Source organism: Sedimenticola hydrogenitrophicus (assembly GCF_029017505.1).
GTDB lineage: Bacteria > Pseudomonadota > Gammaproteobacteria > Chromatiales > Chromatiaceae > Sedimenticola > Sedimenticola hydrogenitrophicus_A.
On record NZ_JAQGEI010000036.1, the window covers coordinates 1 to 56,321 of the forward strand.

Below are 56,321 nucleotides of genomic sequence, written 5' to 3' on the forward strand. Positions count from 1 at the left end.
GCTGGTCGGTAATACTGCCCTGGCCGGCAAGCAGGACGCCACAAAAAGTGAACAGGCGGGACCCGCGCCATTGGCACCGCTCGGCCCGCCACCGATTCCGCCGGATAACCTGCAGTCCGACGCCAAGGCCGAACTGGGAAAGATCCTGTTCTTTGATCCCCGGATCGGCGGTGACGCCTCAACCGCCTGTTCCAGTTGCCATGAGCCGGAGCAGGGCTGGGCCTGGTCCGAGGACCTCTCCCGCGGTTATCCCGGCACCGTGCACTGGCGCAATAGCCAGACCATCGTCAACAGCGCTTACTACGGCCGTGGCTTCTGGGCCGGCTCCGTGCCGTCGCTGGAGAAGCAGGCACCGGCCGCCGCCAAGGGCGGTGTCGCGGGCAACGGCGAGGACGACATCATGGAGGCGCGTTTGGCGTTGATTCCCGAGTACCGCAAACGCTTCAAAGAGGTATTCGGTACCCAGTGGCCGCTGATCCAGGACGTCTGGCGCGCCATGGCAGCCTACGAACGCACCCTGGTGCAGCGCGACACCCCGCTGGACAAATACCTGCAGGGTGACCAGGCGGCACTGAGTGAAGAGCAGGTGCGCGGCAAGGTGCTGTTCGAGGGCAAGGCGGGTTGTATCCAGTGCCACAACGGCGCCCTGGCCTCGGATCAGGACTACTACAACATCGGCGTGCCGGCCAACAGGCGTTGGGAGGAGGATGGCCTGGCACAGATCACCTTCCGCTATGAGCAGTACGCCAAGGGCCAGACCGAGGAGGGTTACCGCACCGCCAAGTCGGATTGGGGTTTCTACTACCGCAGCAAGAACAAGTGGGACAAGGGCAAGTTCCGTACCCCGTCGCTACGTTATACCGCCCATACCGCGCCCTACATGCACAACGGCATCCTCTACACGCTGGAGGATGTGGTCGAGTTCTATGACCGGGGCGGCTTCGATGAAGAGGGTCGCACCACCCAGTTCCCGGAGAACAAATCCAAGCTGATCAAGCCCCTGGGCCTGACCGATGAGGAGAAGGCGGATCTGGTGGCGTTCCTGGAGGCCTTCTCGGGTGATCCGATAACCGCCGAAAAACCCACGCTGCCCGAATACGCGCCACTGTTTACGCGTGCCGAGCTCGAAGCCGCACAGGAGGCAAAGTAATGTCTGATTTAATCAAAAAAGACGAGTCAGCCGCTGGGCACGCACAGTGCATGCTCAACCGCCGTCAGTTTCTGATGTACACCGGCACCACGGCGGCCGCGGTCAGTACCATTTCACTCAACCTGTTTCCGGGCGAGGCCCAGGCCAAGGCACGGGTGGTGGGGTATCCCCGTCAGCACATCGGCAAGTTGAGCCAGCTGAAGGAGAATATCCCGCTTGATTTCAACTACCCCGACGAGAACCGGAATTCCCAGTGCTTCGTGGTCAAGATGGATGGGGCCAAGGCCGGTGGCGGTGTCGGTCCGCAGCGCGACGTGGTGGCGTTCAGCTATCTCTGTACCCATCAGGGCGGTTTCATGAACGGCAAGTATCAGGCGGTGGGCGAGCACCGTGTACTGGGCCAGTGCCCGCTGCACCTCTCCACCTACGACCTGACCCGTCACGGCATCATTGTTTCCGGGCAGGCCTATCAGAGCATTCCCCAGGTGTTGCTGGAGCTGGATGGCGATGATATCTACGCCGTTGGTGTCATGGGTCTGCTGTTTGGCCGTAATCAAAACCTGATGGAATCCCAGGAGTCATAATCATGTCAAGCAAGTACTATCTTCCCGAGGACAAGGCGCCGCTGCCTCCGGTGAACGCGGAGGTGCTGACCACCTGCTGCGATTACTGCATCGTGGCCTGCGGCTACAAGGTCTACCGCTGGCCGGTGGGTACCGCCGATGGCGGTCCCCAGGCCCATGAGAACGCCCTGAAGGTGAGCTTCCCATCCGGACCGCTGCAGGCGTGGGTGGCCCCCACCCAGCATAACGTGGTGATGCATGACGGTCGTCCGCACAATGTCGTGATCCTTCCGGACAAGGAGGCCCAGGCGGTCAACCTGACCGGCGACTCCTCCATTCGCGGCGGTTGCATCGCCCAGAAGGTCTACAACCCCAACAAACCGACCCGGGATCGGCTGATGTCGCCGATGATCCGCATCAACGGCACCCTGCAACCGGTCTCCTGGGACATGGCCCTGGATGTGGCCACCGAGGTGATGAAGCACGTGGTGGAGAAGCACGGCGCCAATGCCTACGGCATGAAGACCTATCTCTATCAGTACATCGAGAACACCTACGCGATAAGCAAGTTTGCGCTGCGGCATATGAATACTGCCAACTTTGCCTTCCATGACACACCTTCAGATGTCACCTCGACGCCAGGGTTCCGTGATGCCGGGTTTGAAAACTTTGCACCCTCCTACCAGGACTGGGCCGCTGCCGAGACGCTATTGATCGCCGGTACCGATCCCTACGAAACCAAGACCATCCTGTTTAACCAATTTATCAAGCCGGCGATCGATGCCGGTCAGAAGACGGTCTGGCTCAACGTGCGCGAAACGGCGGGTATCGCCTATGCCAAGAGCCGCGGCAACGCCCTGTTCCTGCAGATCGACCCCGGAACCGATACACCGGTGCTGGGCGCCATCCTGCGGGTCATCCTGGAGAACGGCTGGGAAGACAAGGAGTGGATCGAGAAGTGGGTCAACAACCAGTGGGCGTCCGACTCCGGATTTGGCCAAGGCACCCGCAACACCCCGTGGCAGTGGCGCACCACCTGGGGCCAGTTCCAGACCAAGGGCTTCGAGGACTACAAGCAGTGGAACCTGGCGCAGAAGGAGTATGACCCCAAGGAAGCCGCCAAGATCGCCAATATCGACCCCACCGACATCTACAAGGCGGCGGAGATGCTGGCCAAGCCCAAGGCTGACGGCAGCCGGGTAAAGGCCTCCTTCGCCATTGAGAAGGGCTTCTACTGGTCCAACAATACCGGCAACACCAATGCCGTTGCCACGCTGGCTACAGTCTGCGGGGCGGGTGGCCGGCCGGGCCAGATGGTCGGTCGTCTGGGGGGGCATCAACGTGGTTACCAAAGCGGCGGCGCTTATCCCCGTAATAAATCCCCTCAAAAACACGCGGGACGGCGGCGTCAGTCGATGGATTGCGATCGCTACTTCTACGCCGGGCACACCCGCTTTGCCCATGTCATCGGTACCACCTGGATTCAGGCGATGTGCGGCTCCGCCGGCCTCAATGCCAAGTTCGAGGAGCAGGTGACCAATAATCCGCACCAGGTGCGCTCCTTCGACAAGCAGGAGATCATCGACACCCTGAAGGCGCGCGCCGACTCCGGCGGTACCGTGGTGCTCAATCAGGAGATTTACTTGCGCGATCCGATCGGCTCACGCTTTGCGGACATCGTGCTGCCGGCGGCCACCTGGGGCGAGTCGGACTTCATCCGCGCCAACGGCGAGCGGCGCATCCGACTCTACTCCAAGTTCTACGACGCCCCGGGGGACGCCAAGCCGGACTGGTGGATCATGGCGGAACTGGGCAAGCGCATGGGCTTCGATGGCTTCGACTGGAAGGATGCCAACCAGGTATGCGAGGAGTCCTCGCGCTTCAGCCGTACCGGACCCAAGGCCTACCACATGCTTAAGGTGGCGGCGCATGCCGAGGGCAAGACCCTGCACGAAAAATTGCGTGAATTGGGTACCACCGGTATCCAGGGGCCGACCTTCTACAACTACAAGACGGGCGAACTGCTGGGCAGCAAGCGGCTGCACGACACCACCCTTACCCCCGAACAGATGGAGGCAGAGGGTCGCAGCATGGCCACCAACATGGTGAACAAGAAGGGCACTCACTTCAATTCACAGAGCGGCAAGGTGAACATCCAGAAACACCCCTGGAGCCTGTTCTCCGACTACTGGGAGTGGATGAAGCCGAAGGGTGACGAGCTGTGGCACACCAATGGCCGAATCAACGAAGTGTGGCAGTCCGGATTCGACGACGTCGACCGGCGCGCCTACATCGCCCAGCGCTGGCCGGAGAACTGGACCGAGATTCATCCAGACGACGCCGCCGCGCGCGGTATCGAGTCGGGCGATCAGTTGATGCTGTACTCCGAGCGGGTACCCAACCTGAGGCAGAGCATCAAGGCACAGGATGATACGGATTTCAGTTTTGCCTCGCGGCTGAAGAATGGCTGGATCGAGCTGAACAAGGCCGCGGTGACCGCCGTCGCCATCGTCACGCCCCATGTGAAGAAGGGGACCCTGTACTCTTACTATCTCAACACCAATCAGCCCAGTAATGCGTTGCAGGGTCGCGTGCCTGATCAGATCAGCGGCAACTACAGCTTCAAGATGGGCGTGGCCAGGGTGAAGAAGATCGGCGAGTCGAAGTACAAGAGCGAGTTCCGCTCCATGTCCTTCGCCCCGCGCAATATCGTCTGATTCATCTTTTCGTTGTACTGAAGAGACAGGGGCGGCCTTCGGGTCGCCCCTGATCCTAAAAACCTCGTTTCAACCGCTAACGTAACTACCTACCCGTGAGCAGTTACAAAGTACTTTTGTAGGGTGGATAAGCCGGTAGGCGCATCCACCTCGGCAATGGTGGATGCGCTGTCGCTTATCCACCCTACGAAGCTGGATTCGGTTCCAGCCTTTTGTCTTTTCGTGTTTATTCGTGTATTTCGTGGTTCACTGCGTTTTCTAGGTTAATCGCAGCCAGCGCAGCGCTAACTGGGCAGGGAATCCTGAAGGGGGCAGTGAGTGAAACCGCGTCGCTCTTGGTTGATGAGTACTCAGCTCGGGTTTTAATCGACAGGGAAAGCCTGTTCCGCGTTATCATGTCACCCACCTTATTCAAATACATGAAGTTTTTGCGGTAATCCTTCAGGAAAGCATGGCTTTATTACGTTTTGCGGGCCTCTCCAGGCGAATCTATCTCTCTTTTCTGCTGGCTGCCGCGCTGCCGACAGCCATTTCCGGCGCGATCGGCATTGTCTATTCGTTGAATGCCCTGAAACAGGAGACCCTGACCAGCGTCGAGCAGGAGATTCTTATCCGCACTGCGAACATCGCCCGCTTCTTTGCCCAATTATCGTCGGAGCTGCGCTTTCTCTCCCAATCTGACGCCTTGCACCAGTTGCATGAGGTGGCGGCTCGGGGGACTGGCGAATCCAGCGTGGCGGCGTCGCGAGAGCGGCTGGAGCAGGACTTCTCCCGCTTCGCGGCGTACTATCCTCACATCTACCAGATTCGCTACCTGGGTCCGGATGGGCGGGAGCTGGTGCGGGTGGATCGGCGGGGCGAAACGATCGAGACGGTGCCCGCCGAGCGTCTTCAGGACAAGTCCGATCGCTACTATGTTGTGGAGGCGAAAGGCCTGGCGCCTGGGGATGTCTATGTATCCCCGCTCGATCTCAATATCGAGTTTGGGCGGGTGGAGCGGCCGGAGCGCCCGGTTATCCGTTTCGCCACACCGGTGAAACCGTTGAACGCGGCGGATGCCGGCCTGCTCATCGTCAATCTCAATGCCGATATTCTGCTGGACCAGATCCAGCAGTTGGCGGACGCGCGGGGCGGCATCGCCTACCTGTTCGATCGTGCCGGCCACTTCCTCTCCCGCAGTGCCGGCGGCCAGCCCGATACCTTTGTGATGCAGCCCATCGAGCGCTTGCGCTCCGAGTTCGGCGAGACGGTGCTCGACGAGGTGGTGTCGGGTGGCAGCGGCACCACGCTGGTCGCGGGGCAGATCTTCTCCTTCGCTCCGGTGACGCCCTTGGATAGCCAACACGCCCAAACCAAGACCAAGGGTTGGGTGCTTGCGCTGGCCTTTCCGAGAAATCGGCTGTTTCTCTCCATCTTCAATCTGTCCACGCTCTATATCGTGCTGCTGGCGAGCCTGGCGGCCACCGCCCTTGGCGGTTATCTGGTTTCACGGCGGCTCCTGGGACCCCTTGACGACCTGTCGCGGGAGGCGGAAGCGGTCGCCGCCGGCGATTTCACCCGCCGCGTGCGTATCGAAGGCGATGACGAAATAGCCGGGCTTGGCGAGCGCTTCAACATCATGGCGGAACGGCTTCAGGAGCTGGTTGGAAAGCTCAACGCGCATCGTTCCCGGCTGACCGACGAGGTGCGGGCGCGAACCGACGAGCTGGATCGCGAGCGCGCTTACCTGGCGGCGGTGATCCAGCATACCGGGGATGGCATCCTGGCCGTTGATGAACAGGGGCGCTGCACCCTGGCCAATGATGCGGCAAGGCAGCTGATCGATGGACTCGAACGGCGCCGGCCACTGGTGTCGTGGCTGCCGCAGTGGCCCGGGTTGGCTGCCGCGGCGGCCGCCGCCGGGGCGTATCGCGGGGACATCAGCCTGGCGGGACGGACCCTGGCGCTGTCCATAACCCATACCAGCGACGGCGGTGGCGAGGCCTTCATCGTCGTGGTCCGGGATGTCAGCGAGGAACGGCGTCTGCTCGATGAGCGGCGGGAGTTGGATCGGCAGATGTTCCAGATGGAGAAGATGACCACCCTCGGCGAATTGGCCATGGGCCTTGCCCACGAGATCGGCAACCCGCTGGCCGGGCTGAAGGCAGTTACCCAGTCCCTGCGTTACGAGTCCGACACGCCGAGCCACCTGCTGGAGGCGCTGGGCCGGATGGAGGGCGAAATCGACCGGCTGAGCGGTTTTCTGCACACCTTCAACAGCTTCGCGGCACCGCCCGCCGGCGCTCCCGTTGACTGTGATCTGGCCGGGGTGATGGACGATGTCCTGTTCTGGACCCGCAAAGAGGCACACGGCAAGGGGATCGAACTGCTCACTGAGATAGACGGGGTGGTGCCGTTGCGCGCCGATCCGCGCCAGATGAAGCAACTGCTGCTCAATCTGGTCATCAATGCGATGCATGCCATGCCCGGGGGTGGACGGCTGCGTATCGGCGCCCGCTTGCGGGGGGGCGAGGTGGTAATCGAGGTGGAGGATTCGGGTGCGGGCATTCCCGTCGAGGTGTTGCCGCGGATCTTCGAGCCCTTCTATACCACCCGCGGCGAGGGCACCGGACTGGGGCTGGCCATCGTGCGTAAAATCGCCCAGGACCACCACGCCCGGGTCGAGGCGAAAAGCGAGCCTGGCCAGGGAACCCGGTTTACCTTGTATTGGCCAGCCGCCGGAGGTGCGCATGCCTGACCACATTCTCATTGTTGAAGACGACCAGACGCTGCGTCTGACCCTGGGCCAATTCCTCACCCGCAGAGGCTTCGCGGTGGAACTGGCCGCCGATGCGGCCGCCGCGCTGGCGGCCGTGCGGCGGGGGCGATTCCAGCTGGTCCTGCTCGATCTGCGGCTGCCCGATAGCGACGGCCTGGAGCTGATCGGCCGGCTGCATCAGCTGGACGACGGCTGCCTGGTGGTGATCATGACCGCCTACCCCGAGGTGCGCACCGCCATCGCCGCCCTCAAGGCCGGTGCCTACGACTACATCAACAAACCGTTCGATCTGGATGACCTGTTGGAGCTGATCGGTCGTGCCGTCGATGCCCAGCATATGCGCCACGAGCTGGAGTGGCGCCGCGCCCAGTCCTCGGCGCAGGATGACGCGGAGTGGATCGGCGACAGCGCCGCCTTCCGGGAGATGGTTGACGTGGTGAGTCGCATCGCCGCCGCCGGGCGGGTGCCGGTGCTCATTCACGGCGAATCCGGCACCGGCAAGGAGCGGGTGGCCCACACCGTGCACGCCCGTTCCACACGGGCGGAGGGTCCGTGGATTGCGATCAACTGCGCCGCCCTGCCCGAGACGCTGCTTGAGGCGGAGATGTTCGGCTACGAGAAGGGCGCCTTCACCGACGCCCGGCAGGCCAAGCGCGGACTGTTGGAGCTGGCCGACGGCGGGACTCTGTTCCTGGACGAGATCGGCGATCTCGCCCTCGCCCTGCAGCCGAAGCTGTTGCGGGCACTGGAGACCCAGACCTTTCGGCGCCTTGGCGGTAGCCGCGAACTGCAGGTGGATGTACGCATCGTCGCCGCCACGCATCGCGACCTGCCGGCGATGGTTGCCGCCGGCCAGTTCCGCGAGGACCTCTATTACCGGCTCAACGTCGGTGCCATCGACGTGCCGTCGCTACGCGAGCGCCGCGACGACGTGCTGCCCCTAGCCCGCTATTTTCTGCGGCAAATGGCGCCGACACTGGGTGTGGCCCCACTCACCCTGACTCCGGAAGTGGCCTCGTTTCTGACCGCTTACCCCTGGCCGGGCAACATCCGTGAGCTGCGCAACGTGATGGAACGGGCCGCGATCCTGTCACGGGACGGCGCGATCCGCCCCGAACACCTGCCCAGGGAGATGTCGGGTGCCGGCCAGCCGGGCATGGCCCAAGCCGCCGAGTCCCCCCTGCTCCTGGCGGACGCGGAGCGGTTTCACATTCAACGGGTGCTGGCCGCGTGCGAGGGCAACAAGACCCGCGCCGCGGAGCTGCTGGGTATCACCCGCGCCACCCTGCGCAACAAGCTGGGCGATCAGCGTGGCAACGAAGACTATGAGAGATCGTAACTACTCACGGGGTGATTGGCCTGCCTTGCCGGCCTCACATGATGGCTTGTCTCCTCGAATCCGGCCCCATGTTCAGCGCCTGCCCAAACTCGCTTCGCTCAAACAAGGGCAGGCTTGGATCTGAAAATGGGGCCGGATTCGAGGCGCCATCAAGATCGGCCAACAAGGCAGGCCAATCACTTACAGACCGGGTAAGTAGTTAGTGAGAGAGATCGTCATAATCACCGGTCGATTATTGATCGGTCGCCACCACAAGCCGGGCGATATTTATCCGCTGGATAGCCGGAATAATAATATATTTACCATGAATACAATGTGTTAAAGCATTGGCACGGGTTGTGCTCCGAGGCTGTAGATGCCTGCCTTAATAATTAAGGTGGCGCCACGAAACCTAACAGACTCGCCGGGAGCCCAAGCATGAATCTGGCTTATGCAACACAGATACAACCCGTGGATGATTTCGCATGCCGGGACGATGCCGTGTGCCGGGACAGTTGCTGTCTGGCGGGCATTTGCCAGTTCGGACTCTGGCCCGGGGCACAGGCCGTTTCGGTCGATGTGCGGGCAGGCAGGCCGGTCATTCGAGATGAACCCGCCCTGTATGTGGTCAAGGAGGGATGCCTCAAGGTCAAGCCGGAAACCCCGGATGCGACCTGGGTTGATTTCCGCGTGCCCGGCGAATCCCTCGGATTGCAAGGCGTCTACTACGGCTCGCCGGAACGGGAAATCGCCTGGGCAACCGTGGATACCCGGTTGTGCAAGATTCCCTATACCAATGTGCGCCGAATCGCGGATGCCGCTCCGGGTCGTTTCGCCACCTTGTTCAAGATGTTGGCGCATGACGCCAGCCGCGCGCACGCGCTGATTGCGCGAACGGAAAAGTCGGCGGATGCCCGGCTGGCCGAGTTTCTGCTCGACCTGGCCGTGCGGATGCGGGTGCCCGAAGGGCGGCGGTTAAAACTTAACATGAGACGGCGCGATATCGCTCACCACCTGATGATCGCGCCGGAGACGCTGAGTCGTGCGCTGCTGCGCCTCAGTGACAAACAACTGATCACTGTCGATCGAAAGTGGATCAGGATATGCCGTCCGCTCACCCTGCTCAGGCTGTCCGGTATTGACAGGCAATCGGCCGGAGCGTGCCGGTTACCGGCGAAGCGGAGTTATGACCGCCCGTTGGAGCAGGCGCGACTCGCGTAAGCCGCATGCGCGGATTTGCCGCCAACCTGAGTCCGCTTGAACCATAGGGCGGGCCGTGCCCGCCGCAACACCGGCACGAACATCCATGGCGCCCATGGGGCGCCCTATGACGGGTTTTCGGGGGAGGGAAGCCCGTGCTCGCAGCGACGCAGCAGCACGCTATCCCATGCGGCTACAGCGACCGGGGTAGCCAGTCCGGCATAGGCGAGCGGCACCAGGATCTATGCTTTTTCGTAACTACTCACCCCGTGAGTAGTTACTTCCTCGCTTAAATCCCGAATTCTGCAATCTTTGCGCTCTTGGCGTTCTTCGCGAGAGAAAATGCCTTCTCTCCGTACCTACAAGTCTTGCGGACGATCTCTATCTGGTCTCGGGTGCGAAGGTGTTCCCATCAAATCCACTCCCGCAGGTGGCAGGTTCGCCACGCCGGTTTGTAGGCCTGTAGCGCACCAAAAAACGCCCCCGGCGGCGATGCCGTCGGGGGCGTTTTTTCAGGGATAGCCTTATGCCGCGAAGTGCGGGAGCGGCTCTCAACTGCGATCAGCCACCATGAACGATGTCGGTCGAGATGTCCTGACGTTCGTTGGCGACCCGCTCGAACGGCTGGGCCTTGTCACTCTGGCCGCGGCTGTCGGAACCGTAAACCAGATCGGTGGCCAGCTCCGAGTTCACGGGGCCGTTCTGTACGAAGGGGCTGCTCGGGCTGACGCTGACCGGGGCGCCACCGTACAGGATATCGGTGCTGAGATCGTCAGCGAGGGCACCGGTGGAGGCGAAGGCCAGTACTGCGAGAGTGATCAGTTTGTTCATGTTGTTCTCCTTAAAGGGTTGTTTACTGCGTAATGTTTTGCTCTGTAATCTGGATATTGCAGATGCCGTGCCAGTTTTGCGTCTTATTGAATTTATTTAATAAATACAGTAACTTATTTGTTGATGGCGGGGTTGTGCGAGAGCGGTTTACACGATGGGACTTAATGTTTTGATGTAACGAAACGTTAGATGACGTAATGCCCCGTGGTATTTCGCGGTATGGGCGCAGGTTGGTTTGATCAGGCAGATCCTCCTAAACAATTACGTCTGTGGTGTAATCGGAATGGCGCAACTTATGGCTGGACCGGGACAAGAAGGGCGTTTACTCTTCCTGTACTCGCGAGCACGGATCTATGCGCCCGCCAACACTCAGGAGGTATCCATGTCGCTGAAGGGTAAGACCGCCGTCATCACCGGATCGAACCCGGGCATCGGGCTCGGCATCGCCGGGGAACACGGTGGCGCGGAGTTCTTTCTCTGCGCTGTGGCGGACGACCGGATCACCGACGCCACGATGGTGGACGGCGGCTGGACGACACGGTGAGCGAGCCCAAGCGCATCAACCTGGCGCTCCAGGGCGGCGGCGCGCATGGCGCCTTCACCTGGGGAGTGCTCGACCGGTTGCTGGCGGATGACGGCATTGAGATAGCCGCGATTTCCGCGACCTCGGCGGGGGCGCTCAATGGCGCGGCGCTGAAGGCGGGGTTGCAGCGCGGCGGCCGTGCCGGGGCGAGGGAAAGCCTCGACTGGCTCTGGGAGCAGGTAGGCGCCCTGCCCTCCGACGCGGTGACCGCCTGGCTGGCGGCGCTGAGCCCCGAGCCGAGTACGATCTCGGCGATGATCGACGCCTCGCCGGTGTTCAACTGGGCCGATATGATGAGCCGCATCATCAGCCCCTACGGAATGCCCGGCGACAACCCGCTGCGCCGCATCGTCGAGCGTTTCGAATGGGATCTGGTCTGCGACGCCGGTCCGCCCGTGCTCAACATCTGTGCCACTAATGTGCGCACCGGGCGCATCCGCGTTTTCACGGGTACTGAGATCTGCACCGATACCATGCTTGCGTCGGCCTGCCTGCCCACACTCTTCCGCGCGGTGGAATGGGACGATCCGAGCACCGGCCGGCGCGAGGCGTTCTGGGACGGCGGCTATATCGGCAACCCCGCACTCTTCCCGCTGTTCCGGGCCGATCTGCCGCGTGACATCGTGGTGGTGAACATCAACCCGCTGTTCCGTGAGGAGGTGCCACGCACCGCGCGCGACATCCAGAACCGGATCAACGAGATCAGCTTCAATTCCTCGCTCCTGCGCGAGCTGCGGGCGATCTGGACGGTGCGCAATCTGGTGGATGGCCATACCCTCGACCCCGGCGGCATCCAGCGCGCATTGATCCACATGATCGCTGATGATGTGCTGATGACCCAGCTTTCCGTGGCCACCAAGATGGTGGCCAACCCGGTGATCCTGCACCGGCTGAAGGAGGCGGGCCGCACCGCCGCCGACCGCTTTCTCGCCAGTCACCGAGGCGATCTGGGTGAGTGCGACACGGTCGACACCGACGCGATGTTTGGCTGACCTGCCGCTACGCACAGCGTCGGCGATGTTCGAGAACCATATTGTTCCTGATCCGAGCGGCTTGACTCCGACCCCTTCCCTGCCCCCCCCCCTTTTCCGGTCATCAGTTAAAGTATTTATACATATTGATGATTGTGTCGCACTATTGTATAAATCAAATTTCGGAGTTTTCATGGATGTGTTCAGGGCGGACCACCCCCTTTCCAGGACACGCTGTGAATACATCCCTGTACGCTCGCGTCGGCCTCCCTGCCTCCGACGGTCCCGGAAAGGGGATGGCCCGCCCGGAATCTGGAACTGAACTCCGAAACTAGAGGCATAAGAATCCCATGATCCCACGTCTCCTCTCCAGCACATTGCAACGGCTGGCCGCCTCGTTTCCAATCGTGGCAGTCACCGGGCCACGCCAGTCCGGGAAAACGACATTGAGCCGGGCCATCTTCGCCGACAAGCCATACGTTAACCTTGAGGACCCGACGGAAAGGGCCTTTGCCCAGGAAGACCCCAAGGGCTTTCTGGCCCGTTTTTACCAGGGGGCTATTTTCGACGAAGCCCAGCGCTGGCCAAACCTGTTTTCCCATCTTCAGGGAATGGTCGATGAAAATCGTGTTCCGGGCCGCTTTATCCTGACCGGCTCCCAGCAGTTCGGGTTGCTTTCCGGAGTGACTCAATCACTGGCGGGCCGGGTGGGACTGACCCGGTTGCTGCCGCTGGCCTTGGCCGAGACTCCGGAGCTCCGCGATGGTGCGGCCGACCTTGATACCCTGATGGTGCAAGGCGGCTACCCCATCCTGCACGCCGAACCGGTTAGCCATACCGACTGGTTTTCCAGCTACGTGGCCACCTACATCGAACGTGATGTCCGCCAAGTGCTCAACATTCAAGACCTTTCCACTTTCCAGCGTTTTCTGCGCCTGTGCGCTGGCCGCACCGGCCAGTTGCTCAACCTGAGCACCTTGGCCGGCGAAAGCGGAATTGCCGCCAGCACCGCCCGGGCCTGGATGTCGGTTCTGGAAGCCAGCGATCTCGTGTTCCTGCTCCCTCCCTATCACCGCAATTTCGGCAAGCGCCTGGTTAAATCCCCCAAGCTGTACTTCGTCGATGTCGGTCTGGCTTGTTGGCTGCTGGGTATCCGCGACGCCGATGTTCTGCGCCTGCATCCCCTGCGTGGAGCCCTCTTTGAAACCCTGGTGGTAAGCGAATTCCTCAAGGATCGCCACAACCAAGGACTGCCGCCCGATCTCTATTTCTGGCGCGACAATAACGGGGTTGAGGCAGATCTGCTCTTTGAGCGGCAAGGAAAATTACAAACCGTGGAAATCAAGTCGGGCCAGACGATTACCGGCGACTACATCCAGGCCGGCCGTAAATCAGCCCGCTTTGCCGGCGACGAAGCCCTCACCCCTTGGCTGATTTACGGCGGCGAAGAGGAATATCTACGCAGCGGCGTACAGGTCATAAGCTGGAAAAAGATTACCCCTGGGAGTCTTTTGGATTTAGGACTCGCGTAGGAACTCCCTCGCAGCGACGCAACAGCACGATATCCCACGCGGATGCCGCGACCAGGGCAGCCAGTCCGGCATAGGCGAGCGGCACCAGGAACCACAGCGCCGCGAAGGCGACCAGGCTTGCCACCACGCCCAGCACAAAAGGCCCGTTCCGGCCATGGCGCCGGCGCGAGCTTTGCAACCCCCAAAGCGTGATGCCGAGAAACAGCACGAACAGGGGGATCAGCACCAGGTCATTGATAAGAAATCCCGCGCCGATGGACGAAAGACCGGCAAGAAAGGGCGCGAACCCGAGGCAGCAGGCGCCGCTGATGGCGGAGCCCGTCGGGCCGATGATCTGTTTCAGCATGTCCGCTTTACCCCGCGCAACAGGAGAGTTGTTTGACATCCCGGGTGAAGGTCTGGGCGCACAGCTTCAGTCCCTCGACCATGGTGAGATAGGGGAACAGCTGATCCGCCAGCTCCTGTATCGTCATGCGGTTGCGGATGGCTAGGGCGGCGGTCTGGATGATCTCCCCGCCCTCGGCCGCCAGCACCTGGCAGCCGAGAATCGGTCCGCCATCCCGCGCCGCCACCAGCTTGATGAAACCCCGGGTATCGAAGTTGGCCAGGGCGCGCGGCACGTGCTCCAGCGGCAAGGTGCGTGACTCCGCTTCGATGCCTTGCGCCCGGACCTGGTCTTCGCTCAGGCCCACCGTGGCGACCTGCGGATCGGTGAACACCACCGCCGGCATGGTGGTGAGATCCAGTACCGCATCGCCGCCGGTCATGTTGACGGCGGCGCGGGTGGCGGCGGCCGCGGCGACATAGACGAACTGCGGCTGATCGGTACAGTCGCCGGCGGCGAAGATATGTTCCACCGAGGTGCGCATCCGGTTGTCAATGGCGATTGTGCCATTGCCGCCGATATCGACACCGGCCTTGTCGAGTGCCAGTCGCTCGGTATTGGGTTGACGCCCGGTAGCCACCAGCAAGCGGTCGGCGCGGATCTCGCCGTGCCGGGTCGTCAGGATGAACGCCTTGCCGTCATGGGCTATGGCATCCGGCACACTGTGTCGTAGTACCCGCGCGCCTTCCTCCTCGAATATCCCGGCAAGGGCCTTGCCGATCTCGGGGTCTTCCTTTGAGAGCAAGGTGCTGCGTGCCAGGATGGTCACCTCGCTGCCCAGGCGCAGAAACGCCTGGGCCAGTTCCAGCGCCACCACCGAGCCGCCGATGACCGCCAGCCGCTTGGGGATCTCCTCGGCGACCAGCGCTTCGGTGGAGGTCCAGTAGGGGGTGTCGCGCAGGCCGGGGATGTCGGGGATGGCCGGGCGGGCGCCGCTGGCGATCAGGATGCGATCGGCGGCGAAGCTGTTCTCCGAACCGTCCGGGCGCGTGACCGTCAGGGTGTGCGGATCGGCAAAGCGTGCCCAGCCACGGATCAGGTGGATTCCGGGATAGTTCTCCAGGACGTCCTGGTATTTGGCCTGGCGAAGCTCCTCGACCCGGGCCTGCTGCTGCCTGACCAGGGCGCCGCGATCGATGGACGGCTGGTTCGGTGCAATCCCGTCGAACGCATGGTGCGTCTGCAGGTGGGCGATATGCGCGGCACGGATCATGATCTTGGAGGGTACGCAGCCGACGTTGACGCAAGTGCCGCCGATCACATCCCCGCCTTCGAAGAGGGTCACCTGGGCACCCGCGTCGGCGGCCCGGATCGCCGCGGCGAAGGCGGCGGATCCGCTACCGATGATGGCCACCCGCAACCCGCCGGCAGTGTCACCGACGTTAGTCCGGTCTTGCTCATTTGACAGATTGGCCTGGTAACCTGCAGCCACCACCGTTGCCAGCAACCGATTCGTTGGGGTCGCGCCGGTGGTCTCTACCCGAGCCGTCGCCGCCACGATTGATGAACGGTTGTTGGTTACGATGTATTCCGCCACGAAGCACTCCTCACTCATAGGTTCCAATCCCTGAAATAAGGATAAACGCTGTACCCAGGTACGGAGTCAAGTTGCTGACCGGAATCCAGTTGGGGATCGCAGGCTCACCGCAGCGAGTCGGGGTGGAAAAAGGTCCGTAGGAGCACCTCTGGCGCGAAGGTTTTCGCGGCAAATCCACTTCTGCAGGTGGCAGATTTGCCACTCCGGGGTGTGGAACCGTAGCTCGCAAACAAAAGCCCCCGGCGGCGGTGCCGTCGGGGGTGGCTTTATCATTCATCATTCAGCTGGGATCAGCCGCCGTAGATGATATCGGTCGAGATCTCCTGACGTTCGTTGGCGAACTGCTCGACCGGCTGGGCCTTATGACTGTGGCCGCGGCTGTCGGAGCCGTAAACCAGGTCGGTGGAGAGGTCCGTGTTCACGGGGCCGTTCTGCACGAAGGGGTTGCCCGGGCTGACGCTGACAGAAGCGCCGCCGTACAGGATATCGCTGCTGAGATCGGACGTGACGTTGGCGGCCAGGGCACCGGTCGAGGCGAAGGCGAGTACTGCAAGAGTGATCAGTTTGTTCATGTCGTTCTCCTTAAAGGGTTGTTTACTGCGTAATGTTTTGCTCTGTAACCCAGATACTGCAGATGCCGTGCCAGTTTTGTGAATACTTATTTTTATGTAATAAATACAGTGAGTTATTAGGTTGGTATGGGGTTGGGAGATGGGGGTTGAGGCGGTGGAGCTTAATGTTCTGATGTAACGAAACGTTTGATTGTGTAATGCCCCGTGGTGTTTCGCGGCGTTAGTGCGGGGTTGGTTTGCGCCGCGTATTCCGGATGATTTTCGCCGCGGCGGTGAGTAAAAATGCGGGCTTGACCTGGAGTCGGCTCCAGGGTCTATGCTTTTTTAAGAATTGGGTATTTTTCGCGGCAATCTGAACGTGGGAGTCTGTATGAGTAGGCATTACAAGGGGGCAGGCTGGGCGGTCGCCCTGACGGCGCTATTGATCAACAGTCCTGCCTGGGCGCATGACCCGGTGTTCGGTATCGGTCCCCACGTGCTGTACAAGGGAGGGGTGGAGGTGGCCACGGAGGTCCATCTGGGAGAGGCGGGCGAGGAACGGGAGTTGGAACTGGGGCTGGAGCTGGTGTACGGCATCACCGGGGATTGGGCCGCCGGTATCGAGCTGCCCTACGCCTGGAAGGAGGAGGGCGCGGAGGAATCCGGCGGCCCAGGCGACCTGAGCCTGTTCACCAAGTACCGGTTCTGGCGCCACGACACCCTCGGTGCCCAGGAGGGCGCGGCCGTGCTGCTGAAGATCAAGACCGATACCGGTGACGAGGGCGCCATGCCCGCCCTGGGGACCGATACCACCGATGCCATCCTGGGGCTGACCTATGGTTACGAGAGCCTCAAGTGGTACCGCTGGGCCAGCCTGCGTTACCGGCATAATGGAGAGAACGATGCCGGCCTGCTGCGTGGTGACAAGGTGCTGCTGGATCTGGCCGCTGGCTGGCGGCCCAGGCTCCCCAGCTACTACCTGCCGGATACGGTGTGGCTGCTGGAGCTGAACGGTGAATATGGCAGACGCGCCGAGCTGAATGGCACGGAACTGCCCGACAGCGGCGGCACGGAGTGGTTCCTGTCGCCGGGCATTTTCTGGACCAAACGCAACTTCGCGGTCAAGGCCGGGGTGCAGATTCCGATTGCCAGCGATCTGAACGGCAATCAGGAGCAGACCGACTACCGTGCCAAACTGGTACTCGAATGGCATCTGTAAGGCGAAGGCTTGTCGGCTTACGCCGTGCCCCCGGCTACCAGGTGAACGGCCGGTTTCCGGCCCTTGCGCGGCTGACCCAACTACGCACGGATTTTTCAATAAAAAAACAGATGATGGCCGTAGGTTGGGGTGAGGAACGAACCCCAACATCATGGCATTGAATGGGTGTTTGTTGGGGTTCGCAGGCTCACCCCAACCTACATGGATATATCCTTTAATATCGGAAGAGGTGATGTGATGAAACGCTATTTTCTGCTGCCGATGTTGTTGCTCTGGAGTCTGACGACCTTGGCTGCCGGCACTCAATACGCCATGCGGGTGGACGGGCTGGCCTGTCCCTACTGCGCCTATGGCATCGAAAAGAAGCTGAATCAGATCGAGGGTGTCGAGCGGATCGATATCGACCTGGAAAAGGGCCTGGTCACGGTGGATGTGCGCGAGGGGGTGGAGATCACCGAAGCGCGGATGCTGCAGCTGTTCAAGGACGCGGGCTTTACCTACCGTAGCATGACGCAGCAGCGGCTGTGAAGCAAAATTCAGTGCTGAAGATCATCGCCACAACAACGGCGGGCCTGCTGGTTCTTCTGGCTGTCGCCTGGCTGGCCTGGGTGCCGTCGCCGAAAGAGCTGGCCTACGAGTTGGCCGGTAGCTGGGGCGGACCCGGTTCGGGAGCCGGACAGCTCAACGAACCCACCGGGATTGCGGTGCACAAGGGCGAGGTGTTCGTCAGCGACGCACGCAATGCGCGCATTCAGGTGTTCGACGTTGACGGGCGCTTCAGACGCCAGTTTGGCACCAAGGGCGATAGCCCCGGCCAACTCGGACGGCCGATGAATCTGGCCATTCACCAGGATGAACTCTACGTGGCCGACTACTGGAACGACCGCATCGAGGTGTTCGCCCTGGACGGCACGCCGCGTCGCCGCATCGGTCGCGCCGGCAGTGCTCCCGGTGAGTTCAGCGCCCCGGGCGGGGTGGCGGTGGCGGCCAACGGCGATCTCCACGTGGTGGACTTTTATAACCAACGGGTTCAGCAGCTGAAGCCGGACGGGAAATTCATCTCGCAACGGGGGGAGAGCGGCAGGATCGGCATCTGGGCGGGCGAGTTCAACTACCCGACGGATGTCGCCCTGGCCGGTGACGGTACCCTCTACGTGGCCGACGGCTACAACGACCGCATCCAGGTCTTCGCCGCCGATGGGCGCTTCCTGCGCAAGTGGGGCGGTCCGTTCGCACTCAATGTTCACGGTCCCTTTAATGGTTGGTTCGCCACCGTCACCTCCATCGCCTTGGGACCGGAAGGCAATATCTTCGTGGCCGACTTCTATCACGATCGGGTGCAGAAGTTCCGCCCCGATGGCACCTTCCTCACCGCCTTCGGCACCCCGGCCACCGGTCCGGCCCATACCGCCATCGCCGTGGACGTCGATGCTGACGGAACGGTCTACGTGGCCAATTATGATGCCCATCGTATCGAGAAATGGCGGCCTGGAAAACGCTGAGGGTGATGCTGAAAATTCTGGATTATCGCGCCAACTGATTACCCATCGAACTCAGCCGCACCCGGAAAAAATATTAGCCGAGAGGAGTGGTGCAAGGATGCACCGTTTACGGACCTAAGGATGGAATAAACGCAAATGAACGCGAATATGGTTAACGTCACAATAACGCAGTGAGATTTGACTGGACAGAGGACTGACGGACCTTTCTACCGTCCTTCGTCTTCCATCCCCGTTATTTGCTCTATTCACGTTCATTTGCGGTTTTATAGACAGTATCCGGCAATAGCTGAGCCTTATGGGCAATCAGGTCGATGGATCAGGTTGACCTGAAGCCTGCTCCAGACTAAAGATTATCTTTGAATGAGTTTTCCAGCCTACGGCCGGACAGATCAGGAGGCAACGGATGAGTATCAAGGTCGAGCTGTTCTCCTCTCCCGGCTGCCGCAGTTGCGGCCAGGCCCGGGAGACGTTGCGCAACCTGGTCGGGGAGTTCGGTGAAAGCCGGATCGAATGGCGGACGGTCGATGTGCTTGAAGAGTTGGATCATGCCGTGGCGCTTGGCGTGCTCGCCACCCCCGCCATCGCTATCGATGGACAGCTCCGGTTTACCGGCCTGCCGTCGGTCCGCGGACTGCGTGCCGAGTTCACCCGGCGGCTCGCCGCGAAAGGGGGAACGGAAGCGGTAACGGAGAATGACGCCATTGACGGGAACACACTAAAGGTGGACATAACATGAGTGATCATCATCAGTCCCGATTCCGTATCGGTGAGGTGGCACGCCTCACCGGCCTCAGTGTCGATACGCTACGTTATTACGAGAAGATAAAGCTGTTGCGGCCGGTCGGCCGTTCGCTCTCCGGGGTGCGGCTCTATGACCGCCATGACCTGTCGCGGCTGCGCTTCGTTCAGCGGGCCAAGGCGATGAATTTCTCACTGGAAGAGATCGCCCGGCTGCTGGAGATGCGCGAGGACCCGCAGCACGCCCGCGATGAAGTGCGCGAGTTGACCCACCAGAAGCTGGCGGAAGTTGAAAATCAGATGAAGTCGCTCGAAACCCTGCGCAGGGAACTGACGCTGCTGGTTAATCTCTGCCACGCCACCCGGGACGGATGTCCGATCATCGAAGACCTGGATGTGCATTCCAAATCCGGATGATGGACCGGCTCCATCCAGGCTACAAACTTTGCTCACGACCTGGCGCAGATGCCGGTGGGGCACGAACCGCATCAAACCTTACCACGAGGAGTGGTGCAGGGATGCACCGTTTACGGACCTGAGGATGGAATGATGCGGTTCGCAAGCTCACCGGCGTCCTGCCTTGCCGATGGTTGGTGAGCGGACAACATTGTTGCCAGGGGTGTATACCGTGGCATCCGTCCAGCGCCTGGATTCGAACAGGGAGTCCAGGGGAGTATGACACAGGTGGTTGGCATAGTTGCTCAAGGTTTTGACCGCGATCGCCAACACCACCTCAAGGATGTGCCGTTGTTTGAATTCGGCCTCCAGGAATGCCATCACCTCGGCGTGGGAGGGCAGTCCGCGACTTCTGACCATGATTCGGGTGAATTCCGCCAGCGCCGCCAGCCTGGGGTCGGGTATGGCTGTATCGTCGCGAATCGCGTCGGTTACCGCGGGATCCAGGAGCGACTTGACGTCGGCAAGCATGGAGTGGGCGGAAACGCAGTACTCGCAGCCATGCTCACGGCTGATGGCGAGAAATATGACTTCCTGCTCCGGTGGGGTGAATCCCGATTCACTGCGGAAGGCGGCGTAACCGTGAAGATAGCTGTCGAGCAGCCCGGGCGAGTTCACCATGTAGGCGTACATGTTGGGTATGAAACCGACCTGTTCCAGGGCCTTTTCCAATACGGCCCTGCTCTTGGGATTGGCCGTCTCGATGTCCTGCGGTTCCAGGGTGATGCGGTATTCGCAAAGCATGAGCTTCTCCAATTAGGTTTGATTTGAAAGATTGCCTCTCCATAAACGGGGAATGACGCCACGTGTTAGTGACGAAGTCGCTAGTAAGACCGGAAACCGCCCGGGATTATTTCCGAATAGTCAATAGACTCATATCATCGGTATTTCGATGACATATATTCCGCATACATCCGGTCGTATAGTAAACAAAGTACCCGAGGATATTTTATGGATTTCGTACTACCCGCTATTGTGGCAACCGTTGCGCTATCTTCGCTGCTGCTCACTTCCAGGGCCAATGACAACAGTACCTTTTTCAATGGGCTGTCCATCAACGGCAGTCCGCCGGGTCTGTTGCTGCTCACCCTGTCCCAGGTTACCACCTGGATCTTCGCCCGCTCCTTGATGAATGCCGCTATCCTGGGTTACTACTATGGCATCTGGGGCACCCTGGCCTATGCCGCCTACTATCTGTCATTCCTCACTGGCGGAATGATTATTGACAGTCTGCGCTTCAAGCAGGGTTACGACAGCATCCAGGCGTTTCTCCAGGCGCGCTTTGGGGCCTGGGGGGCCGGCTGCTATAACGTGGTAGTGGGTCTGCGTCTGCTCAGCGAGGTATTTGCCAATCTGCTGGTTATTGGCATCCTGTTTGGTGTGACCGGTTCGCAATCCTATGCCTTGTCGGTTATCGGTCTGGCTCTGGTTACCCTGCTCTACTCCATGATAGGCGGCTTGCACGCCTCCCTGCGCACCGATCTGTTGCAGATGCTGCTGTTCATCGGCATATTGCTCCTGCTGATACTGTCCGCACTTGTCAGTGGCCACCTCACGCTGGATGCCTTGACCTTCAAACCCTTCGAGATCGATCAACCCGGCCCCATCCTCATGGCCGTGGCATTGCTTCAGATATGGAGCTATCCGATGCATGACCCGGTGATGATGGACCGTGGTTTTTTGTCCGACCGTGAAACCACCCGCCGCAGTTTTCTTCATGCCGCCTGGATCAGCATTCTCTGCATCATATTGTTTGGCAGCCTGGGCGTACTGGCGGGTGCCAACGCCATGGCGGGTGACACCATGAACCAGGTACTGTCCCGCCTTCTGGGGGAGATTCCCATGCTGTTGTTCAGCGCGGCACTGGTGATATCGGCTATGTCGACCCTGGACAGTACCCTGTCAAGTGCCTCCAGGCTGGCGGTGGTGAATATGCGTGTCATTGAGCCCACACTGAGAAATGGCCGAATCACCATGGCCCTGTTTATGCTGCTGGGGTTATTGCTGGTGTTCGCCGGCAACAAGGATCTGTTCAGCGCCGTGGCGGTCAGCGGCACCGCCTCCATGTACCTGGCACCGGTGGTCTTTTTCTCACTGTGGGGAGGGCGTGAAAACATCCCGCTCTGGAGTTACCTGGCGACCTTTGTCCTGGCTATTACGGGTGCGGCACTCTATTTTACCGAATCCGCCAACCACACCCAGTGGTTGGGGGATATGCATAAATACACAAAACTACTCTACATCTCGATCAGTGTGCTGGGGATCGGCTGCCTGCTGTTCTGGGTTGGCGACCTGCTGGCAAACCGGCGCCGCAGTCCGGTCGCCTCCGCGGTCCGACCATGATGGCAACCGATAATGCATTACATCATCTGGGTCCAATGGATGGGCCGCTGCTGCTGTTTGGAGGTCCCTACGGCAACCTGGAGGCGTTAACCGCTATCCGAAACGAGGCGGAACGTCGGCAAATACCGGCGCAGCGCATCATTTGCACAGGCGACCTGACGGCCTATTGCGCGTCACCCTTTGAATCGGTTGAAATGACTCGTGACTGGGGTATCCATGTCGTCATGGGTAACTGCGAGGAGGCGCTGGCAGACAAAGCCATTGATTGCGGTTGCGGATTCGATCAGGGGTCTGTCTGCGCCCAACTTTCCGAGTCGTGGTTTGGGTATACCAATAGCCGGATTACGCCGGCGCAGCGCAACTGGATGCGGACACTTCCCCGGTCGCTACGTTTTACCTTCGGAGCTCACTCGTTTCACGTGGTGCACGGCGCCCCCAGCTTGATTAACAAATTCATATTCCCCTCCACCCCCGATGGGGAGAAGAAACGGGAGCTTGCGCTGGCGGCTGCCGACTCGGTTATTGGCGGGCATAGCGGTATTCCATTCGGCCAGCGGATCGGCCAGCAATTCTGGCTCAATACGGGTGTCATAGGGCTGCCGGCCAACGACGGCACGCCCGATGGATGGTATCTTCTGCTTGAGTGGAAGGGCAAACGCATATGTGCCAGCTGGCATCGCCTCGCCTATGATTACCAAAAAGCCGGCCGCGTCATGCAGGACGCCGGCGTCGATACAGGCTATGCCAGGGCGCTGTCAACCGGACTCTGGCCAAGCCTGGACGTTCTCCCGCCGCATGAAAAGGCCCAGCAGGGCAATCCCATTAACCCCCCAGCCCTATGGCTGACATAACCAGGGGCAGTGTGATCAACCTGGAGCGGCTGCGGAGAATGAACGCGTGTAGGTAGTGTCGAACTCAACGAAGCGCCCCCGTCGTGCATCGACGCGGTTCGTTACCCTCACCGCATCCAACCGTTTTTCCCTCCATGGCACACACCCGTCAGGGTAAAAGGCGTTAACACAGCCTACGGGAACGCCCCGCCGGTGATGCCGACGGGGCGTTCATTGCTGTCCAGCGATGGACTGCCGCGAAGCACAGAGATGTGCGGGAGCGGCTTTCAGCTGTGTTCAACCGCCGTAAATGATGTCGGTCGAGATGTCCGGACGTTCGGCAGCGATCCGCTCGACCGGCTGGGCTTTACTACTCTGGCCGCGGTTGTCGGAACCGTAGACCAGGTCAGTGGAGAGGTCCGGGTTCACGGGGCCGTTCTGTACGAAGGCGCTGCCCGGGCTGACGCTGACAGAGGCGCCGCCGTACAGGATATCGCTGCTGAGGTCGGGCGTTACGTTGGCAGCCAGAGCGCCGGTCGAGGCGAAGGCGAGTACTGCAAGTGTGATCAGTTTGTTCATGTCGTTCTCCTTAGAGGTTGTTTGCCGCAATCAGCTGCCGTAGATGATATCGGTTGAGATGTCCGAACGTTCGTGGGCGATCCGCTCGACTGGCTGGGCCTTATGACTGTGGCCGCGGCTGTCGGAGCCGTAAACCAGGTCGGTGGAGAGGTCCGGGTTCACGGGGCCGTTCTGCACGAAGGCGCTGCCCGGGCTGACGCTGACAGAAGCGCCGCCGTACAGGATATCGCTGCTGAGGTCGGGCGTTACGTTGGCGGCCAAGGCGCCGGTCGAGGCGAAGGCGAGTACTGCAAGAGTGATCAGTTTGTTCATGTCGTGCTCCTTAAAGGGTTGTTTACTGCGTAATGTTTTGCTTTGTAACCTGGATATTGCAGATGCCGTGCCAGTTTTGTGTTTAGTTATTTTTATGTAATAAATACAGCATGTTATGGCATGGTGGCGGGTGTGGGTGCGAGGTGGTGAGGCGATGGATATTAATGTATCGATGTAACGAAACGTTATGTGGCGTAATGCCCCGTGGTATTTCGCGGTATTAGTGCGGGGTGGGTTTTAGCGGGTAGAAGGATGGATGGAGGAGGAACGACCTAACCCATCAGCGAAGTAGCCCGGATGAAGCCGTCACCTCCCAACAGAATCGTCATGGGCACCCGTGGCGGCGGCATCCGGGGAACAGGCTCGATGCACTGGTACCCCCGGATTCCGCCCGCATGCAGTGGTGTGTCTGTCGAGTTTCCTTGGTGGGCTCCTGCCCGGCAAAAAGCGGATCTTCGTCCACCTGTGGTGTTACGGCAAAGCTTGCGTAGCGTGACTATGCGCGTAGGGGACAAACAAAAATCCGGTGCAATCCGTAACCGCAATTTCTTTTCGGGTGCTTACTTCGCGTCATCGCCCCCGATGCGCCGGCACGCCTTGCGGATGAATCCCATCTGCCGGTCGTAATTCGTACACCCCGAACACATTATGAGGTGGAGGCGTAGTGCGACACGCTCCCTGAACGACAGGGGCCGGTCCTGTTTCTCCGATAGCAGTTTCGTGGTCTGTTTGCAGTTCAGCATGTCATTTACCCGCGCTTGATCCAGTTCTCTTCCAGGCACAGGCGCAGGCGTGATCTGGCCCGATGCAGGATTACCCAGCAGTTGTTTTCACTGATGCCGAGTTCCGTGCAGATCTCCGCCGTCTCCAGGCCGAGAAACTCGCGCATGGTGAAGATGCGCGCCGTATTTTCCGCCATGGCGTTGAGACAGATCTCGAATATCACCCAGAACTGCTCGCTGCCCAGGGCCGCCTCCGGATCGCCCCAATCGGCGGGGCGCGCCGCCTTGTGCCAGTAGCCGCCGTCATCGAACAGTGCGCCGACCTCGGCATTGCGGCCATCATCCTGGGTAAGACTGCGGGTTGGATGGCGTGTCTGACTGCGTATCTGGTCGATGATTTTGTTGCGCAGGATGGAAAATATCCAGGTCTTTACCTGCGCCCGGCCGGCAAAACGCCCCCGGGTCGCGTAGGCTGCCGATAGTGCCTCCTGGACCGCGTCCTCCGCTGTGGCAACATCGCGTAACTGCAGTTTCGCGAAACGCAGCATATCCCGGCGCAGAGTGGCAATCTCCGCCTCTTGCAGCCAAAGCTCCGCCGCTTTGCTGGTGTTACCGTCCCTTTCACTGTTCATGATCTGCCCGCGGTCAATGAAACAGGGACTATTGTAAACACCAGCATGCGCAAAAGGTATCTATATGCGTCTGCAGGTATAGACGCGACATGGCGACTATCCTTACAGGCAGGATGGCATGCGCCTACCGGTTTACCCACTCTCAAAACTACAGCCCGTAGGATGCGGTGAGTAAAACGAACCGCATCAGTCCAGCGGCCAGCCAATGATGCGGTTCGCAAGCTCACCAGCATCCTACCCCGAAATCCGGTCATGGAGCGCCCCGTGGGCGCCGTCGGCGGACACGGCCCTCAGGTGTGCGATCGAATCAGTGAAATATTTCACCGCCGGGAGCCGGTCTCATGCACTGAGCGATGGAAGATAATGAGGAGATTGAAATGCGCCAATTCCTGATGGCCGGTCTGGTTGTGTTGGCCCCTGCTATAAGCGCCCCTGTGTTGGCGGAGACGCAAGTCATCGAGTTGACCCAGGTGCCGTGTCAGTTCCTGGAGAGCGAGAGAGGTATCGATCGGGGCTTTTCATCCCAGAGCATCGGCGATTGCCAGGCGATCAACCAGCGGACGGGCGACCAGCGCCTGGCCGAGGCCAAGGTGCTGACGCTCAAGCCCGGGCGTTATGTATTCCGGGTCAGCAACAAAAATGTACCCTATGAACTGGGTTTCTGGCTGCGCGGTGACGGTCTGGTCAATCGCGCCCGGTTGCCCAGCGTCTCGGGTGGCGGACTGACCACCGGCAAGACCCAGGACTACCCGGTCGAGCTGAAGCCGGGTGAGTATGTCTACTCCTGCCCCCTCAATCCGACCCCCGACTACAAGCTGATCGTCAGTGGCGGCTGATGCGTAACCCTAAGCGAAAAGGGGCGGCAGGATTCCTCCCGCCGCCCCCTTTTACCGCTTTTACCTTAACTAACTACTTGGACCGACTACCGGGTATAGGTACGCTAAGGACAAACCCTCCCTGTTCACCCGTCAGCAATCCGGGGCCCGGTGGAATCTCTGTTTGATCGACGTACTGGTAGCTGCGTGCGGCGCCACAGCCGGTCAACCAGAGCAGGCTGAACAGAACCAGTACCCATTGGCGCCCTGTTGATAAACGACTATTCATATCAGAATTTCACCCGGACGCCTGCCAGCAAGGCTGAGACATCCTCGAAATTACTGCCCGGCCGATCCAATTCATAATTCCTCAGGCCGACATAGGCCTCGGTTGCCCACGGCTTGATCTCCTGCACCAGCTGAAGACCGACACTGCTGGCATCGTCGCCCGCCACGCCGGCATCATCCGTCTGGTGATAGTCCACGGAAAGGGACGTCTTGCCGACACTGAACCAGGATGCGCGATAGCCCAGCTTGGCGTAATAGAAGCTCGGGTCCGCGGAGGTCCCGTCCTTGTCCTGATCACCTGCCCCCAGGGTGAAATTCAACCCGTTGTCGAGCAGGATCGAGGCGGATCCGTTGACCTGGTCGGCACTGGATGTCTGGGCATAAGCCAGCGCGCCGACCAGCTTGAAGCCGGGAAAGGCGGATGAGTAGAGGGCTGCCACATCCCAGGCGTCGCCATCCACCAGGCTGGTTGCCAGTTTCAATCCACCGAAGCTGGGCGTGTCGTAGCGGATACGATCATCACGCCCGAGACCATCCAGATTGGTGAGGACGCTCTTTACCCTGATGGCACTCAGCACACCGTCGCTGCCACGAAAGAAGGTGCCGCCCGCCAGGATATCGGTATCCGAATAGCCGGCCAGGGCGGTCCCCGACAGATCATACTCCGAAGTCCCCTCGCTGGCCGTCCAGCCCTGCCCCAGCCACAATTTGCCAAAGCGTTTATGGTCGAAATAGACCTCCAGCCGGCGTTGGGTAAAATTGTCGGTGCCAGTGCCGGGATCACCTGTTTCCCTGGTCAGTTGACTCACGTCGGCGGTGGAATTCGATTCGAACTGCACCTCGATCGCCGCACCTACCGTCAGTTCATCGGTAGGGTCTGCTTCACCAATGAAGCGGATACGCGTGGACGAGGCATCATTGTCGACATTGTGGTAGTCCGTCTCTTCCCCGTCATCGGTAATCAGCAGGCCCCGGTTGACTTGCCCCGAGATGGACAGTCGCACCTGCTTCTCGCCGGAGGTAACGGTCGGTTTGCTGTCGGCGACGGCGGTGGTTTTCTGTTTTTCCAACTGCTCGACCCGGGTCATCAATTTCTGAATTTGAGCCTTCAGGTCATCAACCTCGCCTGCAAAAAGGGGTGCTGAATTCGCAATAAACAGTCCCACCGCGGTGCAGATGAGTGTTTTTTTCATGTGCATATTGGTATCTCCGTATAATGAGGGGTTGTCGGAATGGCGACACTTTTCATTACTTCTTGACTCCATTCCTTAGGATAGTAGATTTAGCAGGAATGGTGACATTTTCATCGCTGTTCGACCCCATCCCCAGACAGGGGACCGGTAAAATTATTCAAATATTTCATGCGGCGGGAGATTCTGAATAATTGCGCGCCCTGCACAGAGGGGGCGTTTGCATTTTACCGTGCGCGCGCCGTAACCCACCGTTTGACGGTCGGGGAGTCGGTGGGTTATGCGGCGCCCGGGCGTTGTCGTGGAATGCCCGGGTGTTTTCGTGGAATGAAAGTGTCGTGCCTGTGCGCCGCTAACCCAACCTACAAACTTGGGGTTAAGGGCTCGCGCAAAAATAAGTTTCGGTATTCGGTCGCCCCTGGACCCCGCTGGCGGCGTTACGCTTTTTGCCAAGGGAACGGCCATTGCCTGCAAAGCGTGCCTTGCCAGCGGGGCCCAGTGACGCCCTCGGCACTGCGAAATTATTCTTGCGCGAGCCCTAAGTTCTTCATGAGGCGCCCGGTGTCGCCGCCTCCACGACAATCATCTTCCGCACCTGCATGTCGTGCAGGGTATAGGGGATGCCGCCCACGCCGAGCCCCGATTGGCGGAGCCCGGCAAAGGGCATCCAGTCCACGCGGAAGGCGGTGTGGTCGTTGATCATCACCGCCGAGGCGTCGAGTCGTTCGGCCGCGCGGCTGGCCGTTACCATGCTGTCGGTAAACACCGCCGCCTGAAACGCCCAGGGCAGGCTGTTGGCGCGGGCGATGGCCTCGTCGAGGTCGGTATAGGGATAAACGCAGACCACGGGGCCGAAGATCTCTTCGTTGCTGACCCGGGAACTGTCCGGCGGATCATACAGCACGGTGCAGGCATAGGTGGTGTCCGAGAGTGGCCTGCCGCCACTGAGCAGTTCCGCGCCGTCGTCCACCGCCTCCCTGACCCAGTGTCCGATGCGCTCGACCTCGGCGGGGCGGATCAACGGGCCCACTTCGGTCTGTTCCAGGGTGGGATCGCCGATACGCAACCTGGCCGCGCCCTCGGCGAGCCGGCTGGCCAGTTGCCTCGCCAGACTGGCATGGGCGAATACCCGCTGGACCGAGACGCAGACCTGGCCAGCATGGTAGAAGCCGCCCTTGAGCAGCTTCGGTACCACCACCCCGATGTCGGCATCCCGGGCCACGATAACCGGGGCGGCACCGCCGTGCTCCAGCGCACAGCGGGCCCCGGGCGCAAGCTGAGAGCGCAGCATCCAGCCCACCCGTGCACTGCCGATAAAGCTCAGGAAAGCGACCCGCCGGTCCGCCACCAGCCGGCCGGTCACCTCATTGCTTTCGCTAACCAGTGCCTGGCACCAGGCGTCCGGCAGTCCCGCCTCGCGCAGCAGGGCGACCAGACGGTAGCAGGAGAGCGGCGTGTCCTGGGCCGGTTTGACGATTACCGGGCAGCCGGCGGCAACGGCGGGGCCTATCTGGTGGGCGATGAGGTTGAGTGGGTGGTTGAAGGCGCTGAGTGCCACCACCACGCCAATCGGCTCGCTGACGGTATGGGCCTGTTTCCCGGCCGAGGCGGGGTTGATGCCCATGGCAATCACCTCACCCGTTGCGCCGCGCAGCGACTCGGCGCAGAGGCGGATACTGTCAATGGCACGCACCACCTCGACGCGTGAATCGATCAGCGGCTTGCCCCCTTCACGCGCCGCCTCGATGGCCAGGAACTCGGCGCGCGCGCGGATCAGTTCGGCGCACTGTTCAAGAATGGCAATGCGCCGATGCACAGGCAGCCAGGCATCACGGTCGCGAAATAGCGTGTAGGCGGTTTGCAGTGCCTGTTCGATGCCATCGGCACCGCAGGTATCGACCTTGGCGATAGGTGATTGGTCGAAGGGCGCCACGACCTCCAGCGAACTGGCGGGCTCGATGGCCCCGGCGATCATCAGCGGAAAGTGTTCAGGCATGGTGTTCTCCCTGGGGTTAAATGGTACGGCTCTTTTCCTTGATCTCGTGGTTGAGGATACGGTCGTTGTCACGGTAATCGACCTGGGCATCCACCAGATGCACCCCGGGACTGTCCAGGCACTGCTTCAGCAACGGCAGCAGATGATCCGCCGATTCCACGCGATGGCCCTGCGCCCCATAGCTCCTGGCATACTGCACAAAGTCCGGATTGGCGTAATCGAGACCGAAGTCATCAAAACCCATGTTGGCCTGCTTCCATTTGATCATGCCATAGGCATCATCGCGCAGGATCAGTATCACCAGATCCAGGCCCAGACGCACGGCGGTCTCCAGCTCCTGGGAATTCATCATGAACCCGCCGTCACCGCAGATGGCCATGACCTTGCTTTGCGGGCGGACCATCTTCGCCGCCATGGCCGAGGGCAGTCCCGCCCCCATGGTGGCCAGGGCGTTGTCCAGCAGCACGGTGTTGGACAGATAGGCCCGGTAGTTGCGGGCAAACCAGATCTTGTAGACCCCGTTATCCAGTGCGATGATGCCGTCATCCGGCATCACCCGGCGCACATCCGCCACCAGCCGCTGCGGGTAGAGCGGGAAGCGTCCATCGTCGCTGCCTTCAAGCAGTTGCGCGTCGAGCGCCTGCTTCACCGCCATGAAGCGGTTGAAATCCCAATGGTCCGGCGGCTCGATCGTCCGGGTGAGCCGTTCCATGGTGTCGGTGATATCGCCGATGACCCCCTGCTGCGGATAGTAGACCGCGTCAATGGAGGCGGTGATGTAGTTGATATGAATCACCTTGGCCCCGCTGGCGTCTCCCGCACCTTCCAGGTGGCCGCCGGCCATCTCCTGTCGAGCTACATTGCCCATGATAAAGGGCGGTTTTTCCACCACATCGTGGCCCACGTTGATAATCAGATCCGCCGCCTCGATGGCCCGATGCAGGTAATCCTCGCCGGACAGGGCCGCGTTGCCGATAAACAGGGGATGGCGCTCGTCGATTACCCCCTTGCCCATCTGCGTACTGAAGAACGGAATGCCGGTCTTGTCGACGAAGGCGCGCAACACACCACAGGTGTGGCGGCGATTGGCCCCGGCGCCGACCAGCAACAGTGGATGCCGGGCCTGCTCGATCATCTGCCTCGCCGAGGCAAGGGACGGCTCGCTGGCGCGTGGCTGCTCGAAGCGGCTACGCTGAATCACCCGGGCATCGGTCTGCTCGTGGGCGATGTCCTCCGGGAGTTCCAGATGCACCGCGCCGGGCCGTTCATCCTCGGCGCGCCGGAATGCCTCGCGTATGCGCGCCGGGATGTTGTGGGCGCTGCCGATTTGCCGCGTGTACTTGGTCAGCGGCCGCATCATGTCGACCACATCGACAATCTGGAACTCGCCCTGTTTGCTTGCCATGATCGGTTTCTGGCCGGTAATCATCAGCATCGGCATGGCGCCGAGCTGGGCATAGGCGGCGGCGGTGACCAGGTTGGTGGCACCCGGTCCCAGGGTGGCCATGCAGACACCGGTCTTGCCGGTCAGGCGGCCATAGGTGGCGGCCATGAATCCCGCCGCCTGCTCATGGCGGGTGAGAATCAACCGAATCGACGACTCCCTGAGTGAGTTGAGCAGGTCAAGATTCTCTTCGCCGGGAATGCCGAAGATGTACTCCACCCCTTCCGCCTCCAACGCTTGGATAAACAGGTCCGATGCTTTCATGCGGCACCTCCCTGTGCCGCACCCTGACGGGCGGCCTCCGGCCGTGAAAATTGGCTCTCCTGCCAATTTTTCATGCGGCAGGCACCTCCCTGTGCCGCACCCTCACGGGCGGCCTCCGGCCGTGAAAATTGTCTCTCCTGCCAATTTTTCATGAAACGTCCTCCATGGTTTGATGTTTATCTTCACCGACCTGTTTGGTGCCGGGAAGCGCTGCTTGCCCGGAGCCATCGACTTCGCAACACTCCCGGTCGATATGGGTCAGGCACATTTTCGGCATGAAGCTGCCGGGGTCGGCCTCGTCCAGATAGAGCCGCCAGGCCTCGGGCGGATTGTCCGAGAGCAGGCAGCCGTGCTTGAGGTAGGGGAAAACCTGGTCATAACGCCGTACCGTCTCCTGGTTAATGCGCCGGTAGATATGGGTACGGGTCAATTCGTCGGTGTGGCACAGGCCCGCCGAGGCGATGATTTCGGCGGTGGCATGCACGGTCTTGGCATGGAACTGGGTCACCCGGCGCGCCTTGTCGGTCACCACCAGGCCGCGGTAGAGGCGGGGATCCTGGGTCGCCACCCCCGAGGGGCAGTGGTTGCTGTTGCAGGTGAGCGACTGGACACAGCCGAGCGCCAGCATCATGCCGCGCGCGCTGTTGCAGATATCCGCCCCCAGCGCCAGGTTCTTGACCAGATGGAAGGCGGTGAACACCTTGCCCGAGGCGATGATACGGATGTGTTGGCGCAGACCAAAACCGGTCAGGCAGTCGTCGACGAAGGCCAGTGCCTCGCGCAGCGGCATGCCGACGGAGTTGGTGTACTCCAGCGGAGCCGCGCCGGTGCCCCCCTCGCCGCCGTCCACAGTGATGAAATCGGGCGTGATACCGCTGGCCACCATCGTCTTGCAGATGGCGATGAATTCGCTCTTGCGCCCGATCGATAACTTGAACCCCACCGGCTTGCCGTCGGAGAGGTCGCGCAGCAGCTTGACGAAGTCGAGTAGCTGCAACGGCGTGGAGAAGGCGGAGTGGGCGGGCGGCGAGTTGACCTGGGTGGCGACCGGTACATCCCGTATCGCGGCAATCTCGGGGGTGTTCTTGTCGGCCGGGAGGATGCCGCCATGCCCCGGCTTCGCCCCCTGGGAGAGTTTGATCTCGATCATCCTGATATTCGGCAGTGTCGCCTTTTCGCGAAAGGTCTCGGGGGAGAACCGGCCGGCGTGGTCGCGGCAGCCGAAATAACCGGTGCCGATCTGCCACACCAGGTCCCCTCCCGGTTCCAGGTGGTAGGGGCTTATGCCGCCCTCGCCGGTGTTGTGGTAGAAACCGCCCGCCTTGGCCCCGCCGTTGAGCGCGAGTATGGCATTGCGGCTCAGGGCGCCGAAGCTCATGGCGGAGATATTGAAAATGCTCGCCCGGTAGGGTTGCCGGCAATCGGGGCCACCGACGCTGACCCGCAGGTCATGCTCCACCTCGGTTACATCGATGGCGGAGATGGAGTGGCCGATCCATTCGTAGCCGTCACGATAGGTGTCTATCTGGGTGCCGAAGGGTACGCTCTCCAGTGCGCCCTTGGCGCGCTGGTAGACAATGTTGCGGAACATCCGGTTGATCGGCGCGCCGTCGGTGTCCGACTCGATCAGGTACTGGCGGATGAAGGGGCGCAGCCACTCCATGAACCAGCGCCCACGCCCGAACAGCGGATAATTCCGGCGTAGCGAATGATGTGGCTGGGACATGTCATACAGGCCCAGCAGTATCAGCGGGATCAGTACCAGGAGCACCCATACGCCCGGTGGCCATAGCCAATAAAGCAGCGCGACGATTGCCAGCGACCCGACGGTAAACAGAAAAAAATTGCGGTGCATCACTTCCCTCTCTCATTATTTTTAATTTCAGGACGTAGGATGGGTGGAGCGCCCCGATGAACTCTCCGCCGGCTCCCTCTCCGGTGCGCAACCCATCGCGCACTTGCATCCGCATCCGAAGTTGGGTTACGGCGCATGACCGCGGCGAACAGCCGTCAACAAGGGTGCCGCGCCTCCACCCATCCTACACGCGTGTTCATCGGCATTTGCGGGTAAAGGGCAGGGCTAGGCGTGACCTGTCAGCTGACCGCGCAATCGAGACAGCAGGTTCGGTTTGTCCTCGTCAAGCAGGATGTTGGCACCTGCCAGGAGATCATCGATCAGATCATCATCCAGGCGTGGCATCAGTTGTGCGGGCGTGCCCCGTCCACCGGTCGGTCGGGTTCGCCACTGCCCGGCCTCCTGAAACAGCTCCGACTCCCCGCCGCAGGATCGGCAGTAAAGGTGATCACCGGGTTTGTCACGGCGCGTAATCACCAGTGTCGGACCACAATTCGGGCAGGCCTGCAACGGGATCCCCGGTTCGCTGTGGCCGACGATGTGCGACATATGACTCGCCTCACCCAGATTGATAAAGCGTACCCCAAGCGCCGGGTCGAACTGGGTGCCGAGGTTGTCACGGATAATGTTCAGCGCGGTTTCAATCGGCATGCCCTTGCGGTAAGGCCGGGTGCTGGTCATGGCGTCGAAGGCGTCGCAGATCCCGACGATGCGCGCATCGAGCGGAATGGATTCAAGCGTGAGACGGCGCGGGTAACCGTGACCATCGGGGCGCTCGTGGTGGGCGTGCACGGCATCGATGACCAATGCGGCGAGGGGATGGTTCTGCAGCAGGCGCCGGCCCACATCGGGATGGGTCTGAATCACCCCACGCTCGTCATCGGTAAGCGTGTCCGGTTTGTTGAGAATGGCGTCCGGTACGCCGATCTTGCCGAGATCATGGAGGAAACCACCGAGCGCGATACGGGCCTGCTCGACGGGCGGGAGTCCGGCATCCCTGGCCAGCAGATGGGCAAATTGCGAGACTCGCCAGAGGTGGCCACCGGTATAGGTGTCTCGCGCCTCGACCGCCGAGGCCATGACGAACAGGGTGCGCAGCAGTGGTTGTGTGTATTCCATCCTGATGGCCCTTAGTTGTTACCCCTCGCGGGATTATCGTCGGGTGGCGTCTCCGACAATGGCATTGAATATCTCGTCGAGTTCCGTTGCCATCGCATCCAGATCCCGGTTGCCATAGGGCGCGAAGGTCGCGCTCGGCAGGCGATAGGTTAGGTTCGAGGTACCGTCGCCGTTTTCCGTCAGGTAGAGGCGCAATGGTGCCTCGATGCCGGCCGCAACGTTGGCGTCGAGCATGCGCACGGCATAATCGTTACGGAACACCATGAGTACCAGATTGCCGGGGATACTGACCCCACGTGCCGCGGCGCCGCGGCTGGCGCTGGCCTGTGCCACCAATCCCATCTTGTGATTAGCGATCGCCTGTTCGACCCGGGTGGCGAGCACATCGAACGAATAGGGCGTTTGCAGGGTGACGGTTCCGGGAACTGGCGTGTCGATGTCGGCCTGGGTGGTGGCAATGAACAGCATGCCGAGTGCCAACAGGAGCCCGCGTAGTCGTATAGTCATGGATGAAGTGATCATCTTGATTCCTTTTGGTGAAGTTTTAATCCAATTGAGCGTTGTCATAACTATTTTAGATGAAGCACAAGTAAAGAGACCGTGAATTGTCGGGGATTATTTCCTCCATTCAGCAACTCCGGTCGTCATCCGGTCGGCGTGCCGCCGGTGCCGGGTTCAGGGCGGCTCTTTTCAGCAGCAGGCCGCCGGCCACCCCGGCGACCAGCATGAGATAGATCCACAGGCTGTGCGGGGTGAGTGTGGGGATCAATCGCAGCAGCAGGGTGTCGTTGCCGCCGGGGATCAGGGCGCCGCCGAGCCCCATCAATAGGCCGCCGCCGAGATTCAGGGGCCAGCCGGTGGCCGGCCTCGCCTTGTGCCAGGCACCGCGCCGCCAGGCCGAGATCATCATCCCGAGCAGCAGCACGGGTACCAGCAGCAGTTGGGTGGCGGGCGGAGCTACCGGGTCGCCCGCCAGCGCACTGACCGAACCGCGCAGGGTATAGGTGTAGGTCCAGGGTCCGAATCCCAGGTAGAGTGCGCCGGCCCCCAGGCCGAGCAGGACGGCGGTGGCCCGGGGGCTGTAAGCGTCGGCCCCCAGTCGTTCACGCAGTCCACGCCGGTGTGGCCAAAGCGCCCGGATCTCGACGCCTGCCCAGATGACCAGCAGTGCCAGCGCCGCCATGAGCCAGGCCGGGGACGGATGGCCCGGTTGGGAGTTTAGGGTGAACAGTGGCGGCGCGAGCTGCCAGGCGGCAACACCGATGATGAAGCCCGCCAGCGTGGCCAGCATCCGCCAATCGGCATCGGCGAGCCGCTGCAGGGTCGAGAACGAGCAGCCGCCGTTCAGGGCCGCCCCGAGGCCGAACAGGAAACCCCCGCCCAGTCCCAGCCACAACGGGGCCGTTGGAGTGGGTGCGGCATACAAGCTCGGCATCAGGAGGAGCGCCGGCAGGGTCAGCAGCATTGCCCAGAGCATGGCCCGCAGGAATCCGCCGAAGCGTTCAAAGCGACGCGATTCCAGGACATCCCCCACCGCCCGGACGGTACAGAGGCTGGCGCGGTGCGAGGCATAGCCGAGGAAGGCCACCAGGGGGGTCGCCCATAGGAGCGATAACGGGTATTGCATGCTGGACATCGGAGAGTCCCTCCTCGAAGGGTGCGGTTTGTTCTTTTCACACTTCACACTTCTCAAGGCATCCCCGCGTCCGCCAGAGGCAAGTGCAACTCCACCGTCTCCGGCGCCAGGCAGACCTGGTCGTTGCAGGCCTGCAATCCCAATCTTAACGGCACGATCCGCGATGCCGGTGCAACGGGTTCGATCGTGGCCTCGATCTGCACCTTGCCCTGGTAGAGCGAGAGGGGTTCGCGCTGAAATTCGAGCTGTTGGCGCTCGCCCACCGGGTAGTCGATTTGTCCCAGGTGCCATCCCCCGGTGCCGGGCACGAGGGCGAGGGTGGTGGGGATCAGATTCTCCTGCAAGGGCTGGTGGGCATTGACATGCCAGCCCGGCGGGATCTCCAGTTCCACGGTGACGCGCCGGGCCCCGACTTGCGCGGCGCTGATGCGTATGCCGCCGAGGGCAGCGTAGCGACGCCTGCCCCACTCGCCATGCAGCAGGTCGTCGGCGCCGGCCAGCAGGTAACCGAAACCCGGGGGATGGCGCGCGACGGGTTCGGCGAAGGCCGCCAGCGTGGCTCTGGCCCGCTCGCCGTAATCGAACCAGTCGGTGCGCACCGAAAGCATCTGCAGCACCCGCAGGGCCACCGAGTTGCCGGAGGGCATGGAGGTGTCGCCGCCCATCTCCCTGGCACGGCCCAGGGCGGTGAGCTGGTTTTCCTGGTGACTCATGTAAAATCCGCCCCGCGTCTCGTCCCAGAAGCGTTCCAGCATGGCGTCGGCCAGTTCCCGCGCCCGGACCAGCCAGAGCCTGTCGCCGGTGCCGTCGTACAGCTGCAGCAGCCCCTCGGCGAAATAGGCGTAGTCCTCCTGGAGGGCCGGAATGGATGAGCTGCCATCGAGATGCACGCGCCACAGCTCGCCGGTCTCGCGGTGGTTTTGCTCCCACAGGAAGCGCGCGGCCCGTGCCGCCGCCTCGGTATAGCGGGGCTCGCCGAGCAGATCGCCCGCCTGAGCCAGGGTGGTGATCATCATGCCGTTCCAGGCGGTGAGGATCTTGTCGTCGCGCAGGGGATGGGGGCGCGCCTCCCGCGCCTGGTAGAGGCGTTCGCGGATGCGGTCGATGTGATCCAGAAGCTGGGTCTGCGACATGCCGTTCTCCCCGGCAAACTCGGCCAGGGGTCGCGGCAGATGCAGGATGTTGCCGCCCTCGAAGTTGCCGTTGTCGGTGACGCCGAACAGGTTAATGGCCAGTGCCGCGTCCTCCGCGGGCAGCACGCCGCGTAGCTGGTCCGGCGTCCAGAGGAAGAAGGTGCCCTCACGGCCCTCGCTGTCGGCATCGATGGCGGAGTAGAAGGCGCCTTCCGCCGAGCGCATGTCGCGCAGTACGTAATCCAGGGTCTGGCTGGCGACGCGGCGATAGAGTGGATTGCCGGTCAACCGCCAGGCCAGAAGATAGACCCGGGCGAGCTGGGCCTGGTTGTAGAGCATCTTCTCGAAGTGGGGCACCAGCCAGTCGTTGTCGGTGGCGTAGCGGTGGAAACCGCCGCCTACCTGATCGTGGATGCCGCCCCGGGCAATCGCATCGAGGGTGGTTCCGATCGCCTCCAGCAGTGCCGGTTCGGGGCTGCGTTCAGCCGCGTTCAGCAGCAGCATGAGCAGCGGTTCGCGGGGGAACTTGGGCGCCGGGCCGAAGCCGCCCTGCAGTTCGTCGTGTGTCTCCAACGCCTCCGTCACCGCCGCCTGAATCGCCTCGCGGCCCACTTCGCCCGCCATGGCCTGGCGCGCCTGCACCGCGGCGAGTACCTGGGCGACGCGTTCGGCCTGGTCCAATACCTCCTGCCGCTTGCCGTCCCAAAGTGCGGCAACCCGTGTCACCAGGTCGCGGAACGGGTCGGGTGGGTAGTAGGTGCCGCCATGAAAGGGCTTGCCGTCCGGGGTGAGGAAGCCGTTGAGCGGCCAGCCGCCGCGACCGGCAATCAGCTGCACCGCGGTCATGTAGGTCTGATCCACCTCGGGACGGCGCTCCCGATCCACCTTGATGGCGACGAAGTGGCGGTTGAGCAGCTCGGCGATGGCCGGGTTTTCGAAACTCTCGCGTTCCATGACGTGGCACCAGTGGCAGGTGGCGTAGCCGATGGAGAGGAAGATCGGCTTGTTCTCCCGCTTAGCCTTCTCGAACGCCTCGGCTCCCCAGGCATACCAGTCCACCGGATTGTGGGCGTGCTGGATCAGGTAGGGGGAGTCCTCCAGGATCAACCGGTTGGTGTAGCGCGGGCTGCCGTCGGGCCGCAGGTGTTCGGTGCGGGGTCGGTAGTCCGCGCCCTTGGCCTTCAGGGCCGCGTCGATGCGTGTGCGGAGATCCATGGGGCGTGGGGCGAGCGTGACCGGCGTGCTGCCTCCTGGCACGCCGGCATACCGTCCATCCATGGAGATAACCGGTGTTTCCGTTGCGAGCGCCGGGGACAGGGAGGTGGCCAACAGGAGGGCAAGAAAAAAGCGGGGCAATTTCATCAGTTAGCGATACCTTCTAAATCGACAGCTGATGATTCCCGGGCCGCAATCCGCGTCATCGCGTGGGCGAGCTCCTGCTTGCCGTACTCCTGCAGTGGCAGGCTCACCAGGGTCTCCACCCGGGAGCGGAGCGTTTCGAAGCAGGATGCGAAGGCTGCCCGGGCGTGCCCGGGATCGTCGGTGACCGCCGCCGGATCGGGCAGACCCCAATGGATGTGAACACTATCTCCGGGAAAGGCCGGGCAGACCTCGGCCGCCGCACTGTCGCAGACGGTCAGCAGGATATCCAGGGGTCGCGAGTCTTCGGTCGTGAACTCCAGCCAGCTCTTGCTGCGGTAGTCCTCGGCGGACAGTCCCTGTTCCCTGATGCGCTCCAGGGCCAGTGGATTGACCTTTCCCGTGGGTCGGCTGCCGGCGCTGAAGGCCTGGAAATGGCCTCCCCCGAAGTGATTGAATATGGCCTCGGCCATCACGCTGCGCGCCGAGTTTCCGGTGCACAGCACCAGGATGCGACAGGGTGACTGAATGATGCTTTGCATGGGGTGTTGTTTGCCCTGGCTTGGTTGCATGTCCGTTATCCGTGTTCTCAATGATCCTTCAGGGCACCACCGCAACTGCTGCCCTGGCCGGCGGTACAGCCGTAGCAATGGTCGGCCACCCGGATCGGACGGCCGGCAAAGTCGTGATCAAGCAGTATGGAGAGGTGGACGGGTTCGGTGCAGCCGCCCGGTGGCAGCCCCAGCATCTGGTTGAAGTCGCAGTCATACACCCGGCCCTGCCAGTCCACCGATATCAGGTTCCGGCACATCACCGAGGCCAGGTTGCCTTCCTGGTGCGCACCCTTGAGCAGGTCCATGTAGTCAAAGAATTTGTTGTGGGAGATGAGTTGGCTGCCGAAGCGGCGGATCGGCATGTTGGCCAGGGCGTACAGCTGGTTGAAGACAATGCCGAAGCGGGACTGCAACTGCGTCCGGTAGTCGGCCTCCAGTTGCCGCTGATCGGGCGGCAGGCTCGGACCGTCAGGGTTGTAGACCAGATTCAGTCGTTTGCCGCTGTCCGGTTCTCCGTAACCCAACGCATTGAGTTTGCGCAGGCCGGCGAGACTGCTGCCAAACACCCCCGAGCCCCGTTGCCGGTCCACATTCTCCTCCAGGTAGCAGGGTAGCGAGGCGATGATTTCCACGTCGTTATCGGCGAGGAACCGCGCCAGATCCTCCTGGCCGGGTTCGTTGAGTATAGTGAGATTACAGCGGTCGATGACATGCAGCCCTTGTTCACGCGCGGCGATCACCAGGTGGCGGAAGTCCGGGTTGAGTTCCGGGGCGCCGCCGGTGAGATCCAGGGTGGTGATACCCTGCCGGTCCGCGAAGTGTAATAACAGGGCCATGGTCGTCCGGGTCATCGCTTCCACGCGTTTCGGACCTGCCGCCACATGGCAATGCTGGCAGGACTGGTTACAGCGGTAGCCGAGGTTGGCCTGGAGGATTTCCAGCCGGCTGCGCCGCAGGAGCGGAAAGTCGGTATTCAACAATAGTGGAAGCATTTCATGCATGTGGTGTCCCCGGCCCTCAGCGCAGGCTGTTGAAGTAGCTGGCGAGATCCTTCATATCTTGATCCGAAAGTCCCTTGGCCTGGCTCAGCATGATCGGGTTGGTGCGTTCCTTGTGCTTGAACGCCTTCAATTGCTTCAGCAGGTAGAGTCCCTTCTGTCCGGCCAGGTTGGGGTACATGGGATTGGCGCTGATCCCTTCCCGTCCGTGACAGGAGACACAGCCCAGGCTCTGGGCCTTCTCTTTGCCCGCGCTCGCGTCGCCGGTGGCCAGGCTCTGGCCGGAAGCGGCCAGCGCCAGCGCGCCAATAAGGATCAGGGTTGCAGGTCTCTTTCGCGGAAGGTACTTCATGGTTGCTCCTGTAAGGTCGTGATCTATCTCTGTGCCGATGGCACCGTTCGAGAAAGTTGGTCGGCGAGCAAGTCGATTCCTTACAGGCAACAACGCGTTTCCTGGCTTGCGACTCAGCTTGTAGCCTGGATGGAGCCCACTCAATGGGAGCTTAACGTACAGTGGGTGGGGAAGCCCGGTAACGATCTCGCGCTGAACAAACTCCAAGCGATGGCTAATGGGTTAGTAAGCGGCTGGTGGTGGGGTTTGAATAATGTCGGGGATATCGGGCGCTATTCTTTCGCATTTGCAGAACTTGCCTGATATATTGCCTTACCAATAAGTAAGGAATATAATAACCCGCAAGTTGTTTATGAGGAGCATCTTATGTCTGCTGCCACTATTACCAGCAAGGGCCAAATCACGATTCCAAAAGATGTCAGGGCACGGCTTGGCCTTCATAGCGGTGACAAAATCAGTTTCATTTTTGAGGGTGATGACCGGGTGAGTTTCATTCCTGTAACCAAAAGTGTGACTTCTTTGAAAGGGATAGTGGCTAAACCTGACAAGCCCGTGTCTATCGAAGATATGGCGGCAACTGTCAAGGCGAGGGGTAGCCGATCTTGAGGGGGCTGGATACCAATGTACTGGTTCGTTACCTGGTACAAGATGATCCCAAACAGGCCGCTCAAGCCTCTAAATTTATAGAGACGTATTGCACGGATGAAAGCCCATGCTTTATCGGTCAGATCGTATTGTGTGAGCTGGCGTGGGTACTGGAGAGTAATTATCAGCAGGATCGCCAGCAAATTGCCTCCATCATCGAGCAGTTATTACAAGTGGGTCAATTGGAAGTGATGGGACCGGAAATCGTCTGGCGTGCGCTGAATGACTACAAAAACTCCAATGCGGATTTTCCAGACCATCTACTGGCCAGGGTCAATGAATCACAAGGTTGTGACACAACGGTGACATTTGATAAGAACGCCGCGAAGCAGCCAGGCTTTAAAATACTGAAATAGGATTACACATAGCGCTCGTAGACACCCTATATCATGGCAATGGAATATCCCGCTCAAACAGGGTAAAGACCGACGCATCGGCAGCATCGAGCGCACGCCGCAGCAATCCGCTGCCTTTACCGGCCCAGCCGTTATCAAGCATTGCCTGGTAGAAGTCCCGGTAAAAGCGGTCCGGTTCGACCCGGATGCGCAAGCGCAGGGAACCGGCTTGTGGATCGCGCGGCTGCCGGTAGTCGAGACTGATGCTCTCGCCCGGCGCCAGGCGGGTGTCGGATAACTCCTCGCTCAGGTCCATGCTCACCTGACGGGCGATGATCCGCTCCTCCCGGGTCTGGGGCAGCAGCGTACCGTCCGCGTCCAACTGTACCGCCTCCATCACCACGCGGGGCGTCACGTAGGTGGGAAAATGGTGGCCGACGCCGCTGTTGGTCAGGTTGAGCCGGGCGGAGAGCGTCGGGCCGGTGGCCGTGACACCGTCAAGCCCGATCTCCACCCCCGACAGCACGGTATCCTTGTCGTGAATGCCGCGCCACAGGTGGCGGCGGTCCGGCATGTGACAGGACTGGCAGCTCTGTCCGGCCGCCGCCTGGGGGCTGGCGCGCCACTCCGCGAAGGTGTTTTCCAGCAGTTTCCCGTTGAGGGCGAAGCCGTCCGCCTCGAACTGGTGGCAGGCGGCACAGAAGCGTGAAGACTCGAAGGCCGCGTCCGCGGTAAAGCCACCGTGTGGTCCAGCGGTTTTCTCGCCCCCGTCCCGGGCGGGCGGGCCGTGAATCTCCCAGGTGCGCAGGTGGCAGGCGGCGCAGATCAGCCCCTGATTGAACAGTGGGCCGGTGGGCACGCCGACCGGCGTGACTGGGACCGCGCCGCTGTTACCCTCGGCGATCCAGGTCGCCAGTTCCTCGGCCTGCTCCGCCAGAGGGGCGTGGCAGCGCAGACAGGCCTGGTGTTCCTCGCGGTTGGTGGGGTCCATCTCAATGAGCTGTCCAAGCAGGCCGGGACCCATGGCGTGGGCGTGCAGGCTGCGCTGCCAATCCTGGAACTGGTGGGGATGGCAGGCGCCGCAGGCGCGGGGATCCAGGGAGCTCTCCAGTGGAGAAAAACCGGCCGGTGCCTCCCCCTGGGGTGGCAGCGGGCGCTGCCAGTGGCGGCTGAGGAAGCTGTCGATGGCAGCGACGCTATCGTCGTCCGCCATTGATACCGTTGCGCCGCTCATCAGCAGCGTCCAGCAGGCCAACGCGACCCGAAAACGGAGCCGGTTCATGACGACACCCGCCGCAGCTCCGTCATCCAGTCGTCCACCGAAATGGCCAGATAACCGGTCAATTCCAGCTCACGCTCCTCGAACACATCCTGCTCCGGGTGGGCCTGTTGCCAGGCATTGATCACGACATCTCGGTGCAGGATCAGGGCCTCGATGTGCGGCCGGAACAGCCGCAACATGGCGCTGATCCAGCGGTTCAGCGGCCAGGAGGGCCAGGCATGGCCGATGGAGAAACGCGGCAGCATCTCAATGACGCTCCCGGCCGGATACCAGGTCTCACCGGTGACCCAGCGGTTGGCGGCGAACAGCCCGATGGGCCTGCCCCAGGCATCCATGGAGATGCCAGCCAGATGGGCGATGGCCTGGTCCCCCAGGGGCCAGGGCACACTGGCCAGGTGGTAATCCAGGGGGCGGGTATCCCCGGGCATGCCGCCGGCGCGCAGAAAGGTATGGAAGTGGCCGTGTTCGGCGTGGTCGGCGCGGTGGGCGTGGTAGTAGTACTGGCCATGGGTCTCGTCATCGAACACATCATCCTTTGGATAGTGCTCCAGCTCGATGAACTCCCCCTGGCCCTTGAGCGCCTCGCCCACCAGGTTGAGCCCGACCCGTTCCAGTGCCCGCATACAGGTATTGACGTCGTCGCCCGCCATGAGCATCTGCTTAATTGCCCCGGCGGGTAGCCGGGCCGGATCGGGGGGTGACAGGATGGCTGGTGGACGGGATATCACTGCACTGTTCATCGGTTCGAAAGTCCGAACAGGGGCCGCCAGCGCACGCCCAGCACGCTGCCGGCTAGGGCGCAGACGATCCACAGCCAGCCGTGCAGGCTGAGCGAGGCGACCCCGGAGAAGAAGGCGCCGATATTGCAGCCGTAGGCGATGCGGGCGCCGTAGCCCATCAGCAGGCCGCCGATAATGGCAGCCGCCAGGGAACGCACCGGGATGCGGAAGGATGGCAGGAAGCGACCACCCAGGCCGGTCGCGGCCAGCGCCCCGAACAGGATGCCGATATCCATCACCGAGGTCACATCCTGTAACACACTGCCCTGGAGCGCCGCCTGCTGAAAGCCCCCGGTCCAGAAGGGCGCGGTGGCGGGATCCCAGCCGAATAACAGCGCGGCCTTGGCGCCCCACAGGGTGAAGGCCCAGGTGATGGTCCAGGGGTGGCCGGCGGTGAGCAGCGTGGCCAGACTGAGCAGGGCAAGCGCCAGGGCGGCGGCGGTCAGACTCCAGGGGCCGGTCGACAGGCGCCGCCAGAATCCCAGCGGCCTGCCGGGCGAGGCATCGCGCTGGATACCCCAGCGACGCAACAGCAGGGCGAGCAGGCCGATGAACCCAAGCTGTAGGGCGACCGCCAACGGATAGCCCAGGGGCTCGGCAAGCGACTGGGTCTGTAACGACGGCAGTGTCTGCCACTGGCCCATATGCAGGCTGGCCCAGAAGGAGCCGGCGCAAAACGCGATCAGGGTGATGGCCATGCGCGGCGCACCGCCGCCGGCCTTGTAGAGGGTGCCGGAGCCGCAGCCGTCACCCAGTTGCATACCGATGCCGAACAGGAAGGCGCCGGCGGCCACCTGCAGGCCGGCCGGCGCCCAGGCGCCGACCAGGCCGCGACCGAGAAACTGGCCCTCACTGAGAAAGGGCGCGAACAGCAGCGTGGCGACGGCGAGCATGAGCAGTTGGGCCTGCAGCGCCGGGGTTTCGCGCTTTAGCAGGAAGCGTCGGTAGGCGCTGGTAAAACCAAAGGCGCCATGTTGCAGGGAGATGCCCAGGGCAACGCCCAACAGCAGCAGTAGCGCCATGCGCGGTGTGCCGACAACCGCCACCAGCACCAGGACAACGAGTGACGCTATTGAAAATACGCCCCACTGAATGGTTCTACGGGAGCCGTCGAGGGATACCGACGCGGTGGGCGACACCTTCTCCGCGTCCGATATTCTGTTCAGGGATTCATTCATCAAATGTGATTAATCAGTACCTAATGGAAGCCAATTCCGGGCGATTGCCGCCTGGATGGGCGGCGGGCCCAAGCCCGCCCCCACTGGGAGTATTACACAATTGTTCTGAATTCGCGGTGGAGGGGCTGGCACCTTCTGTCGAGGGACGCCGTTAACCCATTCCTGGCGGCAGACGCCCTCGGCAGAAGGCACCAGCCCCTCCGGACAAACGTGTAATGCTCCCCCGCCAATCGGCTATTTCGCGGAGCAGGGGTTCATCGGCTTGGCTGCGCACGGATTCATCGGTTTCGCGGCGCAAGGGTTCATCGGCTTCGCCGCGCAAGGGTTCTTGGCTGCACAAGGGTTCATTGCCCCCATTTTGTGCTGCTTGGCAAAGCCCTTCTGCTGTTCGGTGACGTAGGCGGTGAGGGCCGCCAGTTCCCGGGAGTCCCAGGGCAACGGTTTGGCGGCCATGGGTGCGACCATGCACAGCTGAACCATCTCATCGGCGTGGACCGCCTTCAGCTTGAACTGATCATTGGCCATCTGCACATAGTGGGGATACGGTTGCGCGAATGAGGCCTGGAACATGGCGTTGTTGTTGTGGCAAGAGTTGCAGGACATACCGTTGGTGCTCAGGCTGGTATCACTGAACAGCTTGGCTCCCTCGGCAACCAGGGCCGCGTGGTCGCCCTTGTAGGGCTTGTAGTCCGCGGGGCGTGTCACGTCCGCGGACATGTTTTTGGCCGCGCAGGGGTTCATCGGTTTCGCGGCACAGGGGTTCATCGGCTTGGCCGCGCAGGGGTTCATTGGCTTCGCGGCGCAGGGATTCATCGGCTTCGCGGCGCAGGGATTCATCGGCTTGGCCGCGCAGGGATTCATCGGCTTGGCCGCGCAGGGATTCATCGGCTTCGCCGCACAGGGATTGGCGGCCTGCAGTGGGCCGCTGCCGAGGGCGACTACAGCGAGGCATCCGCCGATAATGGCGGTCAGTTTCTTCCTGGAAAAAGTCGTGGTCATAATTATTCTCCTTTGATGGGTGAAATCCTGATATCTCCTCAGGCGGGAATCTCCAGCGGTTAGTCGCTGGAATTTAATATTCCTTACAATGACTGTTCAGCTCCTGGTCCCTGTATTCAGGGGTATCCACGCGCCTATGGCGCCGTTCCGGTGACCTAAGGGTAGACGGAATCCACACCCGTAGTAATCCGCTGTTCATTCAGATCCTGATCCTCCCAAGGCAACTGACGAAAATCGAACCCCATTTCGACAGTGGGCTTGATCACCCGAAAATAGGGTGAAACATCGAAGTCCCGCGGCACAAACAGACTGTGATGCCGAACCCGGAGGCTCTCTTTGGTGCACTCGCGACAGCCGGGCGTGGAAGCGGATGCCACGCTGGCGATCGGCAGGATCGGGTAGCGAATAGACTGAAAACACTGGGCGATCAAGGTCGAGCAGATCGCCCGTGTCGGATCGCCACTGCCGAAAGCGAGCATGCGGCGGCGCCACTGTACCGGCACGGGGGGTGTCGGGAGCAGGTAGCGCGCCAGATCGATCACATTCCTGAGATCGTAGTGTTGCCCGACCCGGGATAGCGCGTAGGCGATCAGCTGTTCAAGTTCGGCTGCCCGCAGACCGATCGGACGGCAGATTCTGCTATGCAGGCCATTAAACTCGGAAATGCCGACCAGGCGGATACCCTCAGTGATATCGGCCTCGACAAAGCAGGGTGGCTCACTATCACCGGCCACCCCGGGAAGCCTGTCTTCCTGCGCCCCGACGTAGAGCGCCGCATGCGACCAGGTGGACTGGGTCAGGTACTTGATCGCCACACTCACTCGACTGTTCCCTTCGACCAGCAGCACATCCCCCGGTTGAATCGTGGAGACGAGCAGAGGCCCGGGTGTCGGCCGCGACGTATCATGAATATGCGCCGGTTTGCTCAGCCAGCGGCCGAGCCGTCCGCCCACCCATTCCAATACCCTGAGCATATCACTCTCCCGTATGACGGCAATTTAGCTGCATTGGTGAGGAGCGGTACAAGCATGTACCGTTTCCGGACCTTAGGATGGCACGCGCCCACCGGCTTATTCACCCTATATTTACGATTTTAGTTCATTTGCAGCTAACAAGCCAACCCTTGGCGGAAGATAATGAGCATGAACCGCGCAATGGCGGCGGGCACCGGCCCGCCGCCAACCGGTTATTTCGCGGAGCAGGGGTTCATCGGCTTGGCCGCGCAAGGGTTCTTGGCCGCACAGGGATTGGCCGCGCAGGGATTGGCCGCGCAGGGATTCATGGCTTTCGCCGCGCAGGGGTTGGCCGCACACGGATTCATCGGTTTTGCCGCACAGGGATTCGCCGGTTTGGCCGCGCAGGGATTAGCGGCGTAGAGGGGGCTGCCGCCGAGGGCGACCACGGCGAGACATCCGCTGATGAGGGCCGTCAGTTTCTTCCTGGAACAGGGGTTTTTCATGTTGCTTCTCCTTTGGTGAAAAATGTTGGGATTTCTTTTAAGTGGAACTTGCTAAAGTCGCTGGAGCTTAGTGTTCCTTACAGGGTGGCCCATGACCGCCGCGAAGAAACAACCCCAAAAGGTTTTTACCAAGCGGGGCATATACCTACAGGACCGGGAAATGCGCCCTTTCTTTTCAGGGTTTGGCCAATAATTTACCGATTCGGTCCGCCAGGCTCCCGGCGAATCGTTGATTTTCCAGGTGCTCTGACTGAACGCTCAGCAGTAGCCAAACTCCCCCCGCCACTGGCCGTTCCTATAGTCGATACGCAACCAGTGGGGGACAAACGCCGCCGCATTGACGACCGGGAAATCGGTTAGCGGCGGCGCTTTACCCGCGATTTCATCGACATGGCAGGACTGGGTCATTACCGGACGGAAGCGAACCCGGAGTCTGTCGTTGACCGCTACCGACTCACCCGGGAGATTGTCCGCCCCTTCATGGAACCGCACCTGTTTGCGTACCAGACAACTGAAGTAAAGCTCCATCTCCGTTATCAGCGGCGTCTGGCGTTGCGACAGTGCCTGTTCGGCGCGGCGACTCAGTTGAATACCCAGGCGTTTTCCCTCAATGGTGATCTGTGTGTTCACGGTTTTCCTTTCAGTTAAATCGCCGGCGCTCTCTTCAATCCAGGCGCCCAGCGGGAGATGCTTTCCGCACACGGATGCATCGTGAATTGCTTATACGGTTTGTATGCGTCCGCTGATGAAGACGCCACCGCTACCGGGCTCGCGCCGCGCCAGGTATTCGATGTGTTGACCCTGGATCTCATGCCAAAGACGCAACGTGGTTTCCGCGTTGCCAAACAGCCGTTGCCGGTAGTCGTGAGGCAGGATCTCCTCAGGATGTTCCAATGAAAGCCCCGCCTCATACAGCCGCTGTATCACCGCCCGATTGATGTATCGCGGTGCTCCGTCAGAATCGAGTTTGATTACCAGATCAGGATTGGCTTCGGGAAATGCCGCCATCAGGCAGTCGCGGGACTTGCAGTTGAGCCGGTTGGCCATGCTGGTGATTACCCAGGGTACAAAGTAGGGAATCAGCAACTGGATGACGGCGCAGACCGGGTTGTCGATCAGCAGTTGCCAGTGGATGGGGAGATACTCCGCGGACCCGAACCACCACAGATCCAGGGTGATCAGCCCGTGGATGGCACTGCCAACCACCAGGGCCACCAGCCAGGGGCGATTGAACAGTTGACGCAGGTAGCGTTCGCCGCGGCTCTGGTCGGGTAACAGTGGGTCGATTTTCATGTCGTATGAGTCCTCAGTCTGTCTATGGCCGTGACAAAATAGTTCGATGCCTGTTTCAGAGACAAGACCGGGACGGGGGATGGAATATTTCGCGGCCCGGCACAGCATCGCGTGGTCGCTTGCGCAACTGTCGTCGGGATTCCCCCAGAACTCGCCGGCGGCATATTTGTTGACCCAATAGTTGCATTAATCATGGCCCAATGATTTGTGTCACCCCGTTATCTGCCGGATGAAATAGACCTGTTGCATGGTTTTCTGGATTGCACCACTGGTGAAGTCCAGAATTGCACCCGTAGGAGCGGCTTTGCCGCGAACACCTTCGCGCCAGAGGCGCTCCTACAAGTCGATTTTTGCAGCGATCGGGTTGACAAGGTTGCGCCAGGGGAGCCCGTCAAGGCCCCCCGGGACCCGATCAGGACGGGTCGCTCCAGCGCCGCTCCTCGAATACCGGGTCGAGTGGTGTATGGAACAGGTGGTTGGCGTAGTTACTGAGGGTTTTCACCGCTAGGGCGAGGACGATCTCGAGGATCTGCCGTTCGCTATAGCCGGCCGCCAGGAATGCCTCGGTGTCAGCCTTTGACGGCAGGCCGCGCTTGTTCGCCACAACCCGGGTGAATTCAGACAACGCCGCCAGCCGGGTATCGGTGATGGCGGTGCCGTTGCGGATGGCGTCGGTTACTTCCGGGGCCAGCTTGGACTTCATGTCGGCCAGGAAGGAGTGCGCGGAGACGCAGTATTCGCAACCGTTTTCGCGGCTGATGGTAAGGAAGACCACCTCCTGCTCCGGTGCCGAGAAGCCGGAATCCGTGCGGAATGCCGCGTAGCCGGTCAGGTAGGTCTCAAGCAGGCCCGGCGAATTGACCATATTGCTATACATGTTGGGGATGAAGCCAAGATTGGCCTGAGCGGTTTCGAGCAGCGTTTTTCCTTTCGGCTCGGCCGTTTCGATGGTTTGAGCGGGAAGGGTGATCTGGTATTCGGCAAGCATCGGTATCTCCTTTGATGAATATGTACCGATCGGTACAGAAATGGTAAAAAAATGCGCTGTTCAGCCCAGAGCGGTCAGCGCCAGCTCGGCCACGTCTTCGATGGCCGTGGTCTGCATGCCCGCCTTGGCCATCGTCTTGAGTCCGCTCATGGTGGTGACGACGTAGCGGGCCAGCACCTCGGCGTCCTTGCCGGCGTCGATCTCGCCGGCCGACTGGGCACGTTCGATGGCACAGCGAAACACCTCGGTAAACTGGCTGGCTCCCTTGCCGACCAGGTCGGCGACGATCGCATCCCGTCCGGAGAACTCGGTCGCCGTATTCATGATCAGGCAGCCTTTGGGAGGCTCGTCCGCAACCACTTCGCTGGCCGCCGACCTGAGCATGCGTCGGAGGAACTCCCTGCCGGAGGGTGCCTGCTCCAGCGCTGCCATCATCAGCCTGACCTGGCGCTCGCGAAACAGCTGCAGACAGCGCTGGAAGAGCTCATGCTTGCTACCAAAGGTCTGGTAGAAACTGCTCTTGGAGATAGCCATTGCCGTCAGCAGGTTCTGCAGCGAGGCGGCTTCGTATCCGCGACACCAAAATACCTCCATGGCTCTCTGCAGCGCGAGGTTGGGATCAAATTCGAGGGGGCGGCCCTGATTCATGGGTTGATTATGTACCGATCGGTCCTTAAGTCAAGTAACGTGACTCGGTCTGGGGTGGTGCAATAAGGCTCCGCTACTCTCCAGGGGTCACTCCTTGCCCCTTCCCGCACCACGGAGACACAGCGAGCACGGAGAAACCAGAAGAGTCTCCCGTGGATGCCATCCTCAGGTCCGTAAGCGGTGCATTCCAGGATAGAGAGGGGCTGAGTGCAATGGCTGCCCAATGATCCCCACGCTACGTTGTTCAGTTTCACCTCTGTGTCCTCTGTGTCTCGGTGGTGCATTGGAGGGGCTTTAATGGAACCTCGGGTGAGTAGTTACCTCCAGGGTTGGCCATAGAGAACCTACGGCCTAAAGGATTGGTCCGGATTGTCGATAAGTAATCTCACCAACCCAGGTAAACATGACGCGGCAGGTGGAAATCTATTCCGTGTTCATATGGATGAGTCGAATGGGCCAACAGCCACCTGCGTCAGCCATCATTTCCCTCCCCCTTGATGCGGTTATTCCCCGCTGCGTCAGACAGCACTGATTGAGAAGCGATGGATAACGCCAGCTACACCGGTCTGCTCAATAACGTCGCGCTGCTGCTCGTGCTCGGTGTCAGTTATGAGGCGCTGGGGATCAGCCGGATTCAGGCCAGGTTGTGGCGGCAACTGGTATCCGGGTTGCTCATCGGTGGGGTCGGCATCGCCGTGATGCTGAGTCCGTGGCAGTTGGCGCCGGGCATCTTCTTCGATACCCGCTGGGTCGTGATCAGCCTCAGCGGCCTCTTTTTCGGTCTCATCCCCACCCTGATCGGGGGCGCGATGGCGATCCTGTTCCGCCTCTTTCAGGGTGGCGAGGGGGCCATCGTCGGGGCGCTGACCATCCTGGCGGCGGGACTGATCGGCCTGGGCTGGCGTCATCTGCAGCGCCGCCTGCAGTGGCCGCTGGGCTGGCCGCAGCTCTATCTGTTCGGCATGGTGGTGGAGCTGGCGGTCCTGGGCTGCATACTGCTGATGCCGGCCGGGTTGCGCTGGGTCATTATCTACACCGTGGGTCCGCCGATGCTGCTGCTGTTTCCCCTCGGCTCCATGTTCCTGGGCCTGTTGCTGTTGCGCCAGGATCAGCATCGCCGGGCCAAGCGGGCACTGGCGCGGAGCCAGTCCCGCTACCAGACCATTATCGAGTCCCTCGATGAGATAGGCGAGGGGCTGTTCATTGTCGACGCGGACTCGCGGATCGAATACATGAACCGGACCATGATCGACTGGTTCGGCGACCACTCCGGAGAGATCTGTGGCGATTCCGTGGTGGGGCTGGATCGCGATCGTCACTATCAACGGCAGCAGCAGTCCGGCGGTCAGGGGCGGAGTGTCTACTATCAGCCCATGGCGGCCGATGGCCGGCATTATGAAGGTATCGGCGCCCCGATCAACAATCGTGACGGCACGGTATCACGCCTGGAGGTGATCCGCGACGTGACCGGGCGCAAGTACAACGAGGAGCAGATCCGCACCCTCTCCCAGGTGGTGGAGCAGAGTCCGGTCTCGGTGGTGATTACCGATACCGACGGCTATATCGAATATGTCAACGGCGCGTTTGAGAAGATCACCGGATACCGTGCCGATGAGGTGATCGGCGAGCATACCCGCCTGTTGAAATCCGGGACGACCCCGGAGGGCCATTATCGCGACCTCTGGCTGACCATCACCTCGGGCCGTGCCTGGAAAGGGGAGTTTTACAACCGGAAAAAGAGCGGTGAGCTGTTCTGGGAACGGGTGCATATCGCGCCGGTGCAGGATCAGGGGGGCAACACCAGGCACTTCCTGGCGGTGAAGGAGGATATCACCCTGCAGAAGTCCCAGGAGCAGCGCATTATGCAGCAGGCCCATTTCGACGTGTTGACCGGACTGCCCAACCGTTTTCTATCGCTTGACCGGCTGGATCGGCTGACCAAGGATGCCGGACGTTCCGATCAGCATGTGGCAGTCCTGTTCCTGGATCTGGATGATTTCAAGAAAGTAAACGACTGTCTGGGTCATGAAGTGGGTGATCAGCTGCTGGTGCAGGCGGCGGACCGGCTCAACGCCCAGGTGCGCAATTACGACACCGTCGGCCGGCTGGGGGGCGATGAATTTATCATCATGCTGGGCGGGCTCGATCAGATCGACCGATCGGGGCGGGTGGCCGAGCAGATGCTGGCGCAGTTTCACCGGCCGTTCAATCTGGATGGGCGTGAGCTGGTCCTGACCGCCAGTCTCGGGGTGGCGGTCTTTCCGCAAGACGGTACCACCCCGGCCGAGCTGTTGCGCAATGCCGATACCGCCATGTACTGCTCCAAGGAGGCCGGGCGCAACACCTACCGCTACTACACCGAATCGATGAATCAGGGGGTGGCCCGGCGGTTGCTCCTGGAGGAGCAGTTGCGCGGCGCCCTGGCACGGGAGGAGTTGCGCATTCACTACCAGCCGCAGATCGAACTGGCGAGCGGCCGCCTGGTCGGCACCGAGGCCCTGTTGCGCTGGCACAATCCGGCGCTCGGGGAGGTGTCGCCGGCGGAGTTCATCCCCATCGCCGAACAGACCGGGCTGATCATGAATATTGGCGAATATGTAATCAGCGAGGCGCTCGCCCAGCTCGCCCATTGGCAGCAGATAGCCGGGCAGTCGCTGCGCATGGCGGTCAATGTCTCCCCGCGACAGTTCCGCGACCCCAACCTGGTCTCCTTTATCGAGCAGCTGCTGCAGCGGCTGGAACTCCCGGCGGCGTGTCTGGAACTGGAGATTACCGAAGGGGTGCTGATGAGCGGCCACTCCCATATCGACCTTGCCCTGTCGGCACTGAATCGACTCGGTGTGACCATCGCCATGGATGATTTCGGTACCGGTTACTCTTCTCTCAGTTACCTCAGAAACTACCCTTTTGATATCCTTAAGATCGATCGCAGCTTCATCGATGATGTCCCCCGGGACGAGGCGGACCGGGAGCTGGTGAATGCCACGATCGCCATGGCCCACGGGCTGGGACTCAAGGTGATCGCCGAAGGGGTGGAGACGGACGCCCAGTTACAGTACCTGAAAGCCCAGGGCTGTGATTACGCCCAGGGTTATCTGTTCAGCCGGCCGGTATCCGGCGAGCGGATCCTGGCGCTGCTGAACAGCGAGATGGCGGTTTGAGGTAACTCAAGTTTCGGAGTTCGCAGTACTCGTAGGGTGGATAAGCTTGCGCATCCACCGCCATCCGATTCATGGTGAGGAGTGGTACATGGATGTACCGTTTACGGACCTGAGGATGGCATGCGCTGATGCTTATCCACCCTACGAATTCAGCGATTCAGGTTTTGTGAAATGAACTCCGAAACTTGAGGAGGTAAGATCATCCAGACACGGCCTGCAGGAAGGAGACATATGAAACCGACAGATGACGAATTGACCAACGCCCTGCAAACGGCGGCGGGCATGCGTGAGCGGGGAGAAGATCCGGATAATCTGGCCAAGGTGCTGCTCTACCTGCATCGCCGGGATGAGATGCTTGAGCGGGTGCTGGAGCACCTGGAGCTGTTCCTGCGTTTTGGTCTGCCGGTGGAGGAGCATATGAAACTGGTTCGCCTGGTGGAGGAGGCCAAGATCCAGGAGGCCCGGGAGGAGGGCACGGACCCGGGCAAGCTGGGGTTATGAGCCTGGGAGGCTGCAGGACTTGACACGCCCTGTTGTCAAACAGTCAACGCCCAGCGTAGACTGTGCGATCGCGGGCGTCCGACGGACGCACAGGGAAGCCGCAAATAATAATTATATTTGATACGTTATACTCAAAAAGCCGGGTATGACCTTTCCGAAGAAAGGTACTCCGGTGAGTGGGGCCTTCGTTAATTAGTACAGGGAATCTGCCCCCACCGTCTGCCGATTTCAAGGTAGTGTCGAACCTTCGGGACTGTCCGGATGTCGCCCTTCCCGTCCGCCACCGGCCCGAACCCTCCACTCCTTGAGACGGCACACATGGTTCCAGGGAATCGGACACCCAGCGCCAGGTATTTCCTGGCGATCGAGAATTCTAGAGACACGTTGGAACCGGTCAAATGAGCCACGATATTTCCAATCTGCGGAAGTTTGTCGCCCCGGAGATGATTTTTGGTGCGGGGGCACGCAAAAGCGTCGCCAATTATGCAAAAACCTTCGGTGCCCGCAAGGTGCTGCTGGTTTCGGATCCGGGGGTCGAGGCGGCGGGCTGGGTCGATGACGTATCCAGCACCCTGCGAGAGGAGGGGATCGATCACGTCACCTTTACCCAGGTGTCACCAAATCCGCGATCCCATGAAGTGATGGCCGGGGTCGATTTTTACCGGGAGCACGGTTGCAATATCATTGTCGCCGTGGGCGGCGGCAGCCCGATGGATTGCGCCAAGGGGATCGGCATCGTCAGCGCCAATGGCCGGCATATCCTCGACTACGAGGGGGTTGATCAGATTCGCGCCCCCATACCCCCATTGATTTTCATTCCCACCACGGCCGGAACTTCCGCCGATGTCTCGCAATTCGCCATTATCAATGACGAGGCGGAACGGGTGAAAATCTCCATCGTCAGCAAGGCGGTGGTGCCGGATGTGGCGCTGGTGGATCCCGATACCACCCAGACCATGGACCCCTTCCTGCGCGCCTGCACCGGCCTGGATGCCCTGGTGCATGCAATCGAGGCCTTCGTCTCCACCGCCTCCGGCCCAATGACCGACATGTTCGCCCTGGATGCCATCCGCCTGATCAACGGTAACCTGGAGCAGTTGGCAGCCAATCCCGCGGACCCGAAGTTGCGGGAGCAGATCATGCTGGGCTCGATGAAGGCGGGGCTGGCCTTCTCCAACGCCATTCTCGGCGCCGTGCATGCCATGTCCCACAGCCTCGGCGGGTTCCTCGATCTGCCCCACGGGTTGTGCAATTCGATCCTGCTGGAGCATGTGATCAGCTACAACTACAGCGCCGCCACGGATCGCTTCAAGATCATTGCCGAGACCATGGGGCTGGATACCCGTGGTCTCAACGCCACCGAGGTGAAGGCGCGCCTGCTGGCCCGGGTGGTGGAGCTGAAGCAGAACATCGGGCTGTATCAGAAGCTGGCCGAAATGGGTGTCCGCACGGCCGATATCCCGACCCTCTCCGCCAAGGCCATCAAAGACCCCTGCCTGTTGACCAATCCGCGTAAATCCAACCGGCGTGATGTCGAGGTGGTCTATGAAGAGGCGCTCTGAGCCGCCTGACCCGGAAACGGAAGAGCAGGGTTTATCATTTCAGGATCTGATCGGCCTGGGTTCGCATTCGGCCCGTAAGAGCCACTACTCCATCCTGGAAGAGAAACTGGCAGAGCTGGAGGCGGAGCGCAACCGCTACAAGTGGCTGTTTGAAAATGCCCTGCACGGCATATTCCAGGCCGATTTCAACGGTGCGGTACGTGCCGCCAACCCGGCCTTTGCCGCGATGTGCGGTTTTCACGACAGCCGCCAGATCATTGCCCAGCCGCAGCTGCTGGAGGCGCTGTTCGATGACCCCGGCGACTATGCGCGGCTGAAGCAGGAACTGCTGTGCCTGGGCAAGGCGTACCGTTTCCTGACCACCCTGAAGCGCCGTGACGGGGTGCGCATCCATGTCTCCATGAATGTGCTGTTGAGGAGTGGCGAGGGCGGTGATCTGTTCGAGGCCTTCGTGCAGGACATCAGCGCCTACCGGCGCGCCCAGGAAGAGCTGACCCGCCTGAATGAGGAGCTTGAGGCGCGGGTCGAGCGGCGCACCCGGGAGCTCACTCAGCTGAACAGGAAGTTGCTTCGCGAGATCGGCGAACGGGAACAGATGCAGGAGGAGTTGCGCCTGGCCAAGGAGGCCGCGGAACAGGCGAATCTAAGCAAGGACAAGTACCTTGCAGCCGCCAGCCATGACCTGCTGCAGCCGATGAATGCGGCCCGGCTGCTGGTCTCGACCCTGCGCGAACGGGCGCTGGCCGAACAGGACGGCTACCTGGTGGAGCGGGTGCATCTGGCGCTGGAGGGCGCCGAGGAGTTGCTCAACGATCTGCTGTATATCTCCAAGCTCGATCAGGATGCGGTGCAGCCGAAGTTCGAGGTGTTCTCGATCCAGCAGCTGCTGGCCTCGCTGGAGGGTGAGTTCCAGCCACTGGCCTCCTGTTCCGGTCTGCAGCTGCGGGTGCTCCCCTCGTGCCTGAGCGTACGCTCCGATACCCGACTGCTGGGGCGGATTCTGCGCAATTTCATCAGCAACGCCTTGCGCTACACCCACCAGGGGCGGGTGCTGGTGGG

At 61.2% G+C, this 56,321-nt stretch carries 53 protein-coding genes (1 of these 53 running past the window's edge); 24 read left to right on the forward strand and 29 right to left on the reverse strand.

The window, feature by feature from the left end; genetic code table 11:
• The 6 genes from O9K64_RS18885 to O9K64_RS23685 all read left to right on the forward strand — a co-directional run.
• On the forward strand, positions 1 to 1,150 hold a 1,150-nt coding region (locus tag O9K64_RS18885; RefSeq protein WP_335342320.1), incomplete at its 5' end, for a cytochrome-c peroxidase.
• Positions 1,150 to 1,734, forward strand: a complete 585-nt coding sequence (locus O9K64_RS18890; protein WP_275099658.1) for an arsenate reductase (azurin) small subunit — start codon at positions 1,150 to 1,152, stop codon at positions 1,732 to 1,734. The genes O9K64_RS18885 and O9K64_RS18890, both read left to right, overlap by 1 nt.
• 2 nt (positions 1,735 to 1,736) lie before the next feature.
• Positions 1,737 to 4,430, forward strand: coding sequence for an arsenate reductase (azurin) large subunit (locus tag O9K64_RS18895; RefSeq protein ID WP_275099659.1), 2,694 nt, complete (start codon positions 1,737 to 1,739; stop codon positions 4,428 to 4,430).
• Positions 4,431 to 4,881: 451 nt separating this feature from the next.
• Positions 4,882 to 7,167: an ATP-binding protein gene (locus tag O9K64_RS18900; protein ID WP_275099660.1), complete on the forward strand. Its 2,286-nt coding sequence runs from the start codon at positions 4,882 to 4,884 to the stop codon at positions 7,165 to 7,167.
• Entirely contained in the window at positions 7,160 to 8,527 is a 1,368-nt protein-coding gene (locus tag O9K64_RS18905; protein ID WP_275099661.1) for a sigma-54-dependent transcriptional regulator, read from the forward strand. Before O9K64_RS18900 ends, O9K64_RS18905 begins: the two co-directional genes overlap by 8 nt.
• A gap of 450 nt (positions 8,528 to 8,977) precedes the next feature.
• On the forward strand, positions 8,978 to 9,727 hold the full coding sequence (locus O9K64_RS23685; RefSeq protein WP_275099662.1) for a Crp/Fnr family transcriptional regulator: 750 nt from the start codon (positions 8,978 to 8,980) through the stop codon (positions 9,725 to 9,727).
• Between the two features lie 540 nt (positions 9,728 to 10,267).
• On the opposite strand, the gene O9K64_RS18915 is transcribed toward O9K64_RS23685, so the two are convergent.
• Complete coding sequence (locus tag O9K64_RS18915) at positions 10,268 to 10,537, reverse strand: hypothetical protein (RefSeq protein ID WP_275099663.1); 270 nt, start codon at positions 10,535 to 10,537, stop codon at positions 10,268 to 10,270.
• A 382-nt stretch (positions 10,538 to 10,919) separates the two neighbouring features.
• Here O9K64_RS18915 and O9K64_RS18920 point away from each other — a divergent pair, with 382 nt between their 5' ends.
• The 3 genes from O9K64_RS18920 (at position 10,920) to O9K64_RS18930 (ending at position 13,623) form a co-directional block, all read left to right on the forward strand.
• A complete protein-coding gene (locus tag O9K64_RS18920; protein WP_275099720.1) occupies positions 10,920 to 11,081 on the forward strand; it encodes a hypothetical protein in 162 nt (53 codons plus the stop codon).
• The gene (locus O9K64_RS18925) at positions 11,078 to 12,112 is read left to right on the forward strand and encodes a patatin-like phospholipase family protein (protein ID WP_275099664.1); all 1,035 of its coding nucleotides are present in this window, start codon (positions 11,078 to 11,080) and stop codon (positions 12,110 to 12,112) included. The genes O9K64_RS18920 and O9K64_RS18925 overlap by 4 nt, the downstream gene beginning before the upstream one ends.
• 329 nt (positions 12,113 to 12,441) lie before the next feature.
• Positions 12,442 to 13,623, forward strand: a complete 1,182-nt coding sequence (locus O9K64_RS18930; RefSeq protein ID WP_275099665.1) for an ATP-binding protein — start codon at positions 12,442 to 12,444, stop codon at positions 13,621 to 13,623.
• Here O9K64_RS18930 and O9K64_RS18935 read toward each other — a convergent pair.
• The 3 genes from O9K64_RS18935 to O9K64_RS18945 form a co-directional block, all read right to left on the reverse strand.
• Complete coding sequence (locus O9K64_RS18935) at positions 13,586 to 13,969, reverse strand: MerC domain-containing protein (protein WP_275099666.1); 384 nt, start codon at positions 13,967 to 13,969, stop codon at positions 13,586 to 13,588. The two genes, O9K64_RS18930 and O9K64_RS18935, sit on opposite strands and share 38 nt — an antisense overlap.
• 7 nt (positions 13,970 to 13,976) lie before the next feature.
• Positions 13,977 to 15,563: a mercury(II) reductase gene (gene merA, locus O9K64_RS18940; RefSeq protein WP_420493183.1), complete on the reverse strand. Its 1,587-nt coding sequence runs from the start codon at positions 15,561 to 15,563 to the stop codon at positions 13,977 to 13,979.
• Positions 15,564 to 15,835: 272 nt separating this feature from the next.
• Positions 15,836 to 16,117, reverse strand: a complete 282-nt coding sequence (locus tag O9K64_RS18945; RefSeq protein WP_275099667.1) for a hypothetical protein — start codon at positions 16,115 to 16,117, stop codon at positions 15,836 to 15,838.
• A gap of 370 nt (positions 16,118 to 16,487) precedes the next feature.
• Here O9K64_RS18945 and O9K64_RS18950 point away from each other — a divergent pair, with 370 nt between their 5' ends.
• The 5 genes from O9K64_RS18950 to O9K64_RS18970 all read left to right on the forward strand — a co-directional run bounded on the left by O9K64_RS18950 (position 16,488) and on the right by O9K64_RS18970 (position 19,972).
• Positions 16,488 to 17,315, forward strand: coding sequence for a transporter (locus tag O9K64_RS18950; RefSeq protein ID WP_275099668.1), 828 nt, complete (start codon positions 16,488 to 16,490; stop codon positions 17,313 to 17,315).
• 237 nt (positions 17,316 to 17,552) lie between these two features.
• Positions 17,553 to 17,843, forward strand: a complete 291-nt coding sequence (locus tag O9K64_RS18955; RefSeq protein ID WP_275099669.1) for a heavy-metal-associated domain-containing protein — start codon at positions 17,553 to 17,555, stop codon at positions 17,841 to 17,843.
• A complete protein-coding gene (locus O9K64_RS18960; RefSeq protein ID WP_275099670.1) occupies positions 17,840 to 18,817 on the forward strand; it encodes an NHL repeat-containing protein in 978 nt (325 codons plus the stop codon). Before O9K64_RS18955 ends, O9K64_RS18960 begins: the two co-directional genes overlap by 4 nt.
• 403 nt (positions 18,818 to 19,220) lie before the next feature.
• Positions 19,221 to 19,553, forward strand: coding sequence for a thioredoxin family protein (locus O9K64_RS18965; protein WP_275099671.1), 333 nt, complete (start codon positions 19,221 to 19,223; stop codon positions 19,551 to 19,553).
• A complete protein-coding gene (locus tag O9K64_RS18970; protein ID WP_275099672.1) occupies positions 19,550 to 19,972 on the forward strand; it encodes a heavy metal-responsive transcriptional regulator in 423 nt (140 codons plus the stop codon). The genes O9K64_RS18965 and O9K64_RS18970 overlap by 4 nt, the downstream gene beginning before the upstream one ends.
• 147 nt (positions 19,973 to 20,119) lie before the next feature.
• Here O9K64_RS18970 and O9K64_RS18975 read toward each other — a convergent pair whose 3' ends face one another.
• Complete coding sequence (locus O9K64_RS18975) at positions 20,120 to 20,755, reverse strand: carboxymuconolactone decarboxylase family protein (RefSeq protein WP_275099673.1); 636 nt, start codon at positions 20,753 to 20,755, stop codon at positions 20,120 to 20,122.
• Between the two features lie 207 nt (positions 20,756 to 20,962).
• Between O9K64_RS18975 and O9K64_RS18980 the strand changes: the two genes are divergently transcribed.
• Positions 20,963 to 22,354: a sodium:proline symporter gene (locus tag O9K64_RS18980; protein WP_275099674.1), complete on the forward strand. Its 1,392-nt coding sequence runs from the start codon at positions 20,963 to 20,965 to the stop codon at positions 22,352 to 22,354.
• Complete coding sequence (locus O9K64_RS18985; protein ID WP_275099675.1) at positions 22,351 to 23,205, forward strand: metallophosphoesterase family protein; 855 nt, start codon at positions 22,351 to 22,353, stop codon at positions 23,203 to 23,205. Before O9K64_RS18980 ends, O9K64_RS18985 begins: the two co-directional genes overlap by 4 nt.
• A gap of 276 nt (positions 23,206 to 23,481) precedes the next feature.
• On the opposite strand, the gene O9K64_RS18990 is transcribed toward O9K64_RS18985, so the two are convergent.
• The 4 genes from O9K64_RS18990 to O9K64_RS19005 form a co-directional block, all read right to left on the reverse strand.
• Positions 23,482 to 23,763, reverse strand: a complete 282-nt coding sequence (locus O9K64_RS18990; protein WP_275099676.1) for a hypothetical protein — start codon at positions 23,761 to 23,763, stop codon at positions 23,482 to 23,484.
• A 30-nt stretch (positions 23,764 to 23,793) separates the two neighbouring features.
• Positions 23,794 to 24,075, reverse strand: coding sequence for a hypothetical protein (locus O9K64_RS18995; protein WP_275099677.1), 282 nt, complete (start codon positions 24,073 to 24,075; stop codon positions 23,794 to 23,796).
• 560 nt (positions 24,076 to 24,635) lie between these two features.
• Positions 24,636 to 24,818, reverse strand: coding sequence for a zf-HC2 domain-containing protein (locus O9K64_RS23820; protein WP_275099678.1), 183 nt, complete (start codon positions 24,816 to 24,818; stop codon positions 24,636 to 24,638).
• A 5-nt stretch (positions 24,819 to 24,823) separates the two neighbouring features.
• Positions 24,824 to 25,429, reverse strand: coding sequence for a sigma-70 family RNA polymerase sigma factor (locus tag O9K64_RS19005; protein ID WP_275099679.1), 606 nt, complete (start codon positions 25,427 to 25,429; stop codon positions 24,824 to 24,826).
• 377 nt (positions 25,430 to 25,806) lie between these two features.
• Here O9K64_RS19005 and O9K64_RS19010 point away from each other — a divergent pair, with 377 nt between their 5' ends.
• The gene (locus O9K64_RS19010; RefSeq protein WP_275099680.1) at positions 25,807 to 26,265 is read left to right on the forward strand and encodes a hypothetical protein; all 459 of its coding nucleotides are present in this window, start codon (positions 25,807 to 25,809) and stop codon (positions 26,263 to 26,265) included.
• A 269-nt stretch (positions 26,266 to 26,534) separates the two neighbouring features.
• Here O9K64_RS19010 and O9K64_RS19015 read toward each other — a convergent pair whose 3' ends face one another.
• The 11 genes from O9K64_RS19015 to O9K64_RS19065 all read right to left on the reverse strand — a co-directional run bounded on the left by O9K64_RS19015 (position 26,535) and on the right by O9K64_RS19065 (position 40,432).
• Entirely contained in the window at positions 26,535 to 27,725 is a 1,191-nt protein-coding gene (locus O9K64_RS19015) for a porin (protein WP_275099681.1), read from the reverse strand.
• Positions 27,726 to 28,269: 544 nt separating this feature from the next.
• Positions 28,270 to 29,718: an aldehyde dehydrogenase family protein gene (locus O9K64_RS19020; protein ID WP_275099682.1), complete on the reverse strand. Its 1,449-nt coding sequence runs from the start codon at positions 29,716 to 29,718 to the stop codon at positions 28,270 to 28,272.
• A gap of 16 nt (positions 29,719 to 29,734) precedes the next feature.
• The gene (locus O9K64_RS19025) at positions 29,735 to 31,426 is read right to left on the reverse strand and encodes an acetolactate synthase large subunit (protein ID WP_275099683.1); all 1,692 of its coding nucleotides are present in this window, start codon (positions 31,424 to 31,426) and stop codon (positions 29,735 to 29,737) included.
• Positions 31,427 to 31,574: 148 nt separating this feature from the next.
• Positions 31,575 to 33,281: an FMN-binding glutamate synthase family protein gene (locus O9K64_RS19030; protein ID WP_275099684.1), complete on the reverse strand. Its 1,707-nt coding sequence runs from the start codon at positions 33,279 to 33,281 to the stop codon at positions 31,575 to 31,577.
• Positions 33,282 to 33,506: 225 nt separating this feature from the next.
• On the reverse strand, positions 33,507 to 34,400 hold the full coding sequence (locus O9K64_RS19035; RefSeq protein ID WP_275099685.1) for an HD-GYP domain-containing protein: 894 nt from the start codon (positions 34,398 to 34,400) through the stop codon (positions 33,507 to 33,509).
• Between the two features lie 33 nt (positions 34,401 to 34,433).
• Positions 34,434 to 34,907, reverse strand: a complete 474-nt coding sequence (locus tag O9K64_RS19040) for a DUF302 domain-containing protein (protein ID WP_275099686.1) — start codon at positions 34,905 to 34,907, stop codon at positions 34,434 to 34,436.
• Between the two features lie 121 nt (positions 34,908 to 35,028).
• On the reverse strand, positions 35,029 to 36,036 hold the full coding sequence (locus tag O9K64_RS19045) for a YeeE/YedE thiosulfate transporter family protein (protein ID WP_275099687.1): 1,008 nt from the start codon (positions 36,034 to 36,036) through the stop codon (positions 35,029 to 35,031).
• A 53-nt stretch (positions 36,037 to 36,089) separates the two neighbouring features.
• On the reverse strand, positions 36,090 to 38,531 hold the full coding sequence (locus O9K64_RS19050; RefSeq protein WP_275099688.1) for a DUF255 domain-containing protein: 2,442 nt from the start codon (positions 38,529 to 38,531) through the stop codon (positions 36,090 to 36,092).
• On the reverse strand, positions 38,531 to 39,100 hold the full coding sequence (locus O9K64_RS19055; RefSeq protein ID WP_275099689.1) for an arsenate reductase ArsC: 570 nt from the start codon (positions 39,098 to 39,100) through the stop codon (positions 38,531 to 38,533). Before O9K64_RS19055 ends, O9K64_RS19050 begins: the two co-directional genes overlap by 1 nt.
• A gap of 17 nt (positions 39,101 to 39,117) precedes the next feature.
• Positions 39,118 to 40,083 carry an arsenosugar biosynthesis radical SAM (seleno)protein ArsS gene (gene arsS / locus O9K64_RS19060; protein ID WP_275099690.1) on the reverse strand — a complete coding sequence of 322 codons (966 nt, stop codon included), beginning with the start codon at positions 40,081 to 40,083 and terminating at the stop codon, positions 39,118 to 39,120.
• Positions 40,084 to 40,099: 16 nt separating this feature from the next.
• Positions 40,100 to 40,432 carry a c-type cytochrome gene (locus O9K64_RS19065; RefSeq protein WP_275099691.1) on the reverse strand — a complete coding sequence of 111 codons (333 nt, stop codon included), beginning with the start codon at positions 40,430 to 40,432 and terminating at the stop codon, positions 40,100 to 40,102.
• Positions 40,433 to 40,798: 366 nt separating this feature from the next.
• Here O9K64_RS19065 and O9K64_RS19070 point away from each other — a divergent pair, with 366 nt between their 5' ends.
• Together O9K64_RS19070 and O9K64_RS19075 are read left to right on the forward strand one after the other, a co-directional pair.
• Positions 40,799 to 41,038 (forward strand): AbrB/MazE/SpoVT family DNA-binding domain-containing protein, encoded by a 240-nt coding sequence (locus O9K64_RS19070; RefSeq protein ID WP_275099692.1) that lies wholly within the window; start codon positions 40,799 to 40,801, stop codon positions 41,036 to 41,038.
• Positions 41,035 to 41,433 (forward strand): PIN domain-containing protein, encoded by a 399-nt coding sequence (locus tag O9K64_RS19075; RefSeq protein WP_275099693.1) that lies wholly within the window; start codon positions 41,035 to 41,037, stop codon positions 41,431 to 41,433. The genes O9K64_RS19070 and O9K64_RS19075 overlap by 4 nt, the downstream gene beginning before the upstream one ends.
• A gap of 31 nt (positions 41,434 to 41,464) precedes the next feature.
• Here O9K64_RS19075 and O9K64_RS19080 read toward each other — a convergent pair whose 3' ends face one another.
• From O9K64_RS19080 to O9K64_RS19100, 5 genes are all read right to left on the reverse strand, one after another.
• A complete protein-coding gene (locus O9K64_RS19080) occupies positions 41,465 to 42,694 on the reverse strand; it encodes a multiheme c-type cytochrome (RefSeq protein ID WP_275099694.1) in 1,230 nt (409 codons plus the stop codon).
• The gene (locus O9K64_RS19085) at positions 42,691 to 43,434 is read right to left on the reverse strand and encodes a DUF6969 family protein (RefSeq protein WP_275099695.1); all 744 of its coding nucleotides are present in this window, start codon (positions 43,432 to 43,434) and stop codon (positions 42,691 to 42,693) included. Before O9K64_RS19085 ends, O9K64_RS19080 begins: the two co-directional genes overlap by 4 nt.
• Positions 43,431 to 44,651 (reverse strand): YeeE/YedE family protein, encoded by a 1,221-nt coding sequence (locus O9K64_RS19090; RefSeq protein WP_275099696.1) that lies wholly within the window; start codon positions 44,649 to 44,651, stop codon positions 43,431 to 43,433. Before O9K64_RS19090 ends, O9K64_RS19085 begins: the two co-directional genes overlap by 4 nt.
• A gap of 234 nt (positions 44,652 to 44,885) precedes the next feature.
• Complete coding sequence (locus tag O9K64_RS19095) at positions 44,886 to 45,650, reverse strand: cytochrome c peroxidase (RefSeq protein WP_275099697.1); 765 nt, start codon at positions 45,648 to 45,650, stop codon at positions 44,886 to 44,888.
• Positions 45,651 to 45,805: 155 nt separating this feature from the next.
• Complete coding sequence (locus O9K64_RS19100; protein ID WP_275099698.1) at positions 45,806 to 46,624, reverse strand: YiiX/YebB-like N1pC/P60 family cysteine hydrolase; 819 nt, start codon at positions 46,622 to 46,624, stop codon at positions 45,806 to 45,808.
• Positions 46,625 to 46,786: 162 nt separating this feature from the next.
• Between O9K64_RS19100 and O9K64_RS19105 the strand changes: the two genes are divergently transcribed.
• Positions 46,787 to 47,026, forward strand: a complete 240-nt coding sequence (locus tag O9K64_RS19105; protein WP_275099699.1) for a hypothetical protein — start codon at positions 46,787 to 46,789, stop codon at positions 47,024 to 47,026.
• 341 nt (positions 47,027 to 47,367) lie between these two features.
• Here O9K64_RS19105 and O9K64_RS19110 read toward each other — a convergent pair whose 3' ends face one another.
• The 4 genes from O9K64_RS19110 to O9K64_RS19125 form a co-directional block, all read right to left on the reverse strand.
• Positions 47,368 to 47,739 (reverse strand): hypothetical protein, encoded by a 372-nt coding sequence (locus O9K64_RS19110; protein WP_275099700.1) that lies wholly within the window; start codon positions 47,737 to 47,739, stop codon positions 47,368 to 47,370.
• A gap of 90 nt (positions 47,740 to 47,829) precedes the next feature.
• Positions 47,830 to 48,402, reverse strand: coding sequence for a hypothetical protein (locus O9K64_RS19115; RefSeq protein ID WP_275099702.1), 573 nt, complete (start codon positions 48,400 to 48,402; stop codon positions 47,830 to 47,832).
• Positions 48,403 to 48,814: 412 nt separating this feature from the next.
• The gene (locus O9K64_RS19120) at positions 48,815 to 49,390 is read right to left on the reverse strand and encodes a carboxymuconolactone decarboxylase family protein (RefSeq protein WP_275099704.1); all 576 of its coding nucleotides are present in this window, start codon (positions 49,388 to 49,390) and stop codon (positions 48,815 to 48,817) included.
• Positions 49,391 to 49,450: 60 nt separating this feature from the next.
• Positions 49,451 to 49,984, reverse strand: a complete 534-nt coding sequence (locus O9K64_RS19125; RefSeq protein ID WP_275099705.1) for a TetR/AcrR family transcriptional regulator — start codon at positions 49,982 to 49,984, stop codon at positions 49,451 to 49,453.
• Between the two features lie 596 nt (positions 49,985 to 50,580).
• Here O9K64_RS19125 and O9K64_RS19130 point away from each other — a divergent pair.
• From O9K64_RS19130 to O9K64_RS19145, 4 genes are all read left to right on the forward strand, one after another.
• Positions 50,581 to 53,199, forward strand: coding sequence for an EAL domain-containing protein (locus O9K64_RS19130; RefSeq protein ID WP_275099706.1), 2,619 nt, complete (start codon positions 50,581 to 50,583; stop codon positions 53,197 to 53,199).
• A gap of 231 nt (positions 53,200 to 53,430) precedes the next feature.
• On the forward strand, positions 53,431 to 53,700 hold the full coding sequence (locus O9K64_RS19135) for a hypothetical protein (protein WP_275099707.1): 270 nt from the start codon (positions 53,431 to 53,433) through the stop codon (positions 53,698 to 53,700).
• Positions 53,701 to 54,098: 398 nt separating this feature from the next.
• On the forward strand, positions 54,099 to 55,262 hold the full coding sequence (gene ercA, locus O9K64_RS19140) for an alcohol dehydrogenase-like regulatory protein ErcA (protein WP_275099708.1): 1,164 nt from the start codon (positions 54,099 to 54,101) through the stop codon (positions 55,260 to 55,262).
• Positions 55,246 to 56,321, forward strand: the 5' portion of a protein-coding gene (locus tag O9K64_RS19145) for a NahK/ErcS family hybrid sensor histidine kinase/response regulator (protein WP_275099709.1). It continues 685 nt past the right edge of the window; only the first 1,076 of its 1,761 coding nucleotides appear in the window; it begins with the start codon at positions 55,246 to 55,248; the stop codon falls past the right edge of the window. The genes ercA and O9K64_RS19145 overlap by 17 nt, the downstream gene beginning before the upstream one ends.

What these genes read in the sequence shown, in the direction of transcription:
- O9K64_RS18890 (WP_275099658.1), top strand. Translation starts at nt 1,150, where the DNA reads ATGTCTGATTTAATCAAAAAAGACGAGTCAGCCGCTGGGCACGCACAG.
- O9K64_RS18895 (WP_275099659.1), top strand. Translation starts at nt 1,737, where the DNA reads ATGTCAAGCAAGTACTATCTTCCCGAGGACAAGGCGCCGCTGCCTCCG.
- O9K64_RS18900 (WP_275099660.1), top strand. Translation starts at nt 4,882, where the DNA reads ATGGCTTTATTACGTTTTGCGGGCCTCTCCAGGCGAATCTATCTCTCT.
- O9K64_RS18905 (WP_275099661.1), top strand. Translation starts at nt 7,160, where the DNA reads ATGCCTGACCACATTCTCATTGTTGAAGACGACCAGACGCTGCGTCTG.
- O9K64_RS18915 (WP_275099663.1), bottom strand. Translation starts at nt 10,537, where the DNA reads ATGAACAAACTGATCACTCTCGCAGTACTGGCCTTCGCCTCCACCGGT.
- O9K64_RS18920 (WP_275099720.1), top strand. Translation starts at nt 10,920, where the DNA reads ATGTCGCTGAAGGGTAAGACCGCCGTCATCACCGGATCGAACCCGGGC.
- O9K64_RS18930 (WP_275099665.1), top strand. Translation starts at nt 12,442, where the DNA reads ATGATCCCACGTCTCCTCTCCAGCACATTGCAACGGCTGGCCGCCTCG.
- O9K64_RS18935 (WP_275099666.1), bottom strand. Translation starts at nt 13,969, where the DNA reads ATGCTGAAACAGATCATCGGCCCGACGGGCTCCGCCATCAGCGGCGCC.
- merA (WP_420493183.1), bottom strand. Translation starts at nt 15,563, where the DNA reads ATGAGTGAGGAGTGCTTCGTGGCGGAATACATCGTAACCAACAACCGT.
- O9K64_RS18945 (WP_275099667.1), bottom strand. Translation starts at nt 16,117, where the DNA reads ATGAACAAACTGATCACTCTTGCAGTACTCGCCTTCGCCTCGACCGGT.
- O9K64_RS18950 (WP_275099668.1), top strand. Translation starts at nt 16,488, where the DNA reads ATGAGTAGGCATTACAAGGGGGCAGGCTGGGCGGTCGCCCTGACGGCG.
- O9K64_RS18955 (WP_275099669.1), top strand. Translation starts at nt 17,553, where the DNA reads ATGAAACGCTATTTTCTGCTGCCGATGTTGTTGCTCTGGAGTCTGACG.
- O9K64_RS18965 (WP_275099671.1), top strand. Translation starts at nt 19,221, where the DNA reads ATGAGTATCAAGGTCGAGCTGTTCTCCTCTCCCGGCTGCCGCAGTTGC.
- O9K64_RS18970 (WP_275099672.1), top strand. Translation starts at nt 19,550, where the DNA reads ATGAGTGATCATCATCAGTCCCGATTCCGTATCGGTGAGGTGGCACGC.
- O9K64_RS18975 (WP_275099673.1), bottom strand. Translation starts at nt 20,755, where the DNA reads ATGCTTTGCGAATACCGCATCACCCTGGAACCGCAGGACATCGAGACG.
- O9K64_RS18980 (WP_275099674.1), top strand. Translation starts at nt 20,963, where the DNA reads ATGGATTTCGTACTACCCGCTATTGTGGCAACCGTTGCGCTATCTTCG.
- O9K64_RS18985 (WP_275099675.1), top strand. Translation starts at nt 22,351, where the DNA reads ATGATGGCAACCGATAATGCATTACATCATCTGGGTCCAATGGATGGG.
- O9K64_RS18990 (WP_275099676.1), bottom strand. Translation starts at nt 23,763, where the DNA reads ATGAACAAACTGATCACACTTGCAGTACTCGCCTTCGCCTCGACCGGC.
- O9K64_RS18995 (WP_275099677.1), bottom strand. Translation starts at nt 24,075, where the DNA reads ATGAACAAACTGATCACTCTTGCAGTACTCGCCTTCGCCTCGACCGGC.
- O9K64_RS23820 (WP_275099678.1), bottom strand. Translation starts at nt 24,818, where the DNA reads ATGCTGAACTGCAAACAGACCACGAAACTGCTATCGGAGAAACAGGAC.
- O9K64_RS19005 (WP_275099679.1), bottom strand. Translation starts at nt 25,429, where the DNA reads ATGAACAGTGAAAGGGACGGTAACACCAGCAAAGCGGCGGAGCTTTGG.
- O9K64_RS19010 (WP_275099680.1), top strand. Translation starts at nt 25,807, where the DNA reads ATGCGCCAATTCCTGATGGCCGGTCTGGTTGTGTTGGCCCCTGCTATA.
- O9K64_RS19015 (WP_275099681.1), bottom strand. Translation starts at nt 27,725, where the DNA reads ATGAAAAAAACACTCATCTGCACCGCGGTGGGACTGTTTATTGCGAAT.
- O9K64_RS19020 (WP_275099682.1), bottom strand. Translation starts at nt 29,718, where the DNA reads ATGCCTGAACACTTTCCGCTGATGATCGCCGGGGCCATCGAGCCCGCC.
- O9K64_RS19025 (WP_275099683.1), bottom strand. Translation starts at nt 31,426, where the DNA reads ATGAAAGCATCGGACCTGTTTATCCAAGCGTTGGAGGCGGAAGGGGTG.
- O9K64_RS19030 (WP_275099684.1), bottom strand. Translation starts at nt 33,281, where the DNA reads ATGCACCGCAATTTTTTTCTGTTTACCGTCGGGTCGCTGGCAATCGTC.
- O9K64_RS19035 (WP_275099685.1), bottom strand. Translation starts at nt 34,400, where the DNA reads ATGGAATACACACAACCACTGCTGCGCACCCTGTTCGTCATGGCCTCG.
- O9K64_RS19040 (WP_275099686.1), bottom strand. Translation starts at nt 34,907, where the DNA reads ATGACTATACGACTACGCGGGCTCCTGTTGGCACTCGGCATGCTGTTC.
- O9K64_RS19045 (WP_275099687.1), bottom strand. Translation starts at nt 36,036, where the DNA reads ATGTCCAGCATGCAATACCCGTTATCGCTCCTATGGGCGACCCCCCTG.
- O9K64_RS19050 (WP_275099688.1), bottom strand. Translation starts at nt 38,531, where the DNA reads ATGAAATTGCCCCGCTTTTTTCTTGCCCTCCTGTTGGCCACCTCCCTG.
- O9K64_RS19055 (WP_275099689.1), bottom strand. Translation starts at nt 39,100, where the DNA reads ATGCAACCAAGCCAGGGCAAACAACACCCCATGCAAAGCATCATTCAG.
- arsS (WP_275099690.1), bottom strand. Translation starts at nt 40,083, where the DNA reads ATGCATGAAATGCTTCCACTATTGTTGAATACCGACTTTCCGCTCCTG.
- O9K64_RS19065 (WP_275099691.1), bottom strand. Translation starts at nt 40,432, where the DNA reads ATGAAGTACCTTCCGCGAAAGAGACCTGCAACCCTGATCCTTATTGGC.
- O9K64_RS19070 (WP_275099692.1), top strand. Translation starts at nt 40,799, where the DNA reads ATGTCTGCTGCCACTATTACCAGCAAGGGCCAAATCACGATTCCAAAA.
- O9K64_RS19080 (WP_275099694.1), bottom strand. Translation starts at nt 42,694, where the DNA reads ATGAACCGGCTCCGTTTTCGGGTCGCGTTGGCCTGCTGGACGCTGCTG.
- O9K64_RS19085 (WP_275099695.1), bottom strand. Translation starts at nt 43,434, where the DNA reads ATGAACAGTGCAGTGATATCCCGTCCACCAGCCATCCTGTCACCCCCC.
- O9K64_RS19090 (WP_275099696.1), bottom strand. Translation starts at nt 44,651, where the DNA reads ATGAATGAATCCCTGAACAGAATATCGGACGCGGAGAAGGTGTCGCCC.
- O9K64_RS19095 (WP_275099697.1), bottom strand. Translation starts at nt 45,650, where the DNA reads ATGACCACGACTTTTTCCAGGAAGAAACTGACCGCCATTATCGGCGGA.
- O9K64_RS19100 (WP_275099698.1), bottom strand. Translation starts at nt 46,624, where the DNA reads ATGCTCAGGGTATTGGAATGGGTGGGCGGACGGCTCGGCCGCTGGCTG.
- O9K64_RS19105 (WP_275099699.1), top strand. Translation starts at nt 46,787, where the DNA reads ATGAGCATGAACCGCGCAATGGCGGCGGGCACCGGCCCGCCGCCAACC.
- O9K64_RS19115 (WP_275099702.1), bottom strand. Translation starts at nt 48,402, where the DNA reads ATGAAAATCGACCCACTGTTACCCGACCAGAGCCGCGGCGAACGCTAC.
- O9K64_RS19120 (WP_275099704.1), bottom strand. Translation starts at nt 49,390, where the DNA reads ATGCTTGCCGAATACCAGATCACCCTTCCCGCTCAAACCATCGAAACG.
- O9K64_RS19125 (WP_275099705.1), bottom strand. Translation starts at nt 49,984, where the DNA reads ATGGAGGTATTTTGGTGTCGCGGATACGAAGCCGCCTCGCTGCAGAAC.
- O9K64_RS19130 (WP_275099706.1), top strand. Translation starts at nt 50,581, where the DNA reads ATGGATAACGCCAGCTACACCGGTCTGCTCAATAACGTCGCGCTGCTG.
- O9K64_RS19135 (WP_275099707.1), top strand. Translation starts at nt 53,431, where the DNA reads ATGAAACCGACAGATGACGAATTGACCAACGCCCTGCAAACGGCGGCG.
- ercA (WP_275099708.1), top strand. Translation starts at nt 54,099, where the DNA reads ATGAGCCACGATATTTCCAATCTGCGGAAGTTTGTCGCCCCGGAGATG.